Annotated in this window: 62 protein-coding genes and 1 riboswitch (1 of these 63 running past the window's edge); of the genes, 7 read left to right on the plus strand and 55 right to left on the minus strand. The window is 33.2% G+C overall.

Going from position 1 to position 57,671, the window contains the following annotated elements:
• Window positions 1-217: transposase (locus BLP68_RS13390; RefSeq protein ID WP_176759028.1), on the plus strand; the 217-nt coding region annotated here is incomplete at its 5' end.
• A 135-nt stretch (window positions 218-352) separates the two neighbouring features.
• Here the strand turns inward: BLP68_RS13390 and BLP68_RS13395 are convergent.
• The 6 genes from BLP68_RS13395 to gloA form a co-directional block, all read right to left on the minus strand.
• Entirely contained in the window at window positions 353-2,821 is a 2,469-nt protein-coding gene (locus BLP68_RS13395) for a methyl-accepting chemotaxis protein (RefSeq protein ID WP_091544546.1), read from the minus strand.
• A gap of 90 nt (window positions 2,822-2,911) precedes the next feature.
• A protein-coding gene (gene prfB, locus BLP68_RS13400) for a peptide chain release factor 2 (protein ID WP_176759029.1) occupies window positions 2,912-4,022 on the minus strand; the annotation gives its coding sequence in 2 pieces (ribosomal slippage) (window positions 2,912-3,946 and window positions 3,948-4,022; 1,110 coding nt in all).
• 14 nt (window positions 4,023-4,036) lie between these two features.
• Window positions 4,037-6,709, minus strand: coding sequence for a preprotein translocase subunit SecA (secA, locus tag BLP68_RS13405; RefSeq protein WP_091544550.1), 2,673 nt, complete (start codon window positions 6,707-6,709; stop codon window positions 4,037-4,039).
• Between the two features lie 195 nt (window positions 6,710-6,904).
• Window positions 6,905-7,510: a DUF5317 domain-containing protein gene (locus BLP68_RS13410; RefSeq protein WP_091544552.1), complete on the minus strand. Its 606-nt coding sequence runs from the start codon at window positions 7,508-7,510 to the stop codon at window positions 6,905-6,907.
• Between the two features lie 170 nt (window positions 7,511-7,680).
• Window positions 7,681-8,217, minus strand: coding sequence for a ribosome hibernation-promoting factor, HPF/YfiA family (gene hpf / locus BLP68_RS13415; protein ID WP_091544554.1), 537 nt, complete (start codon window positions 8,215-8,217; stop codon window positions 7,681-7,683).
• Window positions 8,218-8,935: 718 nt separating this feature from the next.
• Window positions 8,936-9,319 carry a lactoylglutathione lyase gene (gene gloA / locus BLP68_RS13420; protein WP_091544557.1) on the minus strand — a complete coding sequence of 128 codons (384 nt, stop codon included), beginning with the start codon at window positions 9,317-9,319 and terminating at the stop codon, window positions 8,936-8,938.
• 168 nt (window positions 9,320-9,487) lie between these two features.
• Here gloA and BLP68_RS13425 point away from each other — a divergent pair, with 168 nt between their 5' ends.
• Together BLP68_RS13425 and BLP68_RS13430 are read left to right on the plus strand one after the other, a co-directional pair.
• Window positions 9,488-9,706 (plus strand): hypothetical protein, encoded by a 219-nt coding sequence (locus tag BLP68_RS13425; protein ID WP_091544561.1) that lies wholly within the window; start codon window positions 9,488-9,490, stop codon window positions 9,704-9,706.
• 1 nt (window position 9,707) lies between these two features.
• Window positions 9,708-10,001, plus strand: a complete 294-nt coding sequence (locus BLP68_RS13430; RefSeq protein ID WP_091544562.1) for a spore coat protein — start codon at window positions 9,708-9,710, stop codon at window positions 9,999-10,001.
• 337 nt (window positions 10,002-10,338) lie between these two features.
• On the opposite strand, the gene BLP68_RS13435 is transcribed toward BLP68_RS13430, so the two are convergent.
• From BLP68_RS13435 to BLP68_RS13460, 6 genes are all read right to left on the minus strand, one after another.
• Window positions 10,339-10,827 (minus strand): flagellar protein FlgN, encoded by a 489-nt coding sequence (locus BLP68_RS13435; RefSeq protein ID WP_176759030.1) that lies wholly within the window; start codon window positions 10,825-10,827, stop codon window positions 10,339-10,341.
• A gap of 4 nt (window positions 10,828-10,831) precedes the next feature.
• Entirely contained in the window at window positions 10,832-11,215 is a 384-nt protein-coding gene (fliS, locus tag BLP68_RS13440; protein ID WP_091544569.1) for a flagellar export chaperone FliS, read from the minus strand.
• 27 nt (window positions 11,216-11,242) lie between these two features.
• Window positions 11,243-12,895 carry a flagellar filament capping protein FliD gene (gene fliD, locus BLP68_RS13445; RefSeq protein WP_091544571.1) on the minus strand — a complete coding sequence of 551 codons (1,653 nt, stop codon included), beginning with the start codon at window positions 12,893-12,895 and terminating at the stop codon, window positions 11,243-11,245.
• A gap of 27 nt (window positions 12,896-12,922) precedes the next feature.
• Window positions 12,923-13,282 carry a flagellar protein FlaG gene (locus BLP68_RS13450; protein WP_091544573.1) on the minus strand — a complete coding sequence of 120 codons (360 nt, stop codon included), beginning with the start codon at window positions 13,280-13,282 and terminating at the stop codon, window positions 12,923-12,925.
• Window positions 13,283-13,457: 175 nt separating this feature from the next.
• Complete coding sequence (locus tag BLP68_RS13455) at window positions 13,458-13,991, minus strand: permease (protein WP_091544576.1); 534 nt, start codon at window positions 13,989-13,991, stop codon at window positions 13,458-13,460.
• A 2-nt stretch (window positions 13,992-13,993) separates the two neighbouring features.
• Complete coding sequence (locus BLP68_RS13460) at window positions 13,994-14,473, minus strand: permease (protein WP_091544578.1); 480 nt, start codon at window positions 14,471-14,473, stop codon at window positions 13,994-13,996.
• 133 nt (window positions 14,474-14,606) lie between these two features.
• Here BLP68_RS13460 and BLP68_RS13465 point away from each other — a divergent pair, with 133 nt between their 5' ends.
• Window positions 14,607-15,449 (plus strand): aminotransferase class IV, encoded by an 843-nt coding sequence (locus BLP68_RS13465; RefSeq protein ID WP_091544581.1) that lies wholly within the window; start codon window positions 14,607-14,609, stop codon window positions 15,447-15,449.
• 72 nt (window positions 15,450-15,521) lie between these two features.
• On the opposite strand, the gene BLP68_RS13470 is transcribed toward BLP68_RS13465, so the two are convergent.
• A complete protein-coding gene (locus tag BLP68_RS13470) occupies window positions 15,522-15,749 on the minus strand; it encodes a hypothetical protein (RefSeq protein ID WP_091544584.1) in 228 nt (75 codons plus the stop codon).
• Window positions 15,750-15,909: 160 nt separating this feature from the next.
• Here BLP68_RS13470 and BLP68_RS13475 point away from each other — a divergent pair, with 160 nt between their 5' ends.
• Window positions 15,910-16,269, plus strand: coding sequence for a helix-turn-helix domain-containing protein (locus BLP68_RS13475; RefSeq protein WP_091544585.1), 360 nt, complete (start codon window positions 15,910-15,912; stop codon window positions 16,267-16,269).
• Between the two features lie 38 nt (window positions 16,270-16,307).
• On the opposite strand, the gene BLP68_RS13480 is transcribed toward BLP68_RS13475, so the two are convergent.
• The 6 genes from BLP68_RS13480 to BLP68_RS13505 all read right to left on the minus strand — a co-directional run bounded on the left by BLP68_RS13480 (window position 16,308) and on the right by BLP68_RS13505 (window position 21,625).
• Entirely contained in the window at window positions 16,308-17,021 is a 714-nt protein-coding gene (locus tag BLP68_RS13480) for an ABC transporter ATP-binding protein (protein ID WP_091544588.1), read from the minus strand.
• Window positions 17,014-17,784 (minus strand): ABC transporter ATP-binding protein, encoded by a 771-nt coding sequence (locus BLP68_RS13485; protein WP_091544591.1) that lies wholly within the window; start codon window positions 17,782-17,784, stop codon window positions 17,014-17,016. The genes BLP68_RS13480 and BLP68_RS13485 overlap by 8 nt, the downstream gene beginning before the upstream one ends.
• Complete coding sequence (locus tag BLP68_RS13490; RefSeq protein ID WP_091544593.1) at window positions 17,784-18,842, minus strand: branched-chain amino acid ABC transporter permease; 1,059 nt, start codon at window positions 18,840-18,842, stop codon at window positions 17,784-17,786. The genes BLP68_RS13485 and BLP68_RS13490 overlap by 1 nt, the downstream gene beginning before the upstream one ends.
• A 3-nt stretch (window positions 18,843-18,845) precedes the next feature.
• Window positions 18,846-19,739, minus strand: coding sequence for a branched-chain amino acid ABC transporter permease (locus BLP68_RS13495; RefSeq protein ID WP_207647924.1), 894 nt, complete (start codon window positions 19,737-19,739; stop codon window positions 18,846-18,848).
• A gap of 80 nt (window positions 19,740-19,819) precedes the next feature.
• Window positions 19,820-20,989 carry an ABC transporter substrate-binding protein gene (locus BLP68_RS13500; RefSeq protein WP_091544597.1) on the minus strand — a complete coding sequence of 390 codons (1,170 nt, stop codon included), beginning with the start codon at window positions 20,987-20,989 and terminating at the stop codon, window positions 19,820-19,822.
• Window positions 20,990-21,385: 396 nt separating this feature from the next.
• Entirely contained in the window at window positions 21,386-21,625 is a 240-nt protein-coding gene (locus BLP68_RS13505; protein WP_091544600.1) for a hypothetical protein, read from the minus strand.
• A 256-nt stretch (window positions 21,626-21,881) separates the two neighbouring features.
• Between BLP68_RS13505 and BLP68_RS13510 the strand changes: the two genes are divergently transcribed.
• Window positions 21,882-22,439: a hypothetical protein gene (locus BLP68_RS13510; RefSeq protein ID WP_091544602.1), complete on the plus strand. Its 558-nt coding sequence runs from the start codon at window positions 21,882-21,884 to the stop codon at window positions 22,437-22,439.
• A gap of 24 nt (window positions 22,440-22,463) precedes the next feature.
• Here BLP68_RS13510 and pseC read toward each other — a convergent pair whose 3' ends face one another.
• The 26 genes from pseC to BLP68_RS13640 form a co-directional block, all read right to left on the minus strand.
• Window positions 22,464-23,624 carry a UDP-4-amino-4,6-dideoxy-N-acetyl-beta-L-altrosamine transaminase gene (pseC, locus tag BLP68_RS13515; protein ID WP_091544605.1) on the minus strand — a complete coding sequence of 387 codons (1,161 nt, stop codon included), beginning with the start codon at window positions 23,622-23,624 and terminating at the stop codon, window positions 22,464-22,466.
• Window positions 23,625-23,724: 100 nt separating this feature from the next.
• A complete protein-coding gene (pseG, locus tag BLP68_RS13520; protein WP_091544608.1) occupies window positions 23,725-24,774 on the minus strand; it encodes a UDP-2,4-diacetamido-2,4,6-trideoxy-beta-L-altropyranose hydrolase in 1,050 nt (349 codons plus the stop codon).
• A 25-nt stretch (window positions 24,775-24,799) separates the two neighbouring features.
• Window positions 24,800-25,834, minus strand: coding sequence for an N-acetylneuraminate synthase family protein (locus BLP68_RS13525; RefSeq protein WP_091544609.1), 1,035 nt, complete (start codon window positions 25,832-25,834; stop codon window positions 24,800-24,802).
• Between the two features lie 2 nt (window positions 25,835-25,836).
• Window positions 25,837-26,598, minus strand: a complete 762-nt coding sequence (locus tag BLP68_RS13530; RefSeq protein ID WP_091544612.1) for a cytidylyltransferase domain-containing protein — start codon at window positions 26,596-26,598, stop codon at window positions 25,837-25,839.
• 28 nt (window positions 26,599-26,626) lie between these two features.
• Complete coding sequence (locus tag BLP68_RS13535; protein ID WP_176759031.1) at window positions 26,627-27,301, minus strand: NeuD/PglB/VioB family sugar acetyltransferase; 675 nt, start codon at window positions 27,299-27,301, stop codon at window positions 26,627-26,629.
• Entirely contained in the window at window positions 27,294-28,127 is an 834-nt protein-coding gene (locus BLP68_RS13540) for an HpcH/HpaI aldolase/citrate lyase family protein (RefSeq protein ID WP_091544618.1), read from the minus strand. Before BLP68_RS13540 ends, BLP68_RS13535 begins: the two co-directional genes overlap by 8 nt.
• Entirely contained in the window at window positions 28,114-29,022 is a 909-nt protein-coding gene (locus BLP68_RS13545; RefSeq protein ID WP_091544621.1) for an HpcH/HpaI aldolase/citrate lyase family protein, read from the minus strand. Before BLP68_RS13545 ends, BLP68_RS13540 begins: the two co-directional genes overlap by 14 nt.
• Complete coding sequence (locus BLP68_RS13550) at window positions 29,012-29,479, minus strand: MaoC family dehydratase (RefSeq protein WP_091544624.1); 468 nt, start codon at window positions 29,477-29,479, stop codon at window positions 29,012-29,014. Before BLP68_RS13550 ends, BLP68_RS13545 begins: the two co-directional genes overlap by 11 nt.
• Window positions 29,480-29,535: 56 nt before the next feature.
• Window positions 29,536-30,549 carry a UDP-N-acetylglucosamine 4,6-dehydratase (inverting) gene (gene pseB / locus BLP68_RS13555; protein WP_091544627.1) on the minus strand — a complete coding sequence of 338 codons (1,014 nt, stop codon included), beginning with the start codon at window positions 30,547-30,549 and terminating at the stop codon, window positions 29,536-29,538.
• Between the two features lie 62 nt (window positions 30,550-30,611).
• Window positions 30,612-31,613 (minus strand): class I SAM-dependent methyltransferase, encoded by a 1,002-nt coding sequence (locus BLP68_RS13560; protein WP_091544630.1) that lies wholly within the window; start codon window positions 31,611-31,613, stop codon window positions 30,612-30,614.
• Window positions 31,614-31,638: 25 nt separating this feature from the next.
• Window positions 31,639-32,784 (minus strand): N-acetyl sugar amidotransferase, encoded by a 1,146-nt coding sequence (locus tag BLP68_RS13565; protein ID WP_091544633.1) that lies wholly within the window; start codon window positions 32,782-32,784, stop codon window positions 31,639-31,641.
• 1 nt (window position 32,785) lies between these two features.
• A complete protein-coding gene (locus BLP68_RS13570; RefSeq protein WP_091544635.1) occupies window positions 32,786-34,660 on the minus strand; it encodes a motility associated factor glycosyltransferase family protein in 1,875 nt (624 codons plus the stop codon).
• A complete protein-coding gene (locus BLP68_RS13575; RefSeq protein ID WP_091544637.1) occupies window positions 34,650-35,276 on the minus strand; it encodes a hypothetical protein in 627 nt (208 codons plus the stop codon). The genes BLP68_RS13570 and BLP68_RS13575 overlap by 11 nt, the downstream gene beginning before the upstream one ends.
• 194 nt (window positions 35,277-35,470) lie before the next feature.
• The gene (locus BLP68_RS13580) at window positions 35,471-36,301 is read right to left on the minus strand and encodes a flagellin N-terminal helical domain-containing protein (protein ID WP_091544640.1); all 831 of its coding nucleotides are present in this window, start codon (window positions 36,299-36,301) and stop codon (window positions 35,471-35,473) included.
• Between the two features lie 180 nt (window positions 36,302-36,481).
• Window positions 36,482-36,706 carry a carbon storage regulator CsrA gene (csrA, locus tag BLP68_RS13585; protein ID WP_091544642.1) on the minus strand — a complete coding sequence of 75 codons (225 nt, stop codon included), beginning with the start codon at window positions 36,704-36,706 and terminating at the stop codon, window positions 36,482-36,484.
• 13 nt (window positions 36,707-36,719) lie between these two features.
• Window positions 36,720-37,163: a flagellar assembly protein FliW gene (fliW, locus tag BLP68_RS13590; protein ID WP_091544645.1), complete on the minus strand. Its 444-nt coding sequence runs from the start codon at window positions 37,161-37,163 to the stop codon at window positions 36,720-36,722.
• Window positions 37,164-37,188: 25 nt separating this feature from the next.
• Window positions 37,189-37,758, minus strand: a complete 570-nt coding sequence (locus BLP68_RS13595) for a DUF6470 family protein (RefSeq protein ID WP_091544646.1) — start codon at window positions 37,756-37,758, stop codon at window positions 37,189-37,191.
• A gap of 54 nt (window positions 37,759-37,812) precedes the next feature.
• The gene (flgL, locus tag BLP68_RS13600) at window positions 37,813-38,763 is read right to left on the minus strand and encodes a flagellar hook-associated protein FlgL (RefSeq protein WP_091544649.1); all 951 of its coding nucleotides are present in this window, start codon (window positions 38,761-38,763) and stop codon (window positions 37,813-37,815) included.
• 55 nt (window positions 38,764-38,818) lie between these two features.
• Window positions 38,819-40,306, minus strand: a complete 1,488-nt coding sequence (gene flgK, locus BLP68_RS13605) for a flagellar hook-associated protein FlgK (RefSeq protein ID WP_091544652.1) — start codon at window positions 40,304-40,306, stop codon at window positions 38,819-38,821.
• 21 nt (window positions 40,307-40,327) lie between these two features.
• Window positions 40,328-40,825, minus strand: a complete 498-nt coding sequence (locus BLP68_RS13610; RefSeq protein ID WP_091544655.1) for a flagellar protein FlgN — start codon at window positions 40,823-40,825, stop codon at window positions 40,328-40,330.
• Between the two features lie 30 nt (window positions 40,826-40,855).
• Complete coding sequence (gene flgM / locus BLP68_RS13615) at window positions 40,856-41,149, minus strand: flagellar biosynthesis anti-sigma factor FlgM (RefSeq protein ID WP_091544658.1); 294 nt, start codon at window positions 41,147-41,149, stop codon at window positions 40,856-40,858.
• Window positions 41,150-41,219: 70 nt separating this feature from the next.
• Window positions 41,220-41,633 carry a TIGR03826 family flagellar region protein gene (locus tag BLP68_RS13620; RefSeq protein ID WP_091544661.1) on the minus strand — a complete coding sequence of 138 codons (414 nt, stop codon included), beginning with the start codon at window positions 41,631-41,633 and terminating at the stop codon, window positions 41,220-41,222.
• Window positions 41,624-42,352: a ComF family protein gene (locus BLP68_RS13625; protein WP_176759032.1), complete on the minus strand. Its 729-nt coding sequence runs from the start codon at window positions 42,350-42,352 to the stop codon at window positions 41,624-41,626. The genes BLP68_RS13620 and BLP68_RS13625 overlap by 10 nt, the downstream gene beginning before the upstream one ends.
• Window positions 42,353-42,504: 152 nt before the next feature.
• Window positions 42,505-44,733, minus strand: coding sequence for an SF1B family DNA helicase RecD2 (recD2, locus tag BLP68_RS13630; RefSeq protein WP_091544669.1), 2,229 nt, complete (start codon window positions 44,731-44,733; stop codon window positions 42,505-42,507).
• 366 nt (window positions 44,734-45,099) lie between these two features.
• On the minus strand, window positions 45,100-46,287 hold the full coding sequence (gene metK / locus BLP68_RS13635) for a methionine adenosyltransferase (protein WP_091544673.1): 1,188 nt from the start codon (window positions 46,285-46,287) through the stop codon (window positions 45,100-45,102).
• 183 nt (window positions 46,288-46,470) lie between these two features.
• Window positions 46,471-46,570: riboswitch (SAM riboswitch) on the minus strand.
• Between the two features lie 297 nt (window positions 46,571-46,867).
• Window positions 46,868-47,335 carry a COG2426 family protein gene (locus BLP68_RS13640; RefSeq protein ID WP_091544676.1) on the minus strand — a complete coding sequence of 156 codons (468 nt, stop codon included), beginning with the start codon at window positions 47,333-47,335 and terminating at the stop codon, window positions 46,868-46,870.
• A 191-nt stretch (window positions 47,336-47,526) separates the two neighbouring features.
• On the opposite strand from BLP68_RS13640, the gene BLP68_RS13645 reads away from it, so the two are divergent.
• A complete protein-coding gene (locus tag BLP68_RS13645; protein ID WP_091544679.1) occupies window positions 47,527-47,706 on the plus strand; it encodes a hypothetical protein in 180 nt (59 codons plus the stop codon).
• Between the two features lie 17 nt (window positions 47,707-47,723).
• Here the strand turns inward: BLP68_RS13645 and BLP68_RS13650 are convergent, their stop codons facing one another.
• The 10 genes from BLP68_RS13650 to flgG form a co-directional block, all read right to left on the minus strand.
• Window positions 47,724-48,653, minus strand: coding sequence for an AEC family transporter (locus BLP68_RS13650; RefSeq protein WP_091544681.1), 930 nt, complete (start codon window positions 48,651-48,653; stop codon window positions 47,724-47,726).
• 576 nt (window positions 48,654-49,229) lie between these two features.
• Entirely contained in the window at window positions 49,230-49,787 is a 558-nt protein-coding gene (locus tag BLP68_RS13655; RefSeq protein WP_091544684.1) for a GerMN domain-containing protein, read from the minus strand.
• Between the two features lie 78 nt (window positions 49,788-49,865).
• Entirely contained in the window at window positions 49,866-51,275 is a 1,410-nt protein-coding gene (locus tag BLP68_RS13660; protein ID WP_091544687.1) for a sensor histidine kinase, read from the minus strand.
• Between the two features lie 5 nt (window positions 51,276-51,280).
• Window positions 51,281-51,955 carry a response regulator transcription factor gene (locus BLP68_RS13665; protein ID WP_091544689.1) on the minus strand — a complete coding sequence of 225 codons (675 nt, stop codon included), beginning with the start codon at window positions 51,953-51,955 and terminating at the stop codon, window positions 51,281-51,283.
• A gap of 13 nt (window positions 51,956-51,968) precedes the next feature.
• A complete protein-coding gene (locus BLP68_RS13670) occupies window positions 51,969-53,702 on the minus strand; it encodes a phospho-sugar mutase (RefSeq protein ID WP_091544692.1) in 1,734 nt (577 codons plus the stop codon).
• Between the two features lie 53 nt (window positions 53,703-53,755).
• Window positions 53,756-55,309: a murein biosynthesis integral membrane protein MurJ gene (gene murJ, locus BLP68_RS13675; RefSeq protein ID WP_176759033.1), complete on the minus strand. Its 1,554-nt coding sequence runs from the start codon at window positions 55,307-55,309 to the stop codon at window positions 53,756-53,758.
• A 257-nt stretch (window positions 55,310-55,566) separates the two neighbouring features.
• Window positions 55,567-56,307, minus strand: coding sequence for an alpha/beta hydrolase (locus BLP68_RS13680; RefSeq protein ID WP_091544697.1), 741 nt, complete (start codon window positions 56,305-56,307; stop codon window positions 55,567-55,569).
• Window positions 56,308-56,325: 18 nt separating this feature from the next.
• Window positions 56,326-56,760 (minus strand): 3-hydroxyacyl-ACP dehydratase FabZ, encoded by a 435-nt coding sequence (gene fabZ, locus BLP68_RS13685; protein ID WP_091544700.1) that lies wholly within the window; start codon window positions 56,758-56,760, stop codon window positions 56,326-56,328.
• 134 nt (window positions 56,761-56,894) lie between these two features.
• The gene (locus BLP68_RS13690) at window positions 56,895-57,224 is read right to left on the minus strand and encodes a rod-binding protein (RefSeq protein ID WP_091544701.1); all 330 of its coding nucleotides are present in this window, start codon (window positions 57,222-57,224) and stop codon (window positions 56,895-56,897) included.
• Window positions 57,225-57,256: 32 nt separating this feature from the next.
• Window positions 57,257-57,671, minus strand: partial view of a flagellar basal-body rod protein FlgG gene (gene flgG / locus BLP68_RS13695; protein ID WP_207647925.1) — the 3' portion only. The gene runs 380 nt beyond the window's last position; 415 of the gene's 795 nt are visible here — the last part of the coding sequence; its start codon lies off the right edge, out of view; it ends in the stop codon at window positions 57,257-57,259.

Consider the following 57,671-nt stretch of genomic DNA (forward strand, 5'->3'; position numbering starts at 1 on the left):
TAAGGCTAGAAGATTTATGAAAACTGAAAAAGGTAAGCGTTACTATAAACGCAGAAAAGAAACCGTGGAAAGAATCTTTGCTGACGCAAAGGAATTGCACGGCCTTAGGTATGCCCACTATCGTGGACTCCATTTAGTTCAGATGCAGTGTTTAATGACTGCTACTGCACAAAATATCAAAAAAATAGCCACTAAGCTATCAAAAGTCCAGGAATAATCTTGGGTTTTTGATAGTTTAGTAGCAGAAACAATTAAAAATTTCATTTAAATCAATTTACAAAGAATTTAACCACCAGATTAGATAAAATCTGGTGGTTTGTAATCAACCTCAAAAAGCCCCTAAGGGGCTTTTTTATGAGTCTTTTTCTTGATCTTCATCAGTATCATCCTGAATTTCTGTTTCTTCATCTACATCGGATAATTCTATTTCTTCTTCAATCCTTTTAGCTCCTTCAATATCTACCTCTTCAATATTTACTTCATAAATATCTGAGTCTTCAATTTCACTTTGTTCTATTTCTTGCGTTGCTTCATCTGTCGCCACAACTTCTTCAATTTCTTCTAAACCTATAGCCTTATCTTCTAGTTCTTCTAAAACTATTTCAACTTCCTTTGTTTCATCTATTTCTAGGTATTCTGCTGATGTAGCCTCTTCATACTTTGAATTTTCAACCTCTATTTCTGAAAATTCTTGGCTTTGATTGATTTCTTCAGCTTCAACTAACATTGCCGGTTCTTCCTTCACTTCTTCAGAAATAGTTTCGATTGGCTCTGTATGCTTTTTAAAATTGTCCCCATCCTTTAGTATAAATTTAGTTGTTAGCTTTTCTAAGCTCTTTATCTTTTCTCCTAAAGAAACAGTTGAATTTGTCATATGCTGTATTGATGCATCTTGTTCTTGAACACTTGCAAGAACCTCTTCAGCTCCTGCGGCTGTCGATTGAGAAACTCCTGCAACATCATTAATGGCACCCTCTACTTCTATAACCTCTGTTGAAACTTGTCCGATAATTGTCGATAGCTCCTTCATTAATGATGTAACACTATCGGTTTCCTCTAATATACTTGTAAATGAACTGGCTGTCTTATTTATTACTTGATTTCCAACCTCTACGCTTTGGATCCCCTCCTCCATAGCCACAACCGCTTTACCTGTTTCTATTTGAATTTTTCCAATAAGGTTTATGATTTCTTTAGATGCATTTCTGGACTGTTCAGCAAGCTTTCTAACTTCCTCTGCTACTACAGTAAAGCCTCTTCCATGTTCACCCGCTCTTGCAGCTTCAATTGCAGCGTTTAAAGCTAATAAATTGGTCTGATCTGATATTTGAGTTATTAATTGTCCAGCTCGGTCAATTTCCTTTATATGCTTGTCTAGCTCTGAAACAAGATTAAATGTATTTTGAGCAACAGCTGTTATTTGAACCATAGTGTTCTTTATTTCGTCTATGCTTTCCACTCCTCCACGAGCCATTAAAGAAGCATTTTCAGCTGATACCACTACAGTAGCAGCACTCTCAGTAACTCTTTTAACTCCATCCACCATTTTCACGACAGCACCAGTGGATTTTTCTACACTATCCATTTGTTCTGTTGTACCCATAGCAACATGCTCTATTGTCTTAGAAATCTCAGTAGCAGCTCTAGAGGTCATTTCGGCATTATCCATTAAATCAGATATGGAACCACTAACCTCATAAGTTGTACCAATAATTTGATTAATAATATCAGCTATTGACGATGCCATCTCATTAAATGCCATTTGTAGCTGACCTACTTCATTGTTAGAATCAACTTTTATACGTTCTCTCAAATCTCCACTTTTTATTCTATTGGCACTACTAACAAGGCTAGTGATGGGCTTTGTAAAAAATTTAGCAAAGATATAAATCATTAGGGCAGATATAACTATAAAGAATAGTGCTACAATTATATTTCTAATTAAGGTTGCTTTAGTTATTTCTAATATTTCACTTTTATCTTGTTCAACAATTACTCTCCATCCTAAGTCTCCTACACTGGCGGCTGAAATCAAAACATTTCTTCCTTCGTTATTAATTCCTTCAAGAAAGTTCACCTCACCTGAAGCCGCTTTTATAACATCCGCTGAATCACCTTGAAATACGTTATATCTACCATATGTGTACACTGAAGCAATGCGATGACCTACAACATAGCCTTCATTATCAATAACATATGCATAACCTGTTTCTCCTATTTGTACATCCTTTACCAAATCATTGATTTGATCAAAGCCTATTAAAGCAGCCATAACCCCTGCTCTGTTTCCATTGCTAGTCCTTAGGGGAACAGCAACTATAAATCCAACATCAGAACTTTGTTTATCTCCTATAGACGGAGTTATAAATAATTGACCTCCCATTGCAGCAGTAAACCACTCTTCATTAGAAACATTAGTTGTGGCTCTTCTTGCATTATCAACTACTACATCTCCATTTGTAGCTATGTATCGAAAGGATTTAAAGGCACGATTTTGAAAGGTGTAGCTATTAAATAATAAATTGATTTCATGATCTTCCATTTGGGTAAAGTCTTGGGCAGCTGCCATCAATCTAATCATTTGAGATAATGAATCCATATAAATGTCAACTTGCAACGCGATGGATTCAGAAATATTATTGTTGCTCATTTCTGCATTTTCTAGAATATTAGATGAATCAATATAGTAGCTTAATGTTGTTATGGTAATAATTGGTATAAGTATCATGATCATTGTAACTAATACCAGTTGTTTTTTTATGGTCTTTTGCTTTCCAGTGCTGATATAGCCTTCTTTATTTATTTCTTTTAATCCCTTCATAAGAAGCCTCCTTGAATAAATTTCCTAAAGTATAACATTTCGACATAATTAACAAAAAACCTTTATGAGTATACATAAAATGAAAAAAATTTAGGAGATTAATCCTAAATTTTTTCTTAAATATCCATTTATGAAGGTATCAATATCTCCATCCATAACTGATTGAATATTGCCAACCTCAATATTTGTTCTATGATCCTTAACTAAATTATAAGGATTAAATACATATGACCTTATTTGATTTCCCCACGCTATTTGACTGTATTCTCCCTGTAAATCTTCAATTCTTTCTTTTTGCTCTCGTTCCTTCAATTCAAATAGTTTAGCCCTTAGCATAGTCATTGCAACGTCTTTATTTGTATGCTGTGATCTTTCATTTTGACATTGAACTACAATCCCAGTTGGTAAATGTGTAATACGTACTGCAGAATCTGTCTTATTTACATGTTGCCCACCAGCACCACTTGCTCTATAGGTGTCAATTTTCAAGTCATTAGGTTTAATATCCACCTCTACAGATTCATCAATCTCTGGCATAATATCCACTGAGGCAAAGGAGGTGTGTCGCTTCCCGGAAGAATCAAAGGGAGAGATACGTACAAGACGATGAACTCCTTTTTCTGATTTGAGAAACCCATATGCATTTATACCTTCTATCATAAAGGAAACACTCTTTATTCCTGCCTCAGGATCTTGAAGTAGGTCTAGTATTTTCACCTTAAAGCTCCGCTGCTCAGCCCATCGAGTATACATCCTCATAAGAATTTTTGCCCAATCTTGAGCATCTAATCCTCCAGTACCTGCATGTATAGAAACAATGGCGTTGTTTTTATCATATTCACCCTTAAGCAATGTAGTCAAACGAGTCTCTTCAATATTTTCTTCTAGTGATTTTATTCCTTTAAGGAGCTCTCCTTCAAAGGAAGCTTCTCCTTCTTCAATAAAAGAAATCATTGTTTCAATCTCTTCATATGATCTAATTAGTTCTTGATAGGTTTCTACCTTATCTTTATATTGCTTTGCTTTCTTTAATGTTTCTTGAGCTTTCTGGGGTTCATCCCAAAAAGCTTCCTCTGCCATTTTTGCTTCATAATCTTGTATTAAAATCTGTGCCTGTTCAATGTCAAAGAGAAGCCCTCAATTCTTTAATTTCATCAACCATGCTTAATAATTGTTGCTTATAATTATCTAAGTTTATCATTGATTCACCTCATTTTATGATCCACAACATTTTTTATACTTTTTACCGCTACCGCAAGGGCATACCTCGTTTCTTCCCACTTCATTTTCTTTTTTAACAGTTGAAGGTCTATTTCCACCTCCATGGGTAGCTTCAATTGGTGTGGCCACTTGTTTTCTTTCAGCATTATATTCCTTTTCTATATTAAATAAATATTTTACTGTATCTTCTTGAATGCTCTTTATCATCTGCTGGAACATGTCAAAGCCTTCCATTTGATATGCCCTAACAGGATCCTCCTGACCAATGGCCCTTAAGCCTATTCCTTGTCTAAGCTGATCCATAGCATCTATATGATCCATCCATTTAGTGTCGATTACCTGTAGTAAAATAATCCTTTCAATTTCCCTCATTCTATCTGGGGTTATTTCAATTTCCTTAGCTTCATATGTTGATTTTGCTAAGCTAGTTAGTTTATCCTTCAAGGTTTCAATTGTTAAGTCTTCAATATTATCAAAAACCAATGAATCCTTTTTAAGGAAGATTCCTTCAAGATATTCAGCTAATCCAGTTAAATCCCAATCCTCTGGGTATTGAGCATCTGCTGTATAGATGGCAACCGCTTCATCAATGATTGACCCAACCATATTTAATATATGAAGATACATATCTTCTCCCAATAGAGCTTTTTTTCTTTCACCGTATATAACTTCTCTTTGCTTATTCATTACATCATCGTACTGTAAAACATGTTTACGTATTCCAAAGTTTCTTCCTTCAACCTTTTTTTGAGCATTCTCGATGGACTTGCTAAGCATACCATGCTCTATTGCTTCATCTTCCTTTAACCCAAGTCTTTCAACAAGCCCCTGCATTTTTTCGCCACCAAACAAACGCATTAAATCATCTTCAAGGGAAATATAGAAACGTGTTGAGCCTTTGTCTCCTTGCCTACCAGCACGTCCCCTCAACTGATTATCAATACGTCGAGACTCATGTCTTTCCGTACCAATTATATGGAGACCGCCTACCTCAATTACTTCCTTATTCTCTCTATCGGTTTCAACCTTATAGGTCTTATGTAGCTGATGATATAGCTCCTTTGCTGCTATTAATTCTTCATCGTTGGTTTCTTCATGGCTAGTAACCATAGAAATAATGTAATCGCTAAGGCCACGCTTTTTCATTTCTTGTTTTGCTAAAAACTCAGGATTTCCTCCAAGAATTATATCTGTACCACGGCCAGCCATATTAGTGGCTATTGTAATAGCTCCCTTTCTACCAGCTTGAGCAACAATTTCTGCCTCTCTCTCATGCTGTTTTGCATTTAATACTTCATGGGGAATTCCTTTTTTCTTTAGTAGGTGAGACAATTCTTCAGATTTTTCTATGGAAATTGTACCAACAAGTACCGGCTGCTTAGTTTTGTATTTTTCTTCTATTTCATTTACAAGGGCCAAAAATTTCCCTTTTTCCGACTTATATATACTATCGGGGAAATCCTCCCTGATAACAGGCTTATTTGTTGGTATTTCAATAACATCCATTCCATATATGGAAACAAATTCTTCTTCCTCTGTTTTTGCAGTACCTGTCATACCTGCCAGCTTCTTGTACATTCTAAAGTAATTTTGGAAGGTAATGGTGGCTAAGGTTTTTGACTCCCGCTGAATATCTAACTTCTCTTTAGCCTCGATTGCTTGGTGAAGTCCATCACTATATCTTCGACCGAACATTAATCGGCCAGTAAATTCATCAACAATAACAACTTCCCCATCTTTTACAACATAGTCTCTATCTAATTTCATTAAGTTCTGAGCCTTCAAAGCTTGATTAATATGATGGGATGTTTCCATATTTACTACATCGGAAAGGTTATCTATCCCAAAGTATTTTTCTGCCTTCTCAATACCCTCTTCTGTTAATGTAACAGTATTTGCCTTTTCATCAATATTAAAATCATCTTCTTTTTTAAGAGTTTTCACAAATTGGTCAACAACAAAGTACATCTTAGTTGATTTTTCACCTTGTCCTGAAATTATAAGAGGTGTTCTTGCCTCATCAACCAAAATACTATCGACCTCATCAACTATAGCATAATTTTGCTCTCTTTGAACCATATCTTTTTGAAATATTACCATATTGTCCCTTAGGTAATCAAAGCCAAACTCATTATTTGTACCATATGTTATATCTGCCAAATACGCCTCATGCCTTTGCTTAGGACTTAATCCATGGACTATAACTCCTACTGTTAAACCTAAGAAATGATAAACCTTACCCATCCATTCTTGGTCACGTTTTGCAAGATAATCGTTTACAGTTACAACATGTACCCCTTTACCTTCTAGGGCATTTAAGTACACAGGTAAAGTAGCCACTAAGGTTTTACCTTCACCAGTTTTCATCTCTGCTATACGTCCTTGATGTAATATAATTCCACCATAAATTTGTACAGGATAATGTTTAATTCCCAACACACGCCAAGCTGCTTCCCTTACTGTTGCAAATGCTTCTGGCAGTATATCATCAAGGGTTTCATTTGACTTTAATCTTTCTTTAAATTGTCTAGTTTTATCCTTTAACTCACTGTCGGTTAATTTTTCAAATTGCGGAGCTAATGCCTCAATCTGTTCTACTGTCTTTTTATGTTTTTTTAATTCCCTCTCACTATGGGTACCGAACAGCTTCTCAAATACATTTTTCACTGCAACCACCTCTATCCTATATTGTTGTAAGCTTATTTTACCATTTTATCATTATTTTTAGTCTAACACAATTGACATACCCTTAACATATATACGTAAAAAAAGCTGAGAAGTTTCATCTCAACTTTTATTTTTTAAATGTAATTTAAAAGTATATTTGCTCTTCACTCTTAACTCTTAACTTTCTAGCTCTTTTTATCCTCTTATTTTCCCGTAGTTATCAAACTTTATAACACCAGAGGCCTTTCGATATATTCTTGAGTTCATTACTCCTTGTATATAAAAACACAATCCAATTGATATCAATGCATCTCCAATACTGAAAATTTGTTTAATAGGATAAGCAAAGGGGATTATATATCTTTTGCCTAAGTAGTTTGTTAAAGGATATGCTTCGCTCAAAGGAATATAGTTAGGCAACAAGCCTGTGTTAATAGATGTAAGCATATTCTGAAAATCCAAGGTCTCAAGTGCTTCGATACTGATAGGTACACTACCTTGATTCAGAACAATTGCGGCAAAATTTGCAATAGCTCCAACTAAAATAAACCATATTGATTTATTATGTAGATTAAAAAATAATACTATGAATAATAGACAATATGCCAATATATACAATTTCATTCTATGTTCTATTACAATTGGATTACCGACTGATATCATAATAGAAGTAACCAGCAGTATTATAAAAGATAACAGCACCATAAAAGGAAATCTAAGAGATAAAAATCCTAGACGCTTAAATTGACCACCTCTAAGTTTCCCAGCTATCATTCCTAAAATTAAAGCTTCAAGTATCATACAAAATCACACTACCCCTCAGATTTTGAAAGTAATTTTAATTCATTTAATATTTCTATTTTTTTTTGCATTTTCCTTCTTATTTTTTAAATCTTTAAAAATCGAAATTGTTAAATAATTAAATCTATTCAATATGAAAGACGGCATCTCTGCCGTCTTTATGTATCTATCTATTCAAACTCTGGCTCTATTAAGCCATAGTTTCCATCCTTTCTTTTATAAACCACATTAACCTCATCAGTATCTGAATTGGCATAAACAAAGAAATTATGGCCTATTAGCTCCATTTGCAGAACTGCTTCTTCTGAACTCATGGGCTTGATTGCGAAGCGCTTTGTTTTTACGATTTTGGGTTCAATAAAACCTTCATCTTCCTTTAGTGCTGGTATGTTTTCAAAACGAATTGTTTCAAATTTAATATTACGATTCTCCAGTTTAGTTTTATGCTTTCTAAGTTGTCGAGACAGCTTATCTACTACCTTATCAATTGAAGTATACATGTCATCGGTAGCTTCCTCAGCTCTTAAAAGGGATCCATCAATTGGTATAGTTACTTCAATAATTTGTCTCTGTTTTTCAACAGATAAGGTTGCTTGTGCCTCCGCATCCCGATTAAAATACTTCTCGAGCTTAGAAATTTTAGCTTCAACTGAATTCCTTAGAGCATCTGTCACTTCTACATTTCTTCCGCTTACTATGACCTTCATAGTCCCAGCTCCTTTCACTTCTATATAATTTAAGCCGCATCAGCGGCCTAAAAGATATGTCTTCAACTGATGCTTTTTTATTCAATTGTATAATGTGTTATCTCTATGTTTACCCTATTTTATAAATATCAAACAGGCATGTACATTTTTTTTTTTATTTCTATACTCTTATTTAATTTTTTAAATCTTCAGCAGACTATGGAAAACCTGATCTTATATTATTGCTTAGTTTCACTTTTTTAGCTTTTAATTAGTATATTCATTTTCTATAGTTACCATGATAAAAACTTAAAATTCAAATCCTAAGTTTAATGGCATATGAATAGAATAAATTGTATTTATATGATACTATTCTGGTATTTGTTATCATTTGCAAATCTGTGGATAATATAATTCCTTGTGCATATGTTAGTTGTTTAGTTGTGGATAATGTTGATAAGTTTGTTGATAACTAATTTTACAAGGACAAGAGTTGTGTATATTTTGTTAATAAATATGGACAACCTCATTATTTATTATAAATACCCCTCCAATGAAAATGATAAACATTATTAGTTGAATAATGCCTAAAATTTTTCTATTACGACACTATTAGACATTAGCAATAATCATTACACTTTAAGCCTTCTTCCTGTTTTAATGTATTTATGTTATGGTTTTACTAACAAATAATAATATTGTCAATTTTTTGCTGATTAAAGGGCAGTCTTTACTTTTTCTAATTTGCTCTTATAACTTCAATATCGTATCCGTCTGGATCTGTTACAAAATAATATCTTGGCGGACTACCTGGAAGTCCAATTAGTTTTGTAACCTTATAGCCCATTCCTTCATGCCTTCTTTGAGATTCTTCTAAATCATCTACTGAAACTGCCACATGGCTAAATCCATTTCCTATTTCATAGGGCTTGTTTGGGTTGTAATTGTAAGTTAACTCCAATTCATACTGGCGTGCTTGGTCACTTAAAAATACTAAAGTAAATTCATGCTCCGGAAAGTCCTTTCTTCTTGTTTCTACAAACCCTAACGCTTCTTTATAGAATTTTAAAGATTTCTCTAAATCCATTACTCTAATGCAAGTATGTAGCATCTTATAATTCATTTGCTAATCCCTCCTAAACAAGTTTTATTTATTATATCATAAACTTGATAAAGCTCATTACTAGAAAGTGTAATTATTGTATTATTTTCCTTATACTATTTTCGCGAATAACTTACACGATAACTCACAAACTATCTTTGACACTAAATATTTTATTGGAGGTAAAAAATGAGAAAGCTTACAGAAGGTGAACTATTATCATTAACAGGCTTATTAAAAATGGAGAAGGATGGTTTGGCAGTTTCAAAAGCTATGCAGGCTCTAATAACAGATGAAGATTTGAAAAAACAAGCTGAATCAGGTGTTTTAGCAGCAGAGGGTAGAATAAAAGGAATTCAACAATTCATTAATGAAAATCACATTACATCAACAGGGGAGGTGCGATAGTATGACTTCTTTCTTTGCTAATAGAGTTAAAGATAATATAGATATAAATGATGAGGTAATTGCTAATAGTATGATGGCCAGTGCTGCTACTAGTGCTCAAGCATATCTGAATGCCAGTATGGCTGCTCCAACTCCAGAGCTAAAAGCAATGTATTCATCAAGCTTGAATCAAGTACTAGTAGGACATACTTCTGTTTCAGAGCTGGCTATCAAAAAAGGGTGGGAAAAACCTTATGATGCACCTAGCGAGCAATTGTCAGATGCATATAATAAATCAAAAAATACATTAAGTTAATATCAATAAAGTTAAAGGCTGAGTAGCAATTACTCAACCTTTTTTATATAATAACAAAGTAGAACTTTCTTATTATATAAAAAAGCCCTTGACAATGTCAAAAGCTTTTAAAAAATGTACATGAAGCTGACCTGGTTTTTTACCCCACACTCGCCTGCTGGAGGGTTCGCTCAGGGTTACTTTCACTACTACCCCTCTCGGTTTACCGGCAGGACTTACCTCTAAGCCGCACCATGATCAATAGTTCTTTTAACTATCTTACGTGGGTCCTTTTGCCTGCGACTGGCATGGACTTACAACCACAGACCTTCAATAGTACTCTTGTATTATATCCTATTTACCTCTTCTTATCAATAAGAATAGAGGGTGTTTCCACATATTTTCTATTATAGCTATTAGTGACTTTTTGTCCTACTTTTATGCTTTTTAGTTGTTTTTTTAGCTCATCCATATTTGAAGTTGCTCTTTGCATATTTTCCTTATCTAGCTGTCTCATTTCTTCACTAATACCCACTATTTCTTCAACTATACCTTTTAATTCTTTAAAGCCTTTAACAGGTTCTCGGCTGCACTCCTCTAATGAATCAATATTTAATAGCTTTTTAAGTACATCTAGGCTTCTTAAAAAATCGTGGTCTAATTGATTGACAATTTCAATTAAGCTTTGCTTTTCCTCAATTATTTGATTAAGACAATCAATTTTTTCATCTTGAATATCCAACAGTGATTCATTTTGTGCTTTTGTTAATGCCAGCATCTGTTGCATAATATTTAGCTTTTCATTGCATATACCTTGGAGCTCCAACACAAGTTCTTCAGATCTCATATAATCACCTATTCCCATTTTTTGCTAATTTCATAGCTTCCTTCCAGGTATCTCTAAGCTCTGTTACCATTTCCATCGCCTCATTTAATGGTGTAATATCCTTTTTGATATTTGCTTCCCGAAGCCTTTCTAATATATAAGTATAAATGGTTCTTAATCTGTCAGAAATATCATATTTCATATCTAGAGTATTATTTAATTCTTCTATTATATCCTGAGCTCTTTTTAATGCTTCGTTGGCAGAAGATACATTTTTCTCTTCAATAAATATCTTGCTCTGATTTATAAATTTTATAGCACCATTATAGAGCATTAGTGTCAGTTCTTGAGGGCTTGCAGTTTTTATACTATTCTCTTTATATTGATTATATGGATTATTCATTGCCATGACTATTTCCTCCTTGTGTTATAGACCCTATGCCCCAATACCCATTTGAGACATTAACCACATGCTTTGTTGCTGCATTGATGCCATTGCTTTTTCCATTGCGGTAAATTGCTTCCAGTAGCTGTCTTCACGTCTAGCCAGCAACCGCTCCTCGTTGGCTATTCTAAGGTTTAATTGATTTAAGTCTCTATCAATAACACTAATACTACTATGCTTTGAAACAAAATCTATTAGCATATTTGACTGTATACTTCTATAGACCCCAGCATCCTCGCCAGTACCAGAATGTCGTATAATTTCCTTCATTCCAGTAACCAGCCCATCATAGGCTCTTTGTAATATGCCAGATTGCTCCATACGATCTTTACCAGTAGAAGATGTCTCTGGAGCCTTAAAGAACATATCGAGAACTCCATCCGGATCGGTATTTATAGCAGCTCTTAACTTATTTTCATCTATAACTAGTTTTCCACCGTCTTTATAAAAACCAGTTGTAATTCCTAAGTCTGTTATACGTTCAAAGCTACCGGTAACACCCTCAACTTTTTCATACAAATTACTTCTAATGGATTGTAGAGTTCTATTAATGACCTCATCATTCCTTAAAAGCCCACTTCTAGCCTTCTCTTCCCACAGCTCTATTTCCTTATCTGACATAGAGTCCTTTTCTTCCTGTGTTAGTGGAGCATAATCTCTATAATGTTTTTCGTTTACTTTTCCATTCATTTCATCAATAAGGGCATTATAACTGTCTACAAAGGACTTAATTTTATCATAGATTCCATCAACATTAGTATGGACATTAATCTTAATTTCTTCTGGGCTAGTGGCTTTTAAATTAAAGTCCACACCATATATTGTGAAGTTATTGGTATCTTTTTCAATTGTCTCTCCATTATATAATATTCTTGATTGTACACCTTGATGTTTTACATCTCCTGTATCAGTTTCATTAATATTTACTGCACCGAAAATAGCTGATGCTAAGGTAATAAATTCTCCTGGTTCATTTGGATCTTCATAGCCTTGTGACGCACCGTCTATTTCAGTTATCTTTATATGACTTTTCTCTCCCGTTGCTCTAGAAACAATCAGTAATTGATCTAGATCCTTATCGTAGGCAGCACGAATCCCTAGTGCTCCTCCAGCATCATTAATTTGCTTTACAAAGTTATGAATATTCTTTGGTTCTCCATCAACTGGATTAACATCAATTATTACCTCTTCACCTGTATGGGTAGAAATTTTAAAACTACCACCATTTATAAATTTTAAGTCGTCGTCAAGTACAGTTCCCTTTAAGCTACCTTCACTGGTTAGCCTTGCAACATCAGCTAATTGTTCTACCTTTACAGTGTAGCTTCCATTCATAGCATCAGCCCTGGCTGTTGCAGAAACAACAGCGTTATTGGTTGAATTAGCCTGTTTTACCCAAGTAAAGCTATTGGTAGCCCCACTTCGTATTGTTCCATTTGTTGAAATATCATTAAGACCAAACTCTTTCCTTGTATTCAATATAAAATTAGCCATGCTTTTATTTACATTATTGTAGGATTCCATTCGCCATTTTAATGTCTGCTCTTGACGAAGAAATCTGTTGACTCGCATCCGTTCAGCATTCATTAACTGTTTAATCATCTGTTCTGTATCTATACCAGATGCAATACCTCCGATTCTCATCAAATCACCTCTTTCAAATTACATTATTTAGCCTCTTTTGTCTAGGAGAATACCAGCAACCTCCAGCATATGAGCAACCATGTCCAATATTTTTTCTGGTGGTAGCTCCCTAATAACCTCGTCATTGGAGCTATCAATTACCTTAACCATTACTGCTCCAGTTTTTTCATGAATCGTTCTCTCAAACTTACGGTCAAAGGGTTGAAAGCTCTTATTAGCTTTCTCAATAGCTTTATTAAGCTGCTCTTCATTATACTTTCTTTCTTTCTTTATTACCTCATCTCCAAGCCCTTTCATTTCAAATGATTTAGTTATCTCACGGCTTCCTTGCCCGATACCTTTACTAAGTGGATAGCTTACTCCACTTTGTATTCCCTCAATCTTCATGGTTGGCTCCCTCCTCATGATATTTTTATCTATTATGTTTATCGGTAAATTTAAAAGAAATGTTTAATCTTTTATCCATAAGATTAAACATTTCATAGTTTCCAAATTTAGTTTGAGTTATGCTGATTTAAACAATATATGGATTTTAGCGCTTTAATTAGTATAACAATATTAATTAAATGGAGTACATTTTTTCATAAAGCACTTCTTTTTCAGACGGTTTTACAAGCTTATCTAGAATATATGAAATAAAAACAATACTTGGTATATTTATTAATAATCTTGTAATGGCAAATTCCTTTCCTAATGCTGTTATTTCAAATAAAAACATTGGGATTTTAGTTGTTGACCATGCACCAATGAAAATGAGAACATTACTAAATTTAACTCCTTTCTTCATAAAGACTCCAGCTATTGGAAATGCCCCATAAAGTGGGCCTGCTGCTGCTGAGCCTATAAAAAAGGAAAGTAAAATACCCTTTAAACCTGACTTTTCACCCATGAATTTAACCATCGTTTCCCTTGGAACCCATACATCCAGTAACCCTAATAGAATAAATATAGGTGGAATAACCATTACCATTTCCCTAAAGCTGAAGCCCACAATGCCAACAGCTTTTTTTCCTAGTTCTAGATTAATAAATGTTAAAATAGCTAAAATTAACAAGGCTATCATGAAAAATATATATCTTCTGAAGAGTTTTTTCATTTTTACTGTACCACCCTTCCAATGATTAATGCTACTATAAATGAAAAAATAAATGCCAAGGTATTTCTTAGTAGAGTCAATTTTTTTCCAAAGTACTTGATTTCAACAGGAATTGTTACTACCCCTACCATCATTAAAGACGAAACAAAGGCCGCTATTTGCATTACTCCCGCACCATTTTGAAGCAGTAAAGCTGCCAATGGAAAAGCAACGAATCCTGGTATTAGTGTAATGGCACCGATAACAGATGATAGAATTACACCAACCCACCCAGACTGATTACCTACAAGAATACCGATTGTCTCTGGATCAATAAGAGATAACATGACTCCCACTATAACTATAACGCCTAAAAATTGCGGCAGAATATTTTCAAAGGCCTTCCATGCTTTTTTAAGAGCCATTTTAGTTTTACTCTTATCTTTATAGAAAGAAATAAGTAAAATTATTCCTACAGCTCCATATAACACTACATTTGTCATATATCTTCATCCTCTCAATTATTATTTACTTACTTTATTATACCCCCTACTAGGGGGGTGTGCAACAAAAACTATTTATAATTTAATATAATTAATGTTAAAATAAAGTTATCTTTTATGGAGGTGAGTATCAATGATTAATAAAACCAAGGATGTTGATCTTAAATATTATATATATAATGACGAGATTTTTACTGTTGAAGATTTTAATACTGATATTATAAAAAAAGCCAACTCTGTGTACGAGGTGGTACGTATTATGGATGGTACTCCACTTTTTCTCGAAGAGCATTTAGATCGATTAAAAAAATCCATTATGCTTTTAAACGCTTCTTATGAACCTCAGGTAAATAAGTTGATAGCTCAAATACTTAAGCTTACACAGATAAATAGTGTAATAAATCATAACATTAAGATAGTTGTTAATGAATTGCATACTAAGATACCAAATGTTATTTTGTTCTTTATTCCAAGTAATTATCCTAGTGAGATTCACTATAGGGAAGGTGTTAAAACAATATTATTTTCTACTGAACGTACTAACCCTAATGCAAAGGTAATAATGCATCAGCAAAGAGAGTTGCTAAATAATGCAATTGCTGAAAAGAAAGTATATGAAGCTATTCTAGTGAATACTTCAGGTGAAATTACTGAAGGAAGTAGGTCAAATATTTTTTTGGTAAAAAATAATTCACTCTATACTGCACCCTCAAAGGATGTTTTAGAAGGCATTACTCGAAGTCGTATTATTTATTTATGTAATAAAATTGATGTTCCAGTTTTGGAGTGCCCTATCCCAGTTTCTTTTTTAGATGAAATTGATGGGTTATTTATTACAGGTACATCACCTAAAATATTACCTATTTCTTCTATTGATGATAAACCATTTAAATCAAGTGAAAACCCTGTAATTTATAGACTAATGAGTGCATATGACCAACTAATCTCAGACTATATCAGAAGTACAATTATATAGAATTAAAAAGTATGAAAAAAAAGAGCTCTAATGAGCTCTTTTACAACTGCTTGGCAAATAAAAATATTACCTTTACATATCAGCATGATTTCTAAGCTTCATTGATAAGAAGATATATAGACGATTTACAAAATCGTCATAGGTTACTTCCTTCTGAAAATAAAGCCTATTGTACAATAAATCACGTTGAACTTGTTCCACTGCATCTATCCATTCACGATGACTCAGTTGAAAATTTATTTGATACGTTTTACTAATATCCTCCAACACCACCTGTTTAAAGCTGTCATAAGTTATCATATTCTCCCATCCCACCCCTGTTTTTCTATATATTACCATTATACGCTACTATTCGTGTCCAATCAACACAAATGACACTTTTTGTGTTAAATATTTTTGTGGGATATGAATTGTGCTACCATTAATGCAAGTACTTCAATAGGAAGCGAAGGTATTATTTATGAATTTTTCAGCTAGACTTAAAATATTGAGAGAAAGAAAAGGTTTACGACAAGAGGATTTAGCACTAATTCTTAATATTAGTAGACAAGCTATTAGTAATTACGAGCAAGGTACAAGATTCCCAAAGGATGAAAACCTACTTATTACAATTGCTGATTTTTTTGAGGTGTCAACCGATTATCTTTTGGGCCGAGACTATTTTCCTACTGAACTAAAAAAATTGGTAAAAGATAATGACGTTACCTATGAAGCTAGAAAAAAAAGCTTAATAAAGCAATTAACCAATAGAGCAGAAAAGCTTCCTGAGGAATTAATTCAACGATTAATATCCCTATTGGAAGCCCTTCCTAGTGACTAGATTTTATTTAAGCGCCCAAAGGGTGCTTTTTTTGCTACCTACCCATGACTTTCGCCTAAGTATGCCTTTTTGATTTCATCATCCTTCAACAATTCACTTCCAGTTCCCTTTATGGTAATGGTTCCTGTTTCAAGAACATATGCCTCATCTGCAATTTTTAGCGCTGCATTGGCGTTCTGTTCAATTAGGAGTATTGTAACCCCTTGTTTGTGAATTTCTTTTATTATATTAAAGATTTCCTTAACTATTAAAGGTGCCAAGCCTAAAGATGGTTCATCCATCATAAGCAGCTTAGGTCTAGACATAAGGGCTCTTCCTACAGCAAGCATTTGCTGTTCTCCTCCTGATAAGGTTCCTGCCTGTTGCCACGTTCTTTCCTTTAACTTTGGGAATAATTCATAAATCCACTCTAGATCTTCTTCTATTTTTTTAGTATCCTTTCGATAAAAAGCACCTATTTTCAGGTTCTCTAAAACAGATAAGTTAGAAAATACCCTTCTACCCTCTGGCACTAAAGTAATACCATTCCTAACCATGTTTTTAGTTTCCTCTTGAAGCAGGTTCTTTCCTTGGTAAGTGATACTACCGCTTTTAGCTTTGGCTAATCCAACAATAGCCTTTAAGGTAGTGCTTTTACCTGCACCATTTGCCCCTATTAGTGTAACAATTTTACCTTCCTCAACATTAAGAGTGATTCCCTTCAAAGCCTCGACATAGCCATAAGCAACACAAAGATTCTCTATTTTAAGCATCCTCACTCACCCCCAGATAGGCTTCAATAACACGTTGGTCATTTTGAATCTCATAAGGATTACCCACAGCAATAGTAACTCCATGGTCAAGTACGTAGATACGATCAGAAATACCCATAACCACAGACATATGATGTTCAATCAAGAAAATTGTTAGTTCAAATTCATCTCTAATGTCTTTAATAAAGCTTGTTAGGTTATCTGTTTCACGTGGATTCATTCCTGCGGCAGGCTCATCCAATAGTAATATTTGAGGATTAGTTGCAAGTGCTCTTGCTATTTCTAAACGCCGCTGCATACCATAGGGTAGATTTTTTGCCTTGTCTTCTTTAAATGAAAGTAAATCAAGCTTCTCTAGCAAAAACAAGGATTTTTCCAGAATACTTTTCTTTTCTTTTTTATATCTTGGCAAATGCAATACAGCCTCGAAAATATTCGACTTCAAATGAAGATGGTTAGCAATAAAAACATTATCTAAAACACTTAGCTCTTTAAATAGCCTAATATTTTGAAAGGTTCTAGCAAGTCCTTTTTTAGTAATTAAATGGGGCTTAGCTCCAGTTATATCACTCTCGCCCAAAAATATTCTACCGGATGTAGGAGCATATACACCAGTAATCATATTAAATGCAGTAGTCTTACCTGCACCATTTGGTCCTATTAATGCAACAATTTCGCCTTTATTAATCTCAAGATTTAATTCCTTAACAGCAGTTAGGCCACCAAATTTCATAGTTATGTTGCTAGTATTCAATAATTCCATTAGCGTCCCACCTCCCGCTTAAGGAAAGAGGGTCTTTTTCTAAGCAAAGCAAAGAGTCCATCCCAGCTAAACTCATTTGTTCCCATTAATCCATTTCTAAAGAAGATAACAACAATCATTAAAAGACTAGAAAAAACCACCATCCTAAGCCCAGGTATACCAGGCAAGCGGACAAAACCTAAATTAATGGATTCATCAAGAACTCTTAGGTATTCCAGACCACTGGTGACAACAAAAGCTGAAATTACTGTACCAGTAATACTGCCCATGCCACCCAGTACAATTATCAGTAATACATTAAAGGTAAGTATAAATCTAAACATTACAGGATTAATAGCACCAAGTAGATTTCCTAAAAGGCCCCCTCCTACTCCTGCAAAAAAGGCTCCAATAACAAAGGCAAGCATTTTATGTCTAAAAAGACCAATCCCCATGCTTTCAGCAGCTATTTCATCTTCTCTTATGGCCTTTAATGCTTTGCCATAGCTACTATTTATAAGAGACAGCATAAAAATAATAGTCAAAGCAGCTAACCCAAAGCTCCACCAAAGGTTTGTAGTATTTGGTATTGATTTTAAACCAAGGGCTCCATTTGTAATATTTTGTGTATTTGTAAATACAATACGTATAATTTCCGAAAAGCCTAGTGTAGCTATTGCAAGATAATCTCCCCTTAACCTCAATACAGGTGCACCAATTATAAAAGCCAGTATAGCAGCCATAATTCCTCCAATCAGTAAAGCCGGCAGAAAGGGAACTGTTACATTTTCCAACCATGGTACAATAGGCTGAAGAAAGAAATTTTGATTTTTTACTGCCGCTGGCATGGTAAGTAGGGCTGTTACATAGGCACCAATAGCCATGAATCCTGCATGTCCTAGGGAAAACAAACCTGTGAAACCATTTATTAAGTTCATACTAAGACCTAATATGGTATATATAGCGCATAGGTTTAAGATCCTAATTTGATAGGAATCAAACCGTGAATTAGCAAACATAAGAAATAAAATTAATACACTAATAGATATGATAGTTAATATAATGTCTCTTTTTTTCATAGTCTACACCTTCTCCGATATTTTTTCACCCATAATTCCTGTAGGCTTCAATAACAGTATTACAATCAGCAAAACAAAGGCAAAGGCATCTCTGTAGCCGGTTAACTGAGGTAGCATTGCCACCAGCATAATTTCACCAATTCCCAAAATAAATCCACCAATTACTGCACCATAAATATTGCCTACACCACCAATTACTGCTGCAATAAAGCATTTTAAGCCTGGCATTACACCCATAAAGGGTTGAATTTGTGGGAATTTCATTCCCCACATAATACCACCAAAGGCTGCTAAAATAGAACCAATGCCAAAAGTAATTGTAATTGTTCTGTTTACGTCTACCCCCATTAGTCTTGCTGTTTCATGATCCTTTGACACAGCCCTCATAGCCATTCCTGTTTTTGTTTTGTTAACAAGGTATAATAATGAATACAATAACATAATTGTTGCAACTGGTATTATAAGTGTTAACCGTTGTAGTGAAACTGTACCAATTTTAATTACATCAGTAAATATTTGAACTGTTGGAAAGGCCTTTGGTCTTCCACCAAATAAAACAACAGCTAGATTTTGCAGAAAAAAAGAAGCTCCTATAGCGGAAACCATAACTGTTATTCTAGGTGAATCCCTTAAGGTCTTATAAGCAGCTCTCTCTACAAGCATGCCCAGCATACAGGTAATGATAACTGTTACTATAAATGAAACATACCAAGGCATAGCAAAGATTGCTACTCCATAGAAGGCAAAATATAACGACATCATAAATATTTCACCATGGGCAAAATTTATTAATCGTAAAATTCCATACACCATTGTATAACCGATTGCAATCAGGGCATAGAGACTGCCCAGTGAAATACCATTGGTAAGGTGCTGCATAAACAAGCTAAAACTCATAGACATTCCACCACCTCATAGATATTGTAAATCATAGTATGCTTCCTTCCATAACAGAAGGAAGCATACCATTTTTTGTGTTATTCTATTGGTTCAATTGTGTCAAGATATACAAATTCACCATTTCTAACTACTTTTATAACTGCACTCTTTACTGCATCACCATTTTCGTCTAATGTTATGATTCCTGCTGCTCCTGGGAAATTTTTAGTTTTAGCAATTTCATCTCTTATTTTTTCTGGATCTGTTGATCCTGCTCTTTCAATTGCATCAAGTATAACAAGGTAAGCATCATAGCCAAGAGCTGTTACTGCTGCAGGTTCTTTACCATATTGCGCTCTATATTCCTTTAAGAATATTTCTGATTCACTGGTAATTGGTACTTCTGATGTAAAGAATGTAGAGAATACTGCCCCTTCAACATCCTGCTGTCCAATATCAATAAACTCAGGAGTTTCCCATGTGTCTCCACCGATAAATGGAATATCTATACCTAATTGCTTTGCTTGCTTAATAATTAATGCAGACTCTGTAAAGTTTCCTGGTGCAAATATAACATCTGGATTTTTTTGACTTATATTTAATAACTGTGATGAAAAGTCTTGGTCACCAGTATTATAATTTGTTACCTCCAAGATAGCATTAGCATCACCTGTTAATTCAACAAATGCATCTTCAAAGAATTTCGCCAATCCAACTGCGTAATCATTGTTAACCTCACGGATGATGGCTACTTTTCTTGCACCAAGGTTGTTATAAGCATAATTTGCCATAACGGTTCCTTGGAAAGGATCAAGGAAACAAACTCTAAAGTAAAAATCGTTATCTAGTGTAACAAGTGGATTGGTGGCGGATGCAGCAACTGCAGGTACCTTCTGATTTCTAACGATGTCACCTGCTGCCATTGAATATGAGCTCCCCCAGCTACCTATTATAGCAACAACCTTATCTCGTTCAACAAGTCTAGCTGCTGCACTGGCTGCTTCAACTACATCTGACTTGTTATCTGCAATAACTAATTCAACCTTTTTTCCTAATACTTCTGGATATAGCTTGTTTGCCAATTGAGCACCTTCAACCTCCAAGGCTCCCCCAGCAGCATTGGCTCCTGTAATGGGCTCAAATACACCAATTTTGATAACATCATCATCAGTAGTGGCTCCACCGCCAGTAGGTGCTTTTTCGCTACAGCCTGCCAATAATGCAAACATCATAACAAGTACTATTAAGAAACATATACTCTTTTTCATTCTTTCTCCTCCCTTTTATATGCTACATTCATCTATATATTCCCTAAAAGTAAAGGGGAATATAACACTACCATTTATGTGTGGTGCTTACTATTAAAAACAGCCTCGATAGAAGACTGTTGTTGAATGTATTTAAATTTGAAACCTTGTGGTAATATTATGTAAAAAATATATTATATGGGTTAAAATTAATATACGGGAAATTTTTTTTGTACATACTATATGTACATTTGTCCATGTAATAATAATAATATTATTATAATACAAATCTATTTATTTGACAAAGGATTTTATTCATATAATTCTAAAATTTAGAACAAAAAAATAATAGACTGCTTAATAGTCTATTAATCTCTTATTGTCTTTTTAATTATTAACTTTATTTGTTGGATGAAATTAATCTAATTCACCTTTTACTAGGGATACCTTGTTGTCCCTTATATATTTTAATACTATTCTTCCATCTACACCTGTAGCTTGAGTAACTTCTACTAAGCTCACTCTGTGGTGAGAGCTTATATAGTCTCTAACTTTTTTATAGGGACTATCTTCTTTTTCTGTAGAGCAGTTGTCACAAATCTCTCCATCTCTGCTTCTGAAAAGTTCTCCACATATGGAGCAGTTTACTAATTTCATAGAGTTTACACCCCTCTCCTACAGTTTATCGGTTTACCCAGTAATTTTATGTAATTTATGGTAATTAATGTGGATATAGCTTTTTATATAATACGTGCTAATTATGTTTTTTGGGGGTATACAAAAATAATTATACTTTAAATAGCAAATATAAAATACATAATTATACTCTAAGTTTGTCCTTCTTAACTGGTAATACAGGCATATTTTTAAAGCTCAGTTTATATATTTATGTTAAAGGAAAGCAGGTGTTGAAATGGATGAGAAAATTATTTGCATTCAGTCTAGTTTCAAAGGCATTATAGGCAGTTTATTGTTTTTACTTTTTAAGCTTTTAATAACTATAATTACTTATTCTTTTTTTATAAGAATAAAGAATAATATTTTTCATAGGTATAATATGGGTTTTAGAGACTCTCTAGTGAGTCCATTAGCAACCAAGCTATCTTTAACAGATTTTGCATTATTGAACCTTTCCTATATAGCCATAGCATTACTGATTGCATTTTTAGGAGTATTACTATACGAGATTTTATCACTATTAATGGAGTCCCACAACCGTACAACTTTTGATTGTATTAATAACAAGATAATTATTAATAAAAGCATCTCTCTAGTTACAAGAATAGATGAAGTGAATTTGTTTTACAAGGTTATCTTGGTAAGAGTCAGTCAAAACTATCTTCAAAAGTTATTAAACACAGGAAATTTATATGTTGAGTTGTTGTCATTAAGTGAAATAGACTTTCACATTACCGTTGTGGAAATAAAATATATTGAATCTCCCTTTGAGGTGAAGAAGCAGTTGATTTAGCAAATAACTGTAACCTGGTTTCTTTTATTTTAAGTAATAGTTTATTACTTTAGACACTACATTTATCACATACTCTATATCTGTATCTGACATTTTCGGGAACAAAGGTATAGTAATAATGCTCTCATATAACTTTTCAGCAGTTGGACATAATCCCTTAGTATATCCCATTTGTTGATAATATGGAAAATAATATACTGGAATATAATGAACGTTAACACCAATATTCTGAGCACGTAAAGCATCAAATATTGCTCTTCTATTTGCTTTTAATTTCTCTAGTTCTAGTTTTATTATATATAAGTGCCAGCTGGAATTTGTATTTTGCTCCTGGTATGGAATTACAACTCCTTCTAGTCTATTTAAGGCTTCATTATATCTTTTTATTATAGCTCTTCTTCTTAAAATAAAATCATCTAGTTTTCGTAGTTGGCTTATTCCTAAAGCACATTGGATATCAGTAATTCGATAATTATACCCCAGCTCCAACTGTTCATAGTACCAAGGGCCTTCCTCTTTATTATGTAATAGTTCACTATCTCGTGTAATTCCATGGGTTCTAAACAATTTAAGCTTATTATAAAGGCTTTTATCATCAGTAGTAATTACTCCACCTTCGCCGGTGGTTATATGCTTAACTGGGTGCAGACTAAATTCTGTCATATGAGCTATAGATCCAATTTTTCTTCCTTTATAATCTGCTCCTAGTGAATGGGCGGCATCTTGAATCACTATCAAATTGTGTTCATTGGCAATAGCCATAATCTCATCTATTAATACAGGTTGTCCAGTAAAATCAACAGGGATTATCGCCTTTGTCTTCTGTGTAATTTTTCTTCTAATATCTGCGGGATCAATGTTGTAGGTATTAGGGTCTATATCTGCGAATACAGGGGTAGCACCTTGATATAAAATGCAGTTGGCTGATGCTGCGAAGGTCATAGGTGTTGTAATAACTTCATCTCCTTCACCTATTCCAGCAGCAAAACAAGCAGCATGTAATGCCGCTGTACCGTTGGCTAAAGCTACAGCGTACTTTGCTCCAACATACGTAGCGAATTTTTTTTCGAACTCTTCTATTTTAGGACCGGTTGTTAAATAGTTTGACCGTAGCACCTCAACTACTTCCCTAATATCATCCTCATCTATCCATTGTTGACCGTAGGGTATAAAGTTTTTTGTCATAATAGCACCTTCTGTTTATTTATTTAAAAAGAATGTTTATAATATAATTTAAATACTAAGTCTATTAATCCTATCTTCTCAAATAATTATTGTTAACAATCTATTTGAGTAGTGAACTATAAATTTTTATAATTTCAGATGCACATCTATTGGTCCCTTCTCCATCTATAATACGCTGTCCTAACTGAGACATTTCTTTTCTCTTAAAATAATTACTTAATAATTCTTCAAATACTTCTATAAATGTAGCATCTTGTAACTTGTTACCATCACCTAGGTTTTTAACAATACCTTTTTCACTAAATACATTAGTGGGTAATATTTGATTATAAGCTTGTGTTATCACAATGGTGGGGGTCCCCACTGCAGCCAATTCATAAAGGGTTATGCCACCTGCTGAAATAGCAATATCACTTATAGACATCAACTCAGCCATATTATTTACATTATAGTGTAAAGATACTTGTGGTATTTTCTCACTAAGTTCTTCTAAAACCTCTATGTTTTGAAATGCACTTCCCAAAACTACGTTTACTATTAAGTTTTTATCTATTTCGTTAATTAACCTAACTATTTTGGGAGTTAAGTTAAGAGGATCAGCCCCACCCATTGTTATTAAAATATTTTTTACGCTTTTATTTACTATTCTTTTTTTACAATTTTTAAACTGATCTCTTAATATTAAATACTTAGTGCCTAGTAATGCTCTTTGATTATACTTTTCTAAATCTTCTACTAAAGAGTCTGCATAGATACTCCCATTAATAATTAAATCTGCTTTTATATTCATGTTTCTTAAGTTATCTAATATAACAACAAATTTACTTATCTGCTTCAATCCTTTAATATATTCTCCATCAATATTAAAGGAATCTCCTATGAAAATATCAATCTTTTCTTTATCAATTATCGAGTTAATTTGGTTTACTTCTTCTGAAATTTCTAACCTAGAATCAATACCAACAACCTTATAATTATCATCCTTTAATATATCTAAGACTTCTCTTACATCTCTTGTTATATAGATTATTTTACAGTTCTTTTGAATTAATTTGTCTCCTAATGCTATTGTTCTTGTGATATGACCTAGTCCAATTCTACTATTGCCATCTGCTCTTATAGCTACGCGTACATCATTATTAACTAGCATATTTCATCAAACCTCTATTCAGAATTTATATCTTCTCCCATGTTATTTCATCTAGATACTTAATGTCAGTTTTTGCCTGTCTGCCTACAACCAAATCAAAAAACTTAGGCTCTAGACCCCTAACTGGCCTAATTATTGTTAACATTTCTTTTGTTATAACAGTACCCTTATTAATATCTTGACTAGCATAGATGCTTCTCCTTGCCCTATTCAATGGACCTTGAACCTCTTCATGACTTGGCATTTTTACTGAACTACCTAATGCTAATTCTAATTTTCTAACATGTTCAATCATATCTTTAAACTCAGGCACCGTCAAAGCAAATGGATGATCTGCCCCTGATAATGTCTTATCAAAAGTAATATGTTTTTCAATAATTTTCGCTCCCATTGTAACCGCCGCTATTACTCCTATATGTTCCTCACTATGATCTGAAAAGCCAACAGGATATTGATAAGCAGTTTTTAATGTATTAATATTTTTTAAGTTCATTTCCTCGTATTTAGGTGGATATTTTGAAACGCAATGTAAAATAGCTATATCATCGTTACCCTTTGCATTTATAGTATGTACTGCTTCATCAACATCTTTCATATAACTCATTCCAGTAGATAGTATAACTGGTAAACTTTTTTCTGCTACATATTTAATAAGTGGAATATTTGTTAAGTCACCTGAAGATATTTTAAATGCTTTTATTCCTAACTCTAACAGTAGATCAACTGTATTATGATCAAAAGGAGTACATAGAAATTCAATACCTAAATCATTTGAAAAGTTAATTAGTTCAGGTAACCAGTTTAACGGCATTTCTAAGCTTTTCATCAATGCAAAGATATCTGGTAATTTATTCTTGTTTACTAAATTCTCAGCAGTAAATGCTTGAAATTTAATAGCATCTGCACCAATTTCTTTAGCTTTTAAAATATATCCTTTTGCATTATCCAAGTTGCCATCATGATTACTACCCACTTCTGCTATAATATAGGTTGGATAACCATAGCCAATATATTTATCACCAATTTTTATTTTTTTAGAGGATTCTCCAGTGTAATGCAATATTATTCACCTTCCTTTTTTTGTTCTATGTGAGCATTAATCTTTATTAAGTCTGGTTGATCTCGCAATAATTTTAATACTTCATCAGTTGTAAATATGTCAGATGATTTATACAGATTATTAAACACATTAGTTAAAAAAACATAATCTTCATTTGTATCTAAAGTCCATCTTAGATGGGAAAGATCAGTTTCATTATATATATTTAAAGAAGAAAATTTTTCATAGTTTTCTCTAATATACAATACTACATGCTCCTTATGATGAGGCTTTGTTGCCTTCTTCCATGACTCTTCCAGCGCATAAAAAGAAAATATTGAACACTCCAACCCTCTAGGATATGTTCGTGAAATGGAATTCGATATATAGTCATATTTATCTCTATTGTTTAAGTATGTTTCTATTAATTTGTCAATAACTAGTGGATCAATAAGAGGACAATCGGAAGTAACGCGAACTATTGCGTCCAACTCATACTTCTTAGCTGCATTATAGTATCTGTCCAAGACATTTTCTTCACTTCCACAGAAGCAAAGAATATTATTTTCTACACAGAACTTTACAATTTCTTTATTCTTAGTTTCAGTGGTTGCAATAATAATGGTATCTACTAATTTAGCTCTTTTAACCCTTTCAACCACATGCCACAAGACAGGCTTATCTCCTAATATCTTCATTACTTTCCCATATAGTCTAGTAGATCCCATCCTTGCTTGTATAATTACTCCTACTTTAACTTTGTTTATATCCCTTACCTTTATCATTTATAAAAACACTCCTACCATAGTATTTTTATTTATCTTTCATCTCTCTGTAAACACTTCCTATACTTTTGGCAGGATTGCCTACAACCTTATCATAAGGCTCTACATCCTTTAATACCACGGATCCTAACCCAATTAGTGACCATTCACCTATACTAACTCCTTCCACTATTGAGCTATTACTGCCTATATGAGCCCCTTCATTAATTTTAATTTTGCTACCTATACTAGCATGATTTGCTATGAAGCTATAACTAGCTACGCTTGTATCATGCCCTACTAGTGAATTAGCATATATTTGCACATGATCTTCTATAGTTGCATTGGGACTAATAACAACATTTGGCATCATTATCACTCCATGTCCCAGTTTCACTTCACTTCCTATCACCACAGATGGATGGATAATGTTACAAAACCTATCAGGCGGAATACCTAATGACTTTAATTTCTCCACCCTCGCTTGTGCTTTACCTACACTGATTAATGCATACACAAAATAGACATCTTTAAAACTCTGACATATGTCTTTTTGTACTGGGCCTAATACTGGATAGCCATTAATTAATGTCCCTCTCTGGATTCCATCATTTAAATAACCAATAAGTTCATATTCCCCACTATGTCTTGCTATATTTTCTATCACAGACCCAATAACTGTACCATTTCCCGGTCCACCTATAATAATAACTTTTTTACTCATTATCACCATCTCCATATTTTTGAAATTCTTTAACTATATTCTCATATCTCTTAATATGAGGAGGTTCTATTATTTCTCCATCTAGGGTCATTACATTGGTTGAATTTATTTTCTTGTTTTTATAAAACAAATCAATAATTTTCTTATACTTGTTAATAGTGTCTAAATCTGGTTTGAAGCGTTTGTTTATATATTCTAATTGCGAAGGATGAATAGCCATTTTTCCGTCAAACCCCATGCTGTAAGCAGTATCAACCTCTTCTTTAAAGGATATGTCTGAATTCAAATATGGAAATATAGTATCATAACATTTAATCTTATATGCTTTTGTTATGTTTACAATACTGGCTCTTGGGTAGAATAAGTTTTCTTTATTCCTTATGGCATTTAACTCTGAAATATAATCCTCGCTTCCAAAACAAACCCCATTTACTGAATAATTAACCAGTGTTTTTTCTAAATCCAACAGTCCTTTTGGATCTTCTATAAGTATTAATGTTTCTTTTTTAATTTCTTCGATATCCTCTAATATCCTTATATTATCGCCATTTAAACAAAACTTCGGTATCATTATTCCCTTTACTTTATCTAAATTTATATTCTCAATAATTTCATTATATCTTTCTTGTCTTATTCTAATAAAGATATTAGGTTCACTAATATCTTTGATTATACTGTTTATGATGCATATATTTGTTCTAATATCTTTGGATATAATCGAATCTTCAAAATCGATTATTATAGCATCAGCCTGATGAATTTTATCATTATGTAAATATCTTTCTTTATTTGCTGGAATAAATAATAAACTATTATATTTCATCATGCTTTTCCTTTTCTTCTCTTATTATTTCCATTAGTCTAAGCACTTTTCTTGCTCTTTTTTCCATAGGTGGACCAATCATCTTATCTCCAAGCATAGCTACACCTGAACCCTCTAGCTTTGATTTATCAATAGCATTTACAATATCTTGAGACCTCTTTATTTCTTCATCTTTTGGAGTAAAACACTGATTTGCTAAATTAATTTGTTTTGGATGAATTAATAAGCACCCAGCAAAACCCATTTCGAAGGAAATATTCTCTTCATTCATAAATCCTTCAAAATTATTCAAAGCCAAATAAGGTGTGTCAATAGGTAATAAACCTGCTGCTCTAGATGCAAGAGCAATAACTGCTCTAGGATATTCAAAGCTAAGAGGGGGCTCTCCATGTAATCCCTCTAAATCATTAAGATAATCTTCACCACCAAAGGCCAATGCTATAGTTCTATTTGAAGCTTTAGCAATGTTATAAATATCCATTACTGCTGAAGTAGTCTCTATTAAGGGAACGAAAGCAAAATGATTTTTTGCTATCTTGTTTTCATCCTCTAGTTGAGTAATTAACTTATCAAAGTATATCATATCGTCGGCAGTATATATTTTAGTTAGCATAAAACCATCGATATCTTCATGCAATATATATTTAAAATCTTCAAATACTAATTTGCTTTCAATTGGATTAATTCTTACAAAGGTTTTTATTTTTTTAAATGCACCTTCATCTAAAAATTTCTTAATATTATTTCGGGCATTTGTTTTATACTGTTCTGGAATAGAATCTTCTAAGTCAAGTATTATAGCATCCGCTTTTGATTGAATACCATGTTTTATAAAACTTTCCTTATAGGTTGGTACAAATAGCATGCTTCTTAATAACAGTTTTTCTCTATTTATCATTTGTCCCCATCCTCTTCTTAATTAGTACATTTCTTCTAAATATTAATACTAGTTGATTTTTTTGATTATATGCACGGGTTTCAACGTATATAATTCCCCGATCTTTTTTCGTCATTGATTCTTTCATATGTAATATTTCACTTTCTGCCCTTAATGTATCTCCAATAAAGACTGGATTTTTGTGTTGAATACTTTCATAGTCCAAATTTGCTATCGCCTTGCCACTAATGTCCGCCACAGAGATACCCACAATCAGGCTAAAAACTAATGTTCCCACAACAAGAATCCTTCCATGTTGTTGCTTCTTGCAATACTCTTCGTCTATATGAACTGGATGATGATTCATTGTTAATAGACAAAATAAATTATTATCACTTTCTAAAATAGTCTTAGTAAGGGCATGGTCTATTTTGTCTCCAACACTAAATTCCTCAAAGTATTTTCCGTAATTATTCATAATATTCGCCCCTTATCTTGACATAATATATCACTATTAAGAAGTCTATTTATAGTTTAATTTTCTTCACTTAGCATAGATATTTTTAACTTTAATTGTTCAATGTTTAACCATGTATCATTAGTACCAGAGTTGTACTCGAATCCATCTTCAATCAACCGTCCACCATTAGTGAAATGTTTTGTGGAATTCCACCAGTTAAAATGTGGATAAACTATATAATGTTTATCATACTCATAGGTTGTTCTAGAATCATCCTTTGTTACCATAGACTCATGAAGCTTTTCTCCTTCACGTATACCTATCTCTTTCAAATTACACTCTGGCAACATGGCTTTTGCAAGATCCGTAACTTTAAATGAGGGGATTTTTGAGATGTAGGTCTCTCCACCTTTAGATTCTTCAAGTGCTTTAAATACAAGTTCCACTCCCTCTTCCAACGTAATCCAAAATCTTGTCATTCTATAATCTGTTATTGGAAGCTCTATTTCTCCTTTGTCTATAAGACTTTTGAAAAAAGGAATAACTGAACCTCTACTGCCTGCAACATTCCCATATCTAACCACAGAAAAGATTGTTCCATCGATCCCCGAATAAGCATTTGCAGATACAAATAGTTTGTCTGATACTAGCTTAGTACCTCCATATAAATTAATCGGGTTTACTGCTTTATCTGTAGATAGTGCCACAACCTTTTTGACTCCACGATCTAAGGCTGCATCAATAACATTTTGTGCACCATGAATATTAGTTTTTATAGCTTCAAATGGATTATATTCACAGGCCGGGACCTGCTTCATAGCTGCGGCATGAATCACATAATCTACATCCTTAAAGGCACGATAAAGCCTGTCCTTATCTCTGACATCACCTATGAAAAATCTTAGCTTTGACATCTTCTTCTCACCTATTTTTTCAGAAAAGATTGACTTTAATTGAGACTGTTTATACTCATCTCTAGAGTAAATAATAATTTTCCTTGGATTATATTTTCCTAGAACCATCTCCACAAATTTTTTGCCAAAGGAACCAGTACCACCAGTTATTAAAATTGATTTATTATCTAACATTTATATCACCAACCGATCCATATCTATTAATTTAATTAATTAGAATAATAGCTAATTCAAATTTAATACTTTCGCGCAACAGCCCACATATGTGATGAGAGTTTATTATCCGCTAAAAACTGCTGGAATTTAACACCTAAAGTTTTATATTCCATAAGAATATTTTTAATAATTGGCACTTGTGAGAAATCATATTCTTCTGACTCGAATTTTTGTCGAACTATGTCAACATCTAATTCCCCTGGTGTTAATATCTCTAATACTTCAAACTTATTGTTTTCTAGTAATTTAGTCAATGAGCTAGGAGAAAAATAATTAAGGTGATCTGGGCCCCCTAAATTAGGAGTATAACTTTCCTCAGGTAATGTCATAAGCATACTCATTTCAAAGCCTTCAATGTTGGGGGTAGTAATAAATAACAAGCCCCCTAAATTAAGTTTATTATGGCATCCCCTTAGAAAATCATTTGGATCAAATAGATGTTCAATTACTTCAAAGCATGTCATAACAGAGATATTAAAAATACTTACATCCTCAATTGGCATATTAAATGTTTTTATATTTTTTTGTAAGCATGTTTTAGCTAATGGATCCGATGGCTCAACTGCTATAACTTCTTTAAATATATTTTCATCTTTTATTACCTCACAAAAAGTACCAAATCCTGCTCCTACATCAACAATTCTTTCCAAATCATTATTGTATTTATTACATAAGTCAATTATTCGATCTGCTCTCTTTTTAACAATAAGGTTCTTTCTGTTGTTTTCGGTTTGAGGGAATATAACTTCATTCCAATATTTCATACTTCTAGAATTTGCATAGAACTCAGTTAGCATTTCTACACTTGGTCTAGGATTTATAAATATTGTTTTACAGCAATTACATTCAACAAATCTAAATCCTTTTTTGTTGAAAAGTTCTCTTTCTTTTGACTCTGAACATGTTGGGCAATCTATATATATAAATTCGTCCCTTTTACTCATTAAATCTTCTATATCTTCATCATGTAGCTTTCTATTTATTTCCCTATATTCTGATGGCCTAATTGCATTTTCTTCCATATAAACTCTCCCTTATAAACAATTTTTACTCATCGAAATCTTCGCCTACTTTAAATTTTGGTAACCACTTTCCAGTACGTATATCTTTATTAAATATTTTTTTATTAATAAACTTCTCGGTTACATTCCAAAACTCTTCAACAGTAATATTTATATACTTACAAAACTCCGATATGTACTTATCACCACATTTACCATCGTACTCTTCTACAAGCCAAATTGCATCCTCTCTACTTAACCGTCCTTCTCTTATATCACAACACGCTTGATCTGTAGTAGATCCAAAACCAAACTTATAATACTTTATCATCTGATTTAGTATTTGCATATCAGAGTCTACCGAACTAAACCGCCTATATCTTCCTAAATCATAAAGACTTTCAGTACTTCTACCTAATAAGCCCCTTACGATGGCAAAATCTTGGTTATAGATAGTTGACCATTCTTTTAAGTAATATTGAAGATATATAGCCTTTATATTCTTTTTCTTTATTTCCTCTTTATCTGGAAATTGATACATATAAAGCTCTCTGAGACTTATATCATCAGATACCCAATCATTGGCATTACCACCAGCAAGAGTATTTCCTTCATTAACATTAACTGCATTTCCATCTGTACCTAATCCTGTATTAACAACACCTAAAGTTAGTGCAGCGTTTTCTCCCTGAATAATTAATGGAATATCAAACCTTAACGCAATAATATAGGCAGATGCCCACAATGGATATTCTGATGGCTTCACTGGATTACCATACCTATAAAAAGCATCTTTAGTTATTTTTTTCATGATTTGAGGATTTGGTCTCATTTTAATTATGTCAAATCCTTTTTGAATTAAGTTCTCGATATTATGTTTACCAACTTCCGTGATTTCGTCAGGTTCGCAATTTACAAGTAATACTTTTAAACCAAGTTTTTCTTTAGCATAAATTGCTTGTAAAGTACTATCTTTTCCACCACTTACACCAATTACACAATCATAGGGTGCACAGTTTTCTTCCGATTTCTCTTTGGCCCATTCAGTAATTTCAATGAGTTCTTTTTTTCTAGTTTCCCAGTCAATTTTTTTCTTTTCTTCTTCATATAAACATGCGTAACAAATTTTATCTTCATTAAATTTGATGCCTGGTCTAGTATCTGGTTGTAAACACTTTTTACAATATTTCATATTATTTCTCTCCTGTGTTAAGCTCTTTTATATTTTCATCTATACATATAACCATTTCTGCGAAAATTGGATCAACTAATTTAATATCTTGCTTAAAAAGTCCAATAAGATTGTTATAATTTTTCACTATCTTTTGGGCCTTGTTAATTCTATTATTATCGTATCTAATTCCCGATATCTCTTTAACTGCTAACTCAAAATTCAATCTATTCATTGGTAATATGTAATGAAGAAAAAATTTATTTTCCTTTAAAGCATAGAATTTTTCATCTAATTTAACATACATATTCTCTATTTGTTTCAAGTTATTATCCGTTGTTAATTTACTAATTTTTTCTACTATGTTTTGCAACTGAAAAACTAAGCTATTTACTTTATTAAAATCTTCTCTTAATATCATTAGCTTATTTTTAATAATATCTAAGTCATAATTGTGCTTTTTTGTAAGTGTGCTCATAATATCGATGCTATTTTTCAAATCTGTTTCAATATGATTTTCTAAGGGAATGAAGGTTGTCCCTTTTATGTCAGCTCCACCTTTTGTAGTGTTTATTACTTCAATTTGATCCTGATATCTTTTAATATATTTCTCAAGCTCTATTTTCATAGCATAAAAAGCACTATAAGTATATACATCATTCCCATATACATCTTTAACAGTAAACGCGTCTTTCTGATTCTTTTCGCTTAAATTCATACTTTCACCATATGAAACTGCATCAGAATAATAGGCATCATTTCTGTAAGCTAGGTTTTGGCCTACTAAAACTACTTTAGAAAAGCCTAGTTTGTACAATAGCTGTAGTGTAATTATTGCAATTGAAGCGGCATCTTCGATTAAATCGATTTCCTTACCATCATTATCCCTTAATGCTAAGAAATAGCTAGCCACAGTATCTTGGTTAGTAATGAAATGGTACATCGGTCCAGGATAGTCTTTTATTGTTTCAAATCCTACACTACTTCCAAAAATCAAAGGTATATCCGAGATACCCTTTTCTACTACTTTTTCAAAAACTTTTTTATTACTAGTACCGGGATCATATGTACACGAAAAGTCTGGTGCTATTTCATGATGTATTAAAGTATTTATAGCAGAACCAACAGAAAAAATGTAAGCAAGCTTGTTTGCTTTAATATATCGAATGTTTTCTATTTCATCATTTAAGGAGGGTCCTGCCGCTACCAATAAAGCCGTCTTCCCCTTAAAATTATCTTCACTTTCTAGAAGAATATTGGGTGTATTTAATACATGAGGAAAATTAATCATACTATTAATAATCCAAAGTTTTTGGAAAGCTGCGTTTGTATGAATTCCATTTCTTTTATATTTAATTTTTTTATTAAATAGATTGGCAAAGTTTTCATATTCATCTTTAAAGACTCTCTTGTAGCTAGGTAGCTCAATTATTACTATATTCTTATCAAGCTCACTAATTATAGCATCTATGAAAGAAACCATATGTTCATGACTTTCTTCAATAGCTAGTCTTTTGAAATTTTTATTAATTAAGTTGGAAATATTAAAATTGCTTAAGTAATGATAAAAAATATCAGGATTTGGTTCATAAATAGAAAAGCTTATATTGGAATAATTTTGGAGGAAATATTCAATATGATAGCCTAAACCAAGTCCGTAAAAAATTACATGACTATCTTTAGTTAGTTTATCTGAGTATTGATTAATAATTGTCTGCGCTTCATTAACTGGGTCGTATTTGCTATGCAAAAATGATTGGTTCTCTTCACTTTTCACTATAATTGTCTTATCATTAGATTTAGTTAATTCGATTCGTATATTGCTATTTACAGGTTCTTTTATTTTAAATTCAGTTTTGAAAAAATTACTAATTAACTTAATATTATTAATTAACACTACGATCAGCTCCTACATCAACTAATTCCTTCAATTGAACAATCATTTCCTTAAACATAAATGAAATTTCATATTTTAATATATCGGCAATTAATATTAGGTCAATTGTGTCAATTGCATTGCTTAAATCTATTAGCACACCATCTAACTTTTTGATTTGAATTGAATATTTTTCCCAAACATCAAATTTTTCTGTTTTAGCAGAATAATTATGGGTTTTATTTATTGAGTGGAATGTCTCTAAAATCCACTGAATTGCTTCAATTAAGTCTCCTAATTTATTAATGTCATCTTCCTTTAAATAGTTAGCACTATAGAATGTATCTGCTAGAGCCTCTATTTGCGGTGTAGCCTTTTCTAAATAGTCTAATGTGTTTAAAAAAATCTCATTAATAAATTCCTTAATTGTTGATACTTCAATGATTATCTCTTCAATCAAGCTAATGTTATCCTCTATAAAAGCTTGGTAGTCTTGGATGCTCTCTCCATCTATAATTACATTATTTAAAATATAGTCAGAAGAACTACAAAAGCCTTCTATTGTATTTATAATGCTATTAACTTCACTTGCTTTATTTTCGAACTTAAATTCATTATCTAATATTTTTAATTTCATATTATACCCCCGATATTATAAATTCACTTAGAATCGAATTTTGTCATTATATAAATATATCGGTCTCATCTTGACATTTCTTTAATAAGTATGCAGTAGAAATATTTGTAAACCATTAATAATGTAAGTTATTTATAGTTTGATTGAACAAAAAAAAGAGGAGATTTTCTCCTCTTTTTATAAATCCTTAATAACTATCTTAATAATTGAAGTACTCCTTGAGGAGCTTGGTTAGCTTGAGCCAACATAGCTGTAGAAGCTTGTTGTAAAATGTTTTGCTTAGTGAATTCCATCATTTCCTTAGCCATATCTACGTCTCTGATTCTAGACTCAGAAGCTTGTAGGTTTTCAGCATAGGTATCTAAATTCTTAATAGTATGCTCAAGTCTGTTTTGATTTGCTCCTAAGTACGAATGCATTTTACTTACTGCATTAATCTGAGTTTCAATATTCCCTAAAGCTGTTGCCGCTGTAGCTTGGCCTGACAAGCTATAGCCGGATATTGCTGCAGCAACAGTTGTTAAATTGAAGTTAGCAACTGCTAAATCAAGTGTCTGTGTATTCTCTGCACCAATTTGCAAGGTAATGTTTGTGCCATTTCCACCAGATCCATTTAATAATTTGATACCATTGAATTTAGTATTATCTTTGATATCATTTATTTGCTTAGTTAATTCTGCAACTTCCTCTTGAATTCTTGGTAAGTCATTTGCTGTATCATAAGTTCCATGAGCAGCTTGAGTTGCCAATTCTCTTACTCTTACAAGCATTGCACTAACTTCATTTAAGTTACCTTCTGCAGTTTGAATTAAAGAGATACCATCTTGAGCATTTCTAGAAGCTTGTTGTAAACCTCTGATTTGAGATCTCATTTTTTCAGAGATAGAAAGACCAGCAGCGTCATCAGCAGCTCTGTTGATTCTAAAACCTGAAGAAAGCTTTTCCATTGATTTTGCTCCGCCATTGTTAGAAATACCTAGTTGACGATGTGTGTTCATAGCCATAATGTTGTTATTAATTCTCATTTGTAATTCCTCCTTGAATTTTTATTTACCCTGACATCCTTGTCTGGGCTTAAAATAATTATTTTAAGCCACATCTTTAATCTACTGCCGGCGTTGTAGAAAAATGATGTTTTTTAGCTTATACAATATATATCGGAAGCTTAATATAAAACTTTAGCGAAAAATTTAAAAATAATATATTTATTTTTTGAAAATATCCTTCAATTGGTCAAGATTTTGTTTTTGACCACTAGCTGTTTTGTTTTCTTCTTGTATTTCTAGATAAATTTCTTTTCTATAAATTTCAATATCCTTAGGAGCTGATATTCCAATTTTCACCTTGCCTTCTTCAATTCCAAGTACTTTAACTTCAATATTATTACCTAGTACAATGCTCTCATCAATTTTTCTTGTTAAAACTAGCATATGCTGGCCCCTCCTAACCCGTCTTTTTTATTTCGTCAATTATGTAGTGCTTTGTTTGATATTTTGTGTCATCCAATACAATTTGCTTTCCTTTTTTGTTTTTTGTATTAATGATAATTGGGGCCTTCAGGTTAGCAGTCATTTTATTAATGTCATCTGGTACAACAACAATAGTATGCACTGAAACAATTTCGGGAGATTCAATTTCTAGCTTTTCTAAAATACTTTTGGGTATCTGAAAGTCGTAATCCTCCATAAAAAGGAAGGGATTAATTATTACAAAAGCCAGAGAAGGCTCCTCTATAGATTGTAGCCAATGAAATGGAACATCTTTATCGGGATTTTCAATAATTACATATTTCTTATTTTCTTCAAAGGCTGGTATTCCATCGGGAAAATGAATTACTTCCTCTAGACCCACTTCTATCTCACCAAAATGCCGGGTTTCTATAATCATACTTATCACTCCTTTGATAATATCCTTAGCCAATATAAGTATCTAATTTATTACCTACAAATTCTATATTGATTTTATTTTTCTGTTTTAAATAAATGTCTAATTTCCCAGGGTAATATTCAATGCTAGGTTTAATATTTCCCATTTTCATATCAATATAACCTTTTTCAAACTCACCTGTTACTTTGCCAGGTATAACGGTAATTTTAGGCCTAGATTTAGGAATCATATCAAATCTAACTTCCTTACTTTTCTTAAATCTGTTCCTTTTTGCAATTTTTGCAATAACAGGCCCCTTATTCTTATTAATACTAGACATTTCCTTTCCTTCTCGTGCAATTCTGGCTATTCCCTCTAACGCAGCATTTCTACCCTTAGCTGCATAAATCCTATTTATTTCCATAATGCCTTTTAGACCAGCTTCAGAAAAACACTGCCGCTGGTCTATTAATAATACTGCATCTGTCATTTTTATTTTTGATTTTGCATCTATTGATCTCAATTTCATAGGCCATTGGTTCTGCTGTATTGAGTATTGTCCATTGGTTCCTTCAATACCTATTAATGCATTTTGAGATTGTATACGTATTTCCATCTCAATCACCATACCTTATAATACTTTTCGATTTAAACTCAAGTTTTTGAAAAACTACCTTAGAAAGTCCAGCAAAGAAGGCTGAATAATTCGTGCCCCTATGGCTAATGAGGATTGATATACATTTTCTTGCATTGTGAGATTCATATAAACCTCTGCTAAATCTGCGTCCTCTATTTCTGATAGAAGCTTAGTAAAATTAACTATATCATCTCCAATTCGGTTTTGAACCAGCTCCATCCTATTCATCTTTGCACCAATTTGTGACCTTGCGGTTAGATTGATATCCACGTATTTGTCTATATCATCTAGGGCATTCGTTAAGGCTTGATTATTTTCTGCATCTAAATAACCCTCAATTTCTTCAATCAATTGGATTAACCCAGCCTTAGTTCCGGCAGCTACGGTTTTATCTCCTGGAGCTGGAGTTGTTATATTATCAAACACTTCGAAGCCTAATGAGTTAATTTCGATTTTATCGTTGACACCAACTTCAAATTGTATTTTATCATCTACATCTGCAGGGTTATACATATTTGTCAAATCAACTTTATAATTTCCATTTTCATCAAACAATTGCACATCGGTTTTCTTGCCAGAAAAAACATACTTTCCAGCATATGTTGTGTTACCATAGCTAATAATTTGATTTTTCAGTTCAGAGACTTCCTCTTTAATTTTAATCATATCATCATTTGTTAAAACCCCATTTGCTGCCTTACCTGTTAAATCTCTAAGTCTTAACAATACTTGACCAACACCCTTAATAGCAAGCTCTGTAGTTTCTAAAAAAGAAACTACATCATCCACATTTTTTTTATACTGTTGCAGTTCATTGATATCTGCCCGTATTTTCATGCTACGAGTAATACCTACAGGATCATCTGAAGGCAAATGAATTCTTTTAGTTGTTGAAGCTTGCATCATGGTCTTATTCATTTGTTGTAGGTTTCTATTTAAATTAAGCATCATTCGATTCATTATCATATTATTAGTTACACGCATTGATTACACCTCCAGTATTAATAGGTTAACTATTTCATAGGTTTTAAACTATTAGCTATCTACCAACTATTCCTATTCTATTAATTACAACATCCAGCATTTCATCAATAGTGGTTATCATTCTGGCAGCAGCATTATAGGCATGCTGGAATCTAACCATATTGGATAATTCTTCATCCATTGATACACTGGATATAGCCATCCGTTGACTATCAATTTGAGCCACTAGAAAGGTTTGATTCTGACTCATCCTAATGGCTTCCTGTAAATCAACCCCTAGATTTCCAATGAGGGATTTAATGAAGTCCTCTGGTTTACCCTCACTAAACATACTGGAAAGATGTCGCAGCTCTGCCAATCTTAAAGCCTGAGAACCGTCTCCTGGTAATAAATTTGCCGTTTTGGAGGCTGCTATTTTATTTGGATCCGAATCAATATCCAAGGATATCTTAATGTTCTTTGCAGTAATTCCTACCAATGGGTCAATATCTGCTGTAGCCACACCAAAGGCCGTAAAGAAGGCAGTCCCAGTGTTCCCCTTTAAGTCAAAGCCAGCCATATGAATTTCATTGACTTTTTCGGCAAAAACACTGACAAATCTGTTGAGTTCATTTATGTAGTATGGAACCCCTTTGCTGCTTCCACTATTTCCATCTCTTATATCTAATAGGCCCTTCAATTCTCCTCCAAGGGCTTTTACACTTATCATATCTCCGTTGGCCCATCTAATTTGCCTCATTTGAATTTGATCATCAAAGGAACTGGGATTTTCAACGCTTGCATCCAGCTTATTTACTCTATCATGATAAACTAATGGTTGTCCATTAATTTGAAGTGATAGCTTATTGTTTGCGATATTGTTAATATCTCCTACTTCTACTACATCAACATTAACCAACTTAGACAATTCATCAATCAAAACATTTCTTCTATCTCGAAGATCGTTGGCGTTACTGCCATCAGATTCTACACGATATATTTGAGAATTTAATAAAGCTATTTGATCTGCATACGAATTGATAGAATTAACAGTAGTTGCTATTTCAAAATTTAGATCAATAGCCATTTTCTCTAGCTGCTTGTACATATGATTTACAGTGTTGGTAAATGTGGTTGCCCTTTCTCTGACCATTGTTCTGGTTGTTATGCTTTCAGGAGTTTTATGTAGCTCTTGAAAAGAAGAGAATAGTTCATCCATAACTGTAGTAATTCCTGATTTAGAAGGTTCATTTATAATAGCCTCTATAAAAGCAAGTCCTTCCTGCTTTGCTTCCCAATAGCCTAAAGTAGTTGCTTCTCCTCTATACTTAAAATCCAAGAATTCATTTCTTGCATTGGTTATAGATAGAGTGTCAACTCCTGTACCTAGCATTCCTTGCCCACCAAACAATGCCATAGGAGTGCTTTGCACCTGATTCAACCTCTGTCGGGAATAACCCTTTGTATTTGCATTAGCTATATTGTGACCAGTAATATCTAATGCCCGTTGAGCAGCAAATAAGCCTGATCGTACTGTATTAAAACCTGTAAATGTCGATCGCATATTGGTCCCCCTTTTCTATATCTATATACGAGCATCAAATAAATTAATCTTTTGTTTATCCTTTTCCGTAGCCTTACCACCGTAAGTATTGCCTTCGCGCATATCACTGGTTAATACTTCAAAATTAAAATGAATATACTCAAGATGTTGCTTCAGCATCTTCTCATTCAACTCATTTACTTCCTTTATTTCATTTATTATTTCTAATAGCTCATCTCTGATTTCATCAATCTCTTTTACAATTTTGTCATCTTTAATATAAAGAAGAAATTCAGATACGCTGGTAATTTCGTCGACTTCCAGTGCTTCAGCAACATTGACAAGTACAGATCTACGAAGCTTTTCAAAGGTTCCCATCTTCATAAGATACTGTTGCTCTTTTTGTGTCATCATTTCTAGCTCTTTCATATTGCCCAATCGTATAACCTCTATTTTTTTCTTTTCCAGCTTAAGAATTTCCTCATACATGTTTTTTTCATGGTTTAGTGATTCTATTAACTGTTCAATTGATTTTTTCATGTTATTCACCCCGACCTTATTCTAAAAAACCTATATTTTTTTATCAATTTGAATTCCTTCTAGCATTTTTTCTGCAATTTCACTTCCCGTTACATTATAGGTCCCCTGTTGTATTCTATCCTTTATTTCCTTCACCTTTTCTTCCCTTATCTCTGGTAGGTTTTTAAGTGCCCTAAATGCCATCTGTAGCTCCTTCACGTTGTTAGAAAGCTCTAATTTATCCTTTGGAAAATCTGCACCCTTTACTCCCTCAGCAGCTGTCTTATTTGCTTTATCGTATATTTTCATCACCTTAGTGATATTGGGATTATTAAAAATTTTCATAAAAACACCTCAACTTTGCACGTTTTATTTACTATCTTTATTATCGGCATCATTGAGGTATTTCTTAACATTATTTATTTTTTTTTCTCATTTCGGCAATATGCATTTTTGTTTTTAAACCACTTTCTACTTTTTTCTCTACACTCCTGGGCTTCATCACTGATTGAAATTCCTTCTTCAGCTCTACTGTACATATTTCACAAAATCTTCCTGATCGAATAGGCTTTCCGCAGCGTTCGCAGTCTAGAAAAAAATTACTTTCTTCACGTATTTCAATTCTATTTTCTCTTAGATACCTCAGTATCTGCTTTTCTGTAACTTCTGTTTCTTCAGACACTTCCTTTACCGAAGCGCCAGGATGATCATATAGATAATCCTTTACCTTTTTAAAATCACCTTCATCATCAGTGGCACACCTTGAGCATATATCACTGCCCTTAAAAGCAAATACTCTTCCACATTTTGAACAGTTTCTTAAATCCATACTTTCCCCTCCTCCTTCGTTCTTCGCGCTAACGTTAAAACTTTAACAGAACTGGCGCCTGCTTCAATTAAAATTTTACAACAGGCTTCTACTGTAGCTCCAGTAGTTACAATATCGTCGATTAAAAGTATTTCTTTATTGGCAAATTCAACTGGGTCTAAAATATAGAATGCTTCTTCTACATTTTTTTGTCTGCTTTGTCTCGATAAGTGGTGCATCACCTTTGTATCCCTTATACGGATAAGGTTATTTTTTATACATGGTATATTACAACCCTTGCTTAAATATTTTGCTAATAGGTAGGCTTGGTTAAAACCTCTCTCTTTTTCTCTCTTTTTATGTAGGGGTACTGCTACAATACAATTAAACATTATTCCTGCTTTTAAAATATAGTCCATCATCATTTCTGCCATCATTCTAGCCATAAAGGTTTCTTGATTATATTTTAATCGGTAAATTATTTTTTTTGAAGCATTATTGTATTTTACAACTGAAAAAATCCTAATAGGAATCGCTTCCCTAATAGCTGAAGTTTGAATCCATATTCCTGTATCAAGAAAAGCAATTTTACTATAACAGTCTTTGCAGAGGCTATACTTCTCTTTGTATATAGATTTCTTACATATAACACAGGTAATTCCCTCTGGATATATAATCTCCCAAAAAGCATCACCATAAGCCTTTATATAATTAACATAGAATGAATTTATCTTATTCATTATTTTATCTTCCATACTTAATTCCTTAGGCCTCTTCAATTTTTTCCCTTTTTCTATTAAATTCTACACTATTCTATATTTTCCCTTTTTTATTATAAATATAGTACTATAGTACTCTGTTAAATGCTGAATTTAAATTTAAGTCTTTACAATCACTGCAGTCTATGAAGATCGAAAAATCGCTTTAACCTAAAGGATAATCCTGAATATCGTTCTATTATTCTATTGTTTTGCACCATTTCCTGTAAATAACCTTCGTTCCCCACCAGTACGACTAAATTTCTGGCCCTAGTAACAGCAGTATATAATAGGTTTCTTGTTAATAGCATTGGAGGTCCCCATGTAATAGGCATAACCACTACAGAAAATTCACTGCCTTGGCTTTTATGAACAGTTACACAATATGCAAGTTCAAGTTCATCTAACTGGGAAAAATCATAAATTACAAGTCTATTATCATCAAATATTACAGTCATTTCCTGATCTTCCACATTTATTGAGTGAATGTATCCTATATCGCCGTTAAAGACACCCTCCCCCTTTTCCTCATCTGACTCTGGTTTAATGTTTGTCCATTTTAATGTGTAATTGTTCTTTATCTGCATCACCTTATCTCCCACACGAAAACACTTATCTCGGTATTCCTTTTCTGCCTTCCATTTTCCTGGAGGATTTAGATTTGCCTGCAAAGCCTTATTTAAGTTAATTGTTCCAGTCTCTCCCTTTTTCATTGGGGTAAGCATTTGAATATCCTTTAAGCTATCCAAATTATAATGCTTTGGCAATCTATCTTTAACAAGAGAAATAAGTGTATTTACCATGTCCTCCTTTTTATTCCTAATAAAGAAAAAATCTTTATCTTTTTCATTGGAAATAGGTAATATACCTCCATTGATTCTATGAGCATTAACTATAATCATACTTTCTTGGGCCTGTCTAAAGATCTCATTTAATCGTACTACCTTTACAATATTACTATCTATAATATCCTTAAGTACATTACCAGCGCCTACAGAAGGGAGCTGATCCACATCCCCTACAAGAATGACTCTAGTCCCCAATACTATTGCCTTTAAAAGGCTATTCATTAATAATATATCAATCATAGATGCTTCATCGATTATTACAACATCGGCCTCTAATGGATGCTCTTCATTTCTAATAAAGCTCATTTCTTGCGATTCGTCTGAAAATCCCATCTCCAATAATCTATGAATTGTTTTAGCTTCTCTCCCAGTTGCTTCACTTACTCTTTTAGAAGCCCTTCCCGTTGGAGCAGCAAGCATAATCTTTTTTTCAAGCTTTTCAAATACCTTTATTATAGTATTAATTGTTGTCGTCTTTCCTGTACCAGGTCCACCTGTAATTACCATGATGCCATTTTCAACCGCCTGACAAATAGCTTCTTTTTGTTTATCAGCCAGCTCAATTCCATCCTTTTGAGTTATATCATTCAGCATTTCCTCTAGACTTATATTATTACCTTCAAGAGTTACCTGCGACAGCTCCACAAGTCGTTTGCAGGTATTGGTTTCAGCATAGTAGTATGGCATAGAGTATGCTATTACATTCTCAGTATTGACTCTTTCTAAGTGAATTTTTTGCTCTAATGCAAGATTTGTTATAGCATCGTTGACTTGCTCTTCAGTGACATTTATTAATTCTTTAGTTCTATTAATTAACATATCCATTGGCGCATATGTATGTCCTTCTCCATTAAAGCTATTTAAAACGTATTTAGTTGCTGCCTGTATCCGATACATAGAATCCGTTGGAACTCCCATAGATTTTGCAATTTGATCAGCCATTTTAAAGCCTATACCATTAATATCATCAGCAAGCCTATAGGGATTTTCTTGAATAAGGCCTACAGACAGTTGTCCATATTTTTTATATATCTTAACTGCGTAGACTGGAGTAACTCCATATTGAGATAATAGAAATACAATTTCCTTTAGCTCCCGCTGCTCTTGAAAGGCATTGGCAATGGACTCTGCTTTAGCTTCTCCAATTCCAGAAATCTCAATTAATCGATGAGGTGTTTGTTCCATTATTTCAAGGGTTTCCTCCCCAAATTTCTCAACAATCCTATTAGCCATCTTTTCACCAATACCCTTGATAATCCCTGAAGATAGGTAACTTATTATGCCATCTATAGAGGTGGGTTGAATAGATCGGTACTCCTTTAATTCAAATTGTCTACCATAGGAAGGATGCATAATCCACTTTCCTTTTACACAAACTTCTTCACCTTCTTTTATTGTTGGAAGTATACCAACGATTGTAGCATCTTCTTCTTCACAAGATAAAAAGGCAACTGTATATCCATTCGCTTCATTATAATATATAATTTCAATTAGTTTACCTTGTAGCTCTGTCAACCCATTCCCTCCTCTCTTTTCCATTTCATAAGTATTATTATAGCATAATGGAAGTGCAATTAATAATTAGTAATGAATAATGAGTAATGGAAAAACAATTACATAGAAGCAATTAATAATTAAAAAGTAATGAGTAATTGCTAATACTAATTACATAATTTATGTTGGATGAAAAAATAAAATATAACCTTAGAAAGATTCTAATGCATGTAAACAAAAGAGACTAACTGTTTATTCAGCTAGCCCCTTCTTTTAGTTATTGCTTATTTGTTTTCCAGTCATTTCTTACAGAGCATGCGGACAGAGTCTTCCGCCCCTACAAGCTACTAATTGCCCGTATCTTACCTATCACTATTCACAGGTTTTCTACAGCCCTGCTTCTTTTCGTAGAATTTCAGCTTTATCAGTTTTTTCCCATGGAAGATCCACATCAGTACGTCCAAAGTGTCCATATGCAGCAATTTGTCTATAGATTGGTCTTCTTAAATCAAGATCCCTGATTATAGCTGCTGGTCTTAAATCAAAATGCTTTCTAACAAGCGATTCAATCAATTCTTGGCTAACTTTTTCTGTTCCAAAGGTTTCTACTAGAATAGAAACTGGCTCAGCTACACCAATAGCATAGGCTAATTCTATTTCACATTTGTCGGCTAATCCTGCAGCTACAATATTTTTTGCAACATATCTTGCCGCATAGGCAGCTGATCGGTCTACCTTTGTTGGATCTTTACCAGAGAAGGCTCCTCCACCATGTCGTGCATAACCTCCGTAGGTATCAACTATTATTTTTCTTCCAGTCAATCCTGCATCTCCTTGAGGTCCGCCAATAACAAATCGTCCTGTAGGATTTATGTAGTACTTAGTATTTCCATCTAGTAGGTTACTAGGTACAATTTTATTAATTACATGCTCTTTAATGTCTTTTTCAATATCTTTTTGTTCCACTTCAGGACCATGCTGAGTTGAAATTACAATAGTATCTATTCTAACTGGCTTGTCCCCGTCATACTCAACCGTTACTTGAGTTTTACCATCTGGTCTTAGATAGGAAAGGGTTCCATTTTTTCTAACATCTGCTAAGCGTTTAGCTAATTTATGAGCTAAGGATATAGGTAGTGGCATTAATTCTGGCGTTTCATTGCATGCAAAGCCAAACATAATCCCCTGGTCTCCTGCTCCAATGGCTTCTAATCCATCTGCCATTCCGCCTTGTTTTCTTTCTAACGCTTCATTTACTCCCATTGCAATATCAGGGGATTGCTCATCAATTGCAGTTAAAACTGCACAAGTATCACTATCAAAACCATATTTAGCCCTTGTATAACCAATCTCTTCAATGGTTTTTCTAACCACCTTTGGAATATCAACATAGCATTCGGTAGTAATTTCACCAGCCACTAAAACCAAACCCGTAGTAACACTTGTTTCGCATGCTACCCGTGCACTAGGGTCCTTTTCAAATATTGCATCTAATACAGCATCAGAAATCTGGTCACAAATTTTATCTGGATGTCCTTCTGTCACTGATTCTGAAGTAAATAACCTTTTAGCCATTTTTCAACCTCCTTAATTATTCTTTACTTTAGTAAGTTATTTATTCTCTATAAAAATAGAGTTTCTAATGTTTTGGTAGTAATATACCCACTTCAGTTAATAAAATTCAATAATTAAAATTCCTCATCAAAGACATTAAAAAAACCTCTTCCCATAAGAAGAGGCATATGTTCGCATATGCTTACCTCATCTATCAGAATCTGGATTCTGTAGGAATTAGCACCATACAATATATGGTTGCCGGGTATCATCGGGCCTATCCCTCCACCGCTCTTGATAAGGCATCAAGATTTTTATTAACTTATTTTTATTAACTTAAGTACTAAATTATAATAACATCGAGTTTTTTATCTGTCAACATTTATTTTACAAATATGAAACCTGCTGAAATTCAATGAGTAATTAATAATGAATAATGAGTAATTAGAAATTACAGAAATAATAAAATACATTTAATAATAAGGTGAATATCAAATAGTGAGAGAATTACAAATTCTAGGACATTCTATAAGGTTTTTAGATTAACTCTTAACTCTTAATTCTTAATTCTTAATACTCAACTCTTAACTTGATTGCCTCATCATAACATTGTAACTACATAAGACAAGACAAACATTATTGTTCCCGCAATACTTGTTCCTAATACTATAGCAGGAAAGGCATTTTTGAAGGGAATATTAAATAAGGTTGCTGCCAGGCAGCCTGTCCATACACCTGTAGTTGGTAGTGGTATGGCAACAAAAATAATAAGTCCCAGCACACTATATTTTTTCACATTGTGGCTTTTTTTCAATGTTCTATTTATGGTATTATCAACAAAGCTTCGAAAGAAACGACTTCTTCTTAAAGCTGAAAAGACTGGTTCAAGAAATAAAAGTAAAAATGGAACTGGCAATAAACTTCCTAGTATACCAAGCAAAGTTGCATGAGCAGGATGCATACCCATGGAGACTCCAATAGGTATAGCACCTCTCAACTCCATCAACGGCATTGCAGCTATTAGCAGTACCATGACCTCTCTGGTTATTAAATCTATTATATTTTCCATGTCTCTGCCCCCTATAGATATATTATATAGCTTTTTTATAAAAATAGTATTATAATACTAAAAATAGGAAATGTGTTGATTTTAGACACTTTATGATGTTTAATTATGCTAAATAGTGGTATAATTATATTACATAAAAACAGACAAGTTTTTTAAATGGTAATCAAAATTAAAAAATGGGGGTGTTATGTATGAAAGAAATACAAAAAATTAAGGTTGAAATAGAAACCCTCAAGAGTCAACTTCGTAACTATTTAGAAAGAAATGCCGATTTAGAAGAAGTCTTAGAACTAAATTATAAAATCGATAAATTAATAGTAAAGTTTTATCAAATGAAAAAAGTGGATAATACAAGCCCTCCATGTAACTGATGGAGGGTTGTAATTTTCTATAAAAGCATAGTTAATAGTGGAATTGATATCATCGATAGCAGTGTTGTGTTAAAAACGGCCTTTGAAGCTAAATGGGGCTCTACATCGAACATTGTTGCAAAAACCGCAGTATTGGCAGCAGCAGGCATTCCTGAAATCACAACTGGTATTCCAATTAGTAGTCCACTGGCACCAAAAAACTTAAGTAATGCAAAAGTAACTAAAGGTATTACGGCTAACCGTATAATTGAAATACTTAATAGTTTCTCTTCAATAAATATTTCTCTTAATGAAATTTCTGCCAGCATTGCTCCAATAACCAACATAGATAGTGGTGTTGTTGTATTACCTAGTAAATCAAGGGTTCTAAATATTACATAGGGTAATTCAATAGAAAATAGAAATAATGAAAATCCTATAAATACCGATATTATTCCTGGATTAAATGCTAACCTTTTATAATTAAATTTTGCTTCTGTTACACCACTTCTACCCTGTGTCATGATAATAACTCCCACTGTCCACAGTAGAAAGTTAAATGGAATATTAAACAATGCACCATAAAAAACTCCTATCTCTCCATAGATGGCATCTAATACAGGGTATCCCATATAACCAACATTGGAAAAAACTAGTGTAAATTGAAAAATTCTTTTACGGTCTCCTTCTACCTTTAAGATACGGGGTGTTATGATAGCAATAGCAATAGCTAACCCATGAACAATTATAGAAACTAAAATCATATGAATACTTCCCAGCATAACTTCCCTAGTAAAGGAGAACTGCATAGATTTAATAATGAGGGCAGGCAATGTAAATTGCAAAACTAAAACACTAATGCCTTTATTTATTTCATCACCTAGTAAATTCATTTTACGTGCAATAAAACCGGCTAGAATTAAAAGAAATAATATGCTGATTTCATTAAATACCGTTAATAGTGCCATATAAACCCTCCACTTATTAGATATACTGCGATACCTGTTTAATCATAACAAATTTGATCTTTACTTTCAACTAATCCCCCTAGGTATATTCATTATAAGGAACCCTTAAGACCCCCAAAAATAATTCCCATAAAAAAAACTATAGACCCTATTTAAATTTAAGGGCCTACAGAAGGAGGAGGGGGAAATATATAATTTATTTCAAAATTGAGGATCTTTCTCTTTTTCATCTTGAGTACTAGAATCAAGTATAAAATATAAAGTAGCTAAAAAGAAAATTAAAACAATTTTCATAATATCACCACCACAAATATTTCCAATATCTAAATCCAGTTTATCACATTTAATCCAAAATATCTGTATTGTAATATACTTTTAATATAAGTGAAAAATATGTAATATTTGATGTCCTTTTTTCCATATTTCCCCCTTTTTCTTGTCATTCTCCAAATTTTATATAGATTTCGACTATTAAGAAAATTATCTCATGATTAGTAAATTATGTAAACAGGTATAAAGTACTAAAAAAAGCAGCTATGCTGCCTTTTTTAGTACTTTATATATGAGTTTTATATATTAGAAATTAAATTCATCTCTATTTAAAGGCTCTTCTATGAGGTAGTGACCCATTAGTGTTTCTCTTTTACTTCCATCAACTAAAAACTGCACTGAATCTATTCCATCTATTTCTGTTAAAGACAAAACTACTTGTGTTAATATTGAAGATTCTTCTAATGAACCTCCAAATAGATTCTCGCTAGATAGGTTTACATATGCAGTGCTTTCTGCTGTTTCAACACTTAAAACCTTAATATTGGCCAATGCAGTATAGAGTTCTTCTCCTTCAGTTGTCTTTTTTAGTTCCTCCATAACTACCTCTTCTATAGGTTTTTCACCAATTGTGACTTCCCTGTTAACTTCAATTATCTTCTCTAGCTCTTCGTTCCCCGTAATGACATATTCTTCATTCATGAAATACAAAGTAATTACAACTGTCTCTACATCGGGACTAGGGTCTACTACTTCATTTTCATTTCCATCATTATCCTCCGGCGCCTCTGTAACCTGCTTCCCACATGCAGCAAGAGTAAAGATCATCGTTATAGCTACTAATAAAATTATTATCCTTTTCATAATCTCGCTTCCTTTCTCTGGTTTATAATAACATTATATACAAGAAATCTTAAGACCTAATGAAGAGTTGTAAAGAAACTATAAAGAAAGTTCTAAGGAACTTTTAGGAATAGTAATTATAAAGGTTGTCCCGCAGTTTTCTCGACTATTAACATCTATTTGCCACTGATGCAGCTTAATTATTCTATCAACAATTGATAGTCCTATTCCAGCTCCTCCTGTATCTCTAGAGCGGGATAAATCTGTACGATAAAATTTTTCAAATATAGCCTCTAGATCCTTCGCAACCATTCCAATACCATTATCCTCGATTGAAATTTGATATGAATCTTTGTTATCTTTTCCAATTATCCGAATATTATTGCTTTCTTTATTGATGTCACGATACTTTATAGCATTGTCAACTAAGTTTATAAATATCTCTCTTATGCGTTCTTTATCACATAAAACTTTATACTTATCAATCATATTTATGTCTATATTGATATTAGCCTGATCTATAAGGGGCTTTAATATTTTTAGCACCTCTTCAATTAAGGGCTTTATATTAGTAAACTCTAAGCTTAAGCCCTGCTCGTCTAGCTTCGATAGGGTTAGTAATGCTTTTATTAAATCAGTTAGGCGATCTATTTCAGTATCCATATCCCTTAAATATTCCTTATAAATCGTCAAGCTATCTTCTCCATAAAGTAAAGAATCTATCAATGCCTTCATAGATGCTAAAGGTGTTTTCAACTCATGGGAAACGTCTCCAATGAATTGTGTCCTTCCCCTATCAATTCTATATAACTCTTTGCTCATGTAATTGAAATTTTCCACCAGACGTCCAATTTCATCTTTTGTACTAATATCAACAGTTTCTCCTAAATTACCCTTCCCAATACGTTTTGCTGCGTGAGATAGGGTTATAATTGGTTTTGCAATATGATTACTGGCTATAATGGCGGCAATCATCCCTATTGAAGCGGCTACTATAGATAACCACAGTAGCTGTTTACGAAAATCCTCCACTTGCTTAAATTGCTCTTCAATTGCTGCTGAGATTAGAACAACTCCAACAGTAATTTTCTCACCCTCTAAGGTTATATTTATAGGTACACCTACTTGAATTAGCCTTTCATCAAGACTATAGTAGTTATATTTTTCTTTATTTTGTAGAGCACTTCTAATTTCTTCGTTATTAATGTTTCTACCTTCTAGAAGATTGAAGCTGTCAACCATCACATTCTTATTATGGTCTATAATTAATAAACGACCTCCAAATGGAGGTACATATTGCTTTACAATACGTTTTAATGCTACAAGGTCATTAAAATTATCTCTACTAAGGTTTGAAATAATATTTGCAGATTTAAGTATGTTCACTTCAACTTCATGAAAAACAGAATTTTCCATATTGCTTACTGATATATAATTAATTAGTATTAATGGGATTAGTATCAGCAGAATATACATAAGTACTAATTTTTTACGTATTGTGAAGGTCACATTGATCAATCCCTTCTAAAAAAATATCCTACACCCCATTTTGTCTGTATCATCGCTGATTTCTGCTGATTGTCCTTTAATTTTTCCCTCAAATTTTTTATATGCACATCTATGGTTCGTGTATCAAAGCATGGCTCTTTCCATATTAGTTGAAAAATTTGCTCTCTAGAATAAACTCGTCCTCTATTATGGATTAGAAGCGCAAGAATATCAAATTCCTTTGGCGTCAAGTCAATTTCTTTTCCCTTCAATTTAACCTGCCGTAAATTAAGGTTTAACTCTAAATCCATTACTGTATAGATGGCTTCTTTTTGAGTTTGCTTTTCTAATCTACGACCGATGGCACGTATTCTAGCTAGTAATTCCCTAGTATTAAATGGCTTTGTCATGTAATCATCAGCACCCAGCTCCAACCCTAAAACTTTGTCTATTTCAGAGTCCTTTGCTGTTAACATAATTATTGGAACATCAGATTTTTCTCTAATCATTTTACACAGAGTAATTCCATCTATTTCAGGAAGCATTAAATCTAGTATAACAAAATCAAAGGGTGTACTACTAAAGACATTAAAGGCTTCATTTCCGTCATAGGCAGCTGTAACGTTAAAGCCCTCCTGTTCTAGGCTCTTCTTTAGTCCTTTTACCAGTAGTCGTTCATCGTCCACAAGCAAAATATTCATTTCATTCACCCCTTTATAATATTTTTTCCTCCATTGCTAGCATTAAGGTTTCTAATAAATCAACAGCATTTTCTAGGGTTTTTCCCTTTACCCCAGCATATATTTTAAGCTTTGGCTCTGTTCCTGAAGGTCTTAGTGCTACCCAATTATTGTCTTCCAAAATGAATTTAATTACATCCGCCTTTGGGAAGTCTAATTCACTGGTGGTTTTATCTACATAGTTAAATCTTTTCCCAAGTAAATAATCCTCCATTGAACGGACTGGAAGCTCTCCCAGTTGTTGCATTTTATCATTTCGGAATGTCTCTAGAATCCTTTGAATTTTTTCCATTCCTTCTTTACCCTCTAGAGTGATTGATTTTAGGCCTTCTTGGTAATAACCATATTTTTTATATAGTTGCTGAAGGGCATCATACAATGACATTCCCATGTTATGATAGTAGGCAGCCATCTCACAAATAAGCATTGAGGCTACAACAGCATCTTTATCACGGGCATGGGTTCCTATTAAATAACCGTAGCTTTCTTCATATCCTAATATATAGGTATACTCCTTTGACTCCTGAAAATGTTTGATTTTTTCTCCTATATATTTAAAGCCAGTAAGTGTATTTAACACATCTATTCCATAAGCTTTTGCTATAACAGCTCCTATTTCGCTTGTAACAATGGTTTTTATAATAACACCATTTTGGGGAAGTGTTCTCTTCTCCTTTAATGCTCCTAATATGTACTCCACCAGAAGAGCTCCCGTTTGGTTACCTGTCAAGACTACAAACTCGTTATCCTTATTCTTAACCACCGCCCCTACGCGATCACAATCTGGATCAGTTCCTATAATCAGCTGTGCAGACTCTTTATTAGCAAGCTCAATAGCATATGTAAAGGCATCTCGCTCCTCTGGATTAGGATACTTTACTGTAGAAAAATTGGGATCAGGCTTATCCTGCTCCTTTACAGATATAATGCTTTTGAATCCGATTTCTTCAAGTACTCGTCTTACTGGAATACTTCCTGTTCCGTGTAAAGGTGTATATATTACTTTGAAGCCTTCTCCAATATTTTTTACAACCTCAGGTCTTAAGGATTGTTTCTTTACGGCCTCTATAAATAAATCATCCATTTCCTTACCAAGACTATTTAATAGTCCCTCTGCTTCTGCAATTTCCCTGTTCAACCTATAAATATCCTTTAAATCATATATCTCACTAATTTCTTTTATTATCCCCAATGCATGCTGAGAGGTTATTTGTGCTCCATCCTCCCAATAAACCTTATATCCATTATATGGGGCTGGATTATGGCTAGCTGTTATAACTATACCTGCTATTGCATTTAGTTCTCTAACAGCAAAGGAAAGCTCTGGTGTTGGTCTAAGATCTTCAAAAATATAAGCGGGTATATCATTTGCTGCTAAAATCAAAGCAGCTTCTTCACAAAACTCCTTTGACATGTGTCTAGAATCATATGCAATAACAACTCCTCGTTTCATTGCTTCTTCCCCATATTTAACAATATAGTTAGCCAAACCTTGAGTAGCCTTGCCTACTGTGTATCTATTCATACGATTTGTTCCTGCACCAACAATACCTCTTATTCCACCTGTTCCAAACTCCAAGTCTTTATAAAATCGATCTTCTATTTCCTTTTCATTTCCCTGTAACTCAATTAGTTCTCTACGAGTGGCTTCGTCGAAGTAGGAATCGGTTAACCACAGTTCATAATTTTTTATTGTTCTTAAGTCCATTTCAATACCCCCTGACAGATTATTATAAAACTCACCTATTTATTTTCTCATTTTTATAACCTTCTAATTTTCTCAATACCTATTTCAAAAAGAAACCTAAGCTCCCTTATCTTTAATATGTAACAAATTGAAAAATATGATACTACACCAATTAATATGATGATGCCTAATTGCAAGGAATCCCTCATAAAGCTTCCAGAAAAATTACCTATAAAATAAGGCTTTAAAAGAAATACTATTATACCCATTGCAAGTGAAGCTAAAGTAATTTTTAGAAAGCTAGAAAGCAGATTAGTTCCCCCTATTGTTCCCATTTTCTTTTTCAGGCTTATGGTCAGCAATGTAGCCGAAATTAATGCCGAAATACCAGTGGCTAGGGCAAGTCCTCTATGCTGCATAAATCTCACCAGGATTAAATTAAGGGTAATATTTATAATAACGGCTATAATTCCATTTTTCATTGGAGTTTTAGTATCTTGCAAAGAGTAAAACATTCTTAATAGCATTTCTCTTACTCCAATTCCTGGAAGACCAACAGAATAAAATATTAAAGCATTGGCTGTCATAAAGGTTGCCCGTTGGTCAAAAGCATTTCTTTGAAATAGTAATTCTACTATTGGAAATGCAAGAAGAATAATACCTATAGTTGCAGGTATTGTAATCATTAATATAAAGTTAATACCATAACCCATGATATTCTTCATCTCACCATAATCATTGTTTTCAAATTCACGAGTTAGCATTGGGAAAAATACAGTTGAAACTGCAACTATAAAGACTCCAACTATAAACTCCTCTAATCTAACAGCATAGGTCAATGCTGAAATGCTGCCTACTTCAAGCCTTGATGCAATATTTCTATCTATGATGGTATTTATTTGCTGAATAGCCGCTCCAATAATTATCGGTGCAGATAATAATAATGTCTTCTTTAGATATGGATTGCTCCGGCTAATTTTGAATTTATATCGAAATCCCATTTTATAGGCATAGGGTAATTGAAAAAAAAGCTGAGTTGAATGAGCTATCAGGACGGTATACATTAATCCCTTAATTCCAAATCTATGGGATAAAAAAACCAAGAAAACAATATATGTAATATTAAGTGGAAGCCCTGTAGCTGCAGGTATGGTGAATTCTTCGTTTTTCTGTAGAAATATTGTAATAGTTGATGCTGCCGCAACTAATATAATCATGGGGAATCCGATTCTATTTAATTCTACTGCCAGCTTAAATTGTTCTCCAACAAATGCTGGTGCTAGAATTTTAATAATTAACGGTGAAAAGATCCATCCTAGTATAGCTATTAGGCCTGTTAATATTAGAGCGCCATTTATAAACTCGTTGACAAATTCTATTTCCTTAGCCCTACCTTTTTTAGCCGATATTTCTGTTAAAACTGGCAGTAGAGTTGTATGAACCACACTATTTATCATAACTATTGCTATTGAGCTGGCTTTAAATACAATTAGGAATGTGTCTGCTATCTCACCTGCTCCATAGTTTGATGCAATTAAAATATCTCGAGAAAATCCCAATATTTTGCTGACAAGTATAAATATCATGATAATAATTGTAGATTTCGCTACTTTTCCAGCTCTAGACATATTAGTCATCCCTCTCATTTTTAAAACTTTATCATGAATATTATAACCTAAAAAAAAGTAAAAACAAAGATTACATGGAACAAAAGCATTTCATGCTTTAAAATAATGAAAAAATGCTTTTGTTTTCCAAAGGAACCCCTGAGTTCCTTAGGACGCTTCTCTGTATCCTCCTCATTGAACATAAGGGGGAGCGCCCCCTTATCAACCCCGTATTGCATAGGAAGTTCAGAACGAACTATGCAATAAAAAACTACCTGTTATGGTAGTTTTATAAATTCAAATACACTGTAGTGAATTAACTCCTTTTCAGGGCCTAATGTACAACCATGGGGAGAATTATTAAGCCACAGTTGTTTCTTCTGGGTTGATGAAGCGCCATTATATATAATACTTGAGCTAACTAGTTTTACGTACTTATCGAGCTTCGGTTGAATCACAAGAAGAGGACACTTAATGTCATTCAAGCTTTTCCGAGTAACTTTTATTACCTTTAAAAGCTCAGGAACACATTTCAAGGGTATTATATTATAACCAATACCCTCCTTAGTACTTTCCTTTTTTTCTGGATTACTACTTGACCACTTATTAAACCTCTTAAAGTACTTTAGTAATGGTGTCCACTTTGCTAAGGGATCATGTATTTTAATAGGAGATGCGATGGATATCACTTTATCTACATTATATTTTTCAGCTAAATATAGAGATAATATACCACCCATAGATAAACCCATTACATATACTCTATCGCATTGTCTTTTTAGCATTTCGTACCCATCAACAGCAGATTTTATCCAGTCATGATAAGAAGTAGATTCCATATCTTCCACGGAGGTACCATGTCCTTTTAGTAGAACACCAAAAACAGTATATCCTTTGTTATTCAAATACTCTCCTAAAGGACGCATGTGGCCAGCTGACCCTGTAAATCCATGAATCAAAAGACAACCCTCATTATTTCCTTTAAAAAAGAAAGCTTTTGCATCTTCACTTAAGCCCATACCAATCACTTCCTTAGCCTATTCTCTATCGATTAATGCAAAGGTAAGATTAGCGCTACAAGCAAGCTTCCCTTCAACGAAAACCTTTCCTTCAGCTTTTCCTATACCTCTTCTTAATGTTGTCATCTCTATTTCTAGCCTTAATGTATCTCCTGGAGTAACCTGTCTTCTGATTTTGCAATTATCAATGCCAGTAAATACACCAAGTTTTTCTTCATTTCCTTCTAACCCCATACAGGTTATTGCTGCCAACTGGGCGAGAGCTTCAACCATCAAGACACCAGGCATAATCGGCTTTCCTGGAAAATGTCCTTGAAAGAAGGGTTCATTAATTGTTACATTCTTTATACCAACAGCCGTTTTACCAGCCTCCATCTCAATGATCTTATCCACTAATAGAAAAGGGTATCGGTGAGGAATAATTTTTTGTATTTCAATATTATTTAACTCCATTTCTGTTTCTCCCTTCATTTAAATTGTTATTAAAAATGGAATAATAAATTTCATGTTATATGTGTTTGGTAAATCATTACTATTATTGTATCTTATAGGCTATATTTATTCAATAGAGAGAAAAAAAACCAGGATTATTCATCCTGGCCTTTATATGTCACCTTTTGATATGCGGTTAACTGCTTATATAAATCCTTTGCTAGTCCAATTCCCTGCCCGCTGGCAATTTCATCCGATAGTGTTTCATCATACATAGACTCAAAAATTTCACGTCCATGACTTTTTTCAGTCAAACCCCCATCACCAACAGTACTTCTCATTTGTTTAAGCATCATATTTATAAAAACCGACTCAAACTGCTTACATACTTCCATAAGCTTTTGTGAATCTTCTGGCGCCTTATCAGGAATCCTCTGGGTGCTATTTATAATACTAGTATTATCTATTTTCACTTTATAAATCATTCCTTTCTCACAAGGGCACTATAAATTTCTAACTATCGTCTTAGATTATTGGCTATTCCCAGCATTTCGTCACTGGTTTGAATAGCCTTAGAGCTGATTTCATAGGCTCTTTGGGCAGTAATCATACGCACCATTTCATCAACAATTTGTACATTTGAAGTCTCAAGGTACCCTTGAAGGATAGTGCTGGTTCTACCTTCATCCTCCATAGGAATTTCTACGCCAGATGCTGATGTCATTTTATATAGATTTCTACCTATGGATTCTAATCCTTCAGGATTTATAAACTTTACTAATTTTATGGTAGCTATTTCTTGAATTTCTCCCTCTTCATTTTCAGCAGTAATTAAACCATTTTCTGAGAATGTAATGTTTTGCATTCCTTCTTCGAAAACAATTTCATCATCAAACTCCGAAAGAACAGTGTATCCATCCGCAGTTACTAAT

Source organism: Alkaliphilus peptidifermentans DSM 18978, from assembly GCF_900101495.1.
Classification (GTDB): Bacteria; Bacillota; Clostridia; order Peptostreptococcales; family Natronincolaceae; genus Alkaliphilus_C; species Alkaliphilus_C peptidifermentans.

Bases quoted from the DNA above. Each gene is read 5' to 3' on its own strand.
- BLP68_RS13395 (WP_091544546.1), bottom strand. From the start codon at position 2,821: ATGAAGGGATTAAAAGAAATAAATAAAGAAGGCTATATCAGCACTGGA.
- BLP68_RS13410 (WP_091544552.1), bottom strand. From the start codon at position 7,510: ATGATACTTGAAGCTTTAATTTTAGGAATGATAGCTGGGAAACTTAGA.
- hpf (WP_091544554.1), bottom strand. From the start codon at position 8,217: ATGAAGGTCATAGTAAGCGGAAGAAATGTAGAAGTGACAGATGCTCTA.
- gloA (WP_091544557.1), bottom strand. From the start codon at position 9,319: ATGAATTATAAGATGCTACATACTTGCATTAGAGTAATGGATTTAGAG.
- BLP68_RS13425 (WP_091544561.1), top strand. From the start codon at position 9,488: ATGAGAAAGCTTACAGAAGGTGAACTATTATCATTAACAGGCTTATTA.
- BLP68_RS13430 (WP_091544562.1), top strand. From the start codon at position 9,708: ATGACTTCTTTCTTTGCTAATAGAGTTAAAGATAATATAGATATAAAT.
- BLP68_RS13435 (WP_176759030.1), bottom strand. From the start codon at position 10,827: ATGAGATCTGAAGAACTTGTGTTGGAGCTCCAAGGTATATGCAATGAA.
- fliS (WP_091544569.1), bottom strand. From the start codon at position 11,215: ATGGCAATGAATAATCCATATAATCAATATAAAGAGAATAGTATAAAA.
- fliD (WP_091544571.1), bottom strand. From the start codon at position 12,895: ATGAGAATCGGAGGTATTGCATCTGGTATAGATACAGAACAGATGATT.
- BLP68_RS13450 (WP_091544573.1), bottom strand. From the start codon at position 13,282: ATGAAGATTGAGGGAATACAAAGTGGAGTAAGCTATCCACTTAGTAAA.
- BLP68_RS13455 (WP_091544576.1), bottom strand. From the start codon at position 13,991: ATGAAAAAACTCTTCAGAAGATATATATTTTTCATGATAGCCTTGTTA.
- BLP68_RS13460 (WP_091544578.1), bottom strand. From the start codon at position 14,473: ATGACAAATGTAGTGTTATATGGAGCTGTAGGAATAATTTTACTTATT.
- BLP68_RS13465 (WP_091544581.1), top strand. From the start codon at position 14,607: ATGATTAATAAAACCAAGGATGTTGATCTTAAATATTATATATATAAT.
- BLP68_RS13470 (WP_091544584.1), bottom strand. From the start codon at position 15,749: ATGATAACTTATGACAGCTTTAAACAGGTGGTGTTGGAGGATATTAGT.
- BLP68_RS13475 (WP_091544585.1), top strand. From the start codon at position 15,910: ATGAATTTTTCAGCTAGACTTAAAATATTGAGAGAAAGAAAAGGTTTA.
- BLP68_RS13480 (WP_091544588.1), bottom strand. From the start codon at position 17,021: ATGCTTAAAATAGAGAATCTTTGTGTTGCTTATGGCTATGTCGAGGCT.
- BLP68_RS13485 (WP_091544591.1), bottom strand. From the start codon at position 17,784: ATGGAATTATTGAATACTAGCAACATAACTATGAAATTTGGTGGCCTA.
- BLP68_RS13490 (WP_091544593.1), bottom strand. From the start codon at position 18,842: ATGAAAAAAAGAGACATTATATTAACTATCATATCTATTAGTGTATTA.
- BLP68_RS13495 (WP_207647924.1), bottom strand. From the start codon at position 19,739: ATGAGTTTTAGCTTGTTTATGCAGCACCTTACCAATGGTATTTCACTG.
- BLP68_RS13500 (WP_091544597.1), bottom strand. From the start codon at position 20,989: ATGAAAAAGAGTATATGTTTCTTAATAGTACTTGTTATGATGTTTGCA.
- BLP68_RS13505 (WP_091544600.1), bottom strand. From the start codon at position 21,625: ATGAAATTAGTAAACTGCTCCATATGTGGAGAACTTTTCAGAAGCAGA.
- BLP68_RS13510 (WP_091544602.1), top strand. From the start codon at position 21,882: ATGGATGAGAAAATTATTTGCATTCAGTCTAGTTTCAAAGGCATTATA.
- pseC (WP_091544605.1), bottom strand. From the start codon at position 23,624: ATGACAAAAAACTTTATACCCTACGGTCAACAATGGATAGATGAGGAT.
- pseG (WP_091544608.1), bottom strand. From the start codon at position 24,774: ATGCTAGTTAATAATGATGTACGCGTAGCTATAAGAGCAGATGGCAAT.
- BLP68_RS13530 (WP_091544612.1), bottom strand. From the start codon at position 26,598: ATGATAAAGGTAAGGGATATAAACAAAGTTAAAGTAGGAGTAATTATA.
- BLP68_RS13535 (WP_176759031.1), bottom strand. From the start codon at position 27,301: ATGAGTAAAAAAGTTATTATTATAGGTGGACCGGGAAATGGTACAGTT.
- BLP68_RS13540 (WP_091544618.1), bottom strand. From the start codon at position 28,127: ATGATGAAATATAATAGTTTATTATTTATTCCAGCAAATAAAGAAAGA.
- BLP68_RS13545 (WP_091544621.1), bottom strand. From the start codon at position 29,022: ATGATAAATAGAGAAAAACTGTTATTAAGAAGCATGCTATTTGTACCA.
- BLP68_RS13550 (WP_091544624.1), bottom strand. From the start codon at position 29,479: ATGAATAATTACGGAAAATACTTTGAGGAATTTAGTGTTGGAGACAAA.
- pseB (WP_091544627.1), bottom strand. From the start codon at position 30,549: ATGTTAGATAATAAATCAATTTTAATAACTGGTGGTACTGGTTCCTTT.
- BLP68_RS13560 (WP_091544630.1), bottom strand. From the start codon at position 31,613: ATGGAAGAAAATGCAATTAGGCCATCAGAATATAGGGAAATAAATAGA.
- BLP68_RS13565 (WP_091544633.1), bottom strand. From the start codon at position 32,784: ATGAAATATTGTAAAAAGTGTTTACAACCAGATACTAGACCAGGCATC.
- BLP68_RS13575 (WP_091544637.1), bottom strand. From the start codon at position 35,276: ATGAAATTAAAAATATTAGATAATGAATTTAAGTTCGAAAATAAAGCA.
- BLP68_RS13580 (WP_091544640.1), bottom strand. From the start codon at position 36,301: ATGAGAATTAATAACAACATTATGGCTATGAACACACATCGTCAACTA.
- csrA (WP_091544642.1), bottom strand. From the start codon at position 36,706: ATGCTAGTTTTAACAAGAAAAATTGATGAGAGCATTGTACTAGGTAAT.
- fliW (WP_091544645.1), bottom strand. From the start codon at position 37,163: ATGATTATAGAAACCCGGCATTTTGGTGAGATAGAAGTGGGTCTAGAG.
- BLP68_RS13595 (WP_091544646.1), bottom strand. From the start codon at position 37,758: ATGGAAATACGTATACAATCTCAAAATGCATTAATAGGTATTGAAGGA.
- flgL (WP_091544649.1), bottom strand. From the start codon at position 38,763: ATGCGTGTAACTAATAATATGATAATGAATCGAATGATGCTTAATTTA.
- flgK (WP_091544652.1), bottom strand. From the start codon at position 40,306: ATGCGATCGACATTTACAGGTTTTAATACAGTACGATCAGGCTTATTT.
- BLP68_RS13610 (WP_091544655.1), bottom strand. From the start codon at position 40,825: ATGAAAAAATCAATTGAACAGTTAATAGAATCACTAAACCATGAAAAA.
- flgM (WP_091544658.1), bottom strand. From the start codon at position 41,149: ATGAAAATTTTTAATAATCCCAATATCACTAAGGTGATGAAAATATAC.
- BLP68_RS13620 (WP_091544661.1), bottom strand. From the start codon at position 41,633: ATGGATTTAAGAAACTGTTCAAAATGTGGAAGAGTATTTGCTTTTAAG.
- BLP68_RS13625 (WP_176759032.1), bottom strand. From the start codon at position 42,352: ATGAATAAGATAAATTCATTCTATGTTAATTATATAAAGGCTTATGGT.
- metK (WP_091544673.1), bottom strand. From the start codon at position 46,287: ATGGCTAAAAGGTTATTTACTTCAGAATCAGTGACAGAAGGACATCCA.
- BLP68_RS13640 (WP_091544676.1), bottom strand. From the start codon at position 47,335: ATGGAAAATATAATAGATTTAATAACCAGAGAGGTCATGGTACTGCTA.
- BLP68_RS13645 (WP_091544679.1), top strand. From the start codon at position 47,527: ATGAAAGAAATACAAAAAATTAAGGTTGAAATAGAAACCCTCAAGAGT.
- BLP68_RS13650 (WP_091544681.1), bottom strand. From the start codon at position 48,653: ATGGCACTATTAACGGTATTTAATGAAATCAGCATATTATTTCTTTTA.
- BLP68_RS13655 (WP_091544684.1), bottom strand. From the start codon at position 49,787: ATGAAAAGGATAATAATTTTATTAGTAGCTATAACGATGATCTTTACT.
- BLP68_RS13665 (WP_091544689.1), bottom strand. From the start codon at position 51,955: ATGAATATTTTGCTTGTGGACGATGAACGACTACTGGTAAAAGGACTA.
- BLP68_RS13670 (WP_091544692.1), bottom strand. From the start codon at position 53,702: ATGGACTTAAGAACAATAAAAAATTATGAACTGTGGTTAACCGATTCC.
- murJ (WP_176759033.1), bottom strand. From the start codon at position 55,309: ATGTCTAGAGCTGGAAAAGTAGCGAAATCTACAATTATTATCATGATA.
- BLP68_RS13680 (WP_091544697.1), bottom strand. From the start codon at position 56,307: ATGGGCTTAAGTGAAGATGCAAAAGCTTTCTTTTTTAAAGGAAATAAT.
- fabZ (WP_091544700.1), bottom strand. From the start codon at position 56,760: ATGGAGTTAAATAATATTGAAATACAAAAAATTATTCCTCACCGATAC.
- BLP68_RS13690 (WP_091544701.1), bottom strand. From the start codon at position 57,224: ATGATTTATAAAGTGAAAATAGATAATACTAGTATTATAAATAGCACC.